Below are 54440 nucleotides of genomic sequence, written 5' to 3'. Positions count from 1 at the left end.
CCCGTCTCTCCGCTCACCTCGGCCGGCATGGCCGGAATGGTGCTTCCGTCTGGCAGGAGATCGAATGTGGACGCTGTCATCCAGAGGGCGGTCATGGAAGACAGAACAAGGCCGACGACGACGATCCGGGCAATCTCGACGTGCAGCCGGCTGGCGAAGGGACCGCGCAAGCGTGCGAACCAGCGCCGCCAGCCGCCCGCCCGGTGCGCGACCAGCATCGCGCCGGAGAGCGAGAGGATCAGCATCGCGCCAGCCCCAGCGGCCATGGCGATGCGGCCGCCATCCCCGAGGAACAGCGAACGGTGCAGGTTGGTGAGCCAGCGCTGCGTCTGGTTCGGGTCGGCCGAGGCCACGCCCTCACCAGTTGCCGGATCGATCACGGCGGCACCCGGCGCGCCCTGATCGAACCAGTAGGCGGTGATCCGGCCGGAAGGCGACCGGCGGATCTGTTCGACGCCCGGATAGACGCCCTGGATGCGGTCCGCGAGAGCGGCAACGGTCAGCCCGGCTTCCGCCTGCGGCGCGGCGATCCGCTCGACTGCGGGAAAGACCGACAGGGCCGCGCCGCTCAGGCTCAGTATGGTGACGAGCGCGAGGGCCAGAAGACCCGGCCAGCGATGGAGTGCACGGATCATGGCCTCGCTCCTCACATGTCGTAGGCGAAGCTGGCGATGTAGCGGCGGCCGCTCGTTGGTGTGCCCGCGCCATCGGTCTTGAGCGGGACGGCCACCTCGTTCGGGCTGTCGCGCATGTCCTCGACAGCCGCGTCGATGTGGAGCGTGTAGCCCGCGTCGAAGAGCGCGTCGGCCAGATCGAGCGTGATCTCGAGCGTGCGGCCAGCGCCGACGCTGGCGCCGGTGATGCCGTTGACCTGCGCGGTGTCGCCGCCGGTGGCGCGGTACCAGTCGCTCAGGTGCTCGTAGTACTTGGATTTGCCGCCGGCCATCCACAAGCTGCCGACATAGGCGCCGGAGGCGTCAGTGACGTAGAGCGCGAGATAGGCTCCGTCGCCGCCGTAATTGTTGAGGGTCGTGGTCAGGGTCACCGGCCGCGCCATGGCGAGGCCAGGGAGCGTCAGCGCGGTGGTCAGCGCGAGCATTGCGAGAAGCGATTTCATCGGGTTGATCCTTGTTCGGAGAGGGGCTCGAGAGCGGTTCAATTCACCTGAACCTTCGGAGGTGCGCCGTTCCCGAAGAGACCGTTCTGCGGCGGGGCGACCGAGCCGGCGGGCGCGGGATTGCGGGCGCCGCCCCGACAATCTTCGTCGTCATCATCGTCGTCGCAGTCATCGTCATCGTCGTCATCGTCGTGGTGGCCGCGACGCGAACCGTCCCGCCGGCGGTCGTCGTCGTCGTCGTCGTCGCTTGCGAGAACGAGCGGCATGGTTTGCGGTGCGTCGTCGAAGAGAGCGGCGACGGGCCGAAGGACATCGGATGGGGCTAGCATCGCACTCCAGGCGGGGACGCCGATCGCGGCGGTAAGCGCCGTGGACGCGACCAGAAGTGTCAGGGTCTTTTTCATGGCAGGGTCTCCTTGTCATCTGCTGGGGACAATCTGGAGATGCGACCTGAGGGCTTCCTGACGCGTCGGCGATTCCCGCTTCAGCTTGCCGTCAGGAAGAAAGACGCCGGCGGGACGAAAAAGGCCTCGCCGGGGAAAGCGGGGCCAGGTCGGGCCGACGGGGCGCCCTGCCGCGGGGGCTGGGTCGGTCAGGCGATGTCGCCGGGACCGGGAGCGCGCTTCTCGCCCGTCACCGTCGTCGTCGGCCCAAGCGGGCGCCACAATGGCGGGAATGGACGGAAGCATCGCCAGACGGGTTTCCTCCTCCATCAGCCAGCCGGTGAAGGCTGTGCCCTACAGCCTGACCAGCAGCGCCACGATCATCGCCGCGCCCGCCTGGTTGTGGCTGAGTTGGCGCCGTACCAGAGGATCCCGACCCGGACCTTGCTGCTCGGCCCCGTGTTCATTTCTGGCACCTGGTGTGAGATCGCGTCAGTCATCGTCCTCGTATTCGAACTCGATCACCTGCAGCGTCGCCGGATGAACGGTCACCTCGATCGGGCGCCCCCCGGCGTCCCGGCCGTCGATCTCGTAGCAGCCGTCGTCGATCTTGATCCGGCGCACCGTCCAGCCGTTCTCCTCGGCCAGACGGGCGACGGCGTCGCGCGGCTGCCAGTCGGCCATCGGCACGAAGCAGTCGTCGTCAGCCAGCGCGACACCGGCCGGAAGGACCGCGAGAAAGCCGAGAATTGTCAATGTCTTCTTCATGGGCCAAACTCCTCGCTACGGCCATCGTGACGCAATTCATGCGCGGCGAAGCTGACGGCAGCCTGAAGGGATGTACCCCGCCGCTTCAGCTTCATGTCAGCCAGACGGATCATGGAGGGTCATCGGAAGAGGACGGGGACGAGCATGCGCATCCTGCTGATTGAGGACGACACGGTGCTGGGGGCTGCGGTGCGCGACCAGATCGCGGCCGATGGGCAGTCGGTCGATTGGGTGATGCGCCTCGATGCGGCCGGTGACGCTGCGAAATCCACCTCCTACGACCTGATCCTTCTCGACCTGATGCTGCCGGATGGTCGCGGGATCGGCTTCCTGAAGAGCCTGCGCGCGCGCGGGGACGTGACCCCGGTCATCATCCTGACCGCGCTCGACCAGGTGTCGGATCGGATCGAGGGTCTGAACGCGGGCGCTGACGATTATCTCGTCAAACCTTTCGATCTTGCGGAGTTGTCGGCGCGGATAGGGTCTGTCGCTCGACGCTACAGTGGCAACCCGAACCCCATCGTCATCCACGGGTCACTGGAAATCGATCTCGCCGCCCGTAGCATTCACCGCGACGGCAAGCCGGTGCAACTGACCGCCAGGGAGTGGGCGCTGTTCGAAGCGTTTCTCGCACGCCCCGGTCAGTTGCTGTCCAAGGCACAGCTGGAGGAGAAGCTCTACGCCTTCGACGCCGAGGTGGAGAGCAATACGATCGAGGTGCATGTCAGCCGCCTGCGCAAGAAGCTCGGGCCCTCGGTACTCGAGACCGAGCGCGGCATGGGCTACCGGCTGGGCCGTCCATGAAATGGCCCGCGAGCCTTCAGGGCCGACTCGGCCTGTCTCTGGGTCTCGCGCTGACGGTGCTGTGGCTGCTGGCGGCAACGGTGACCGCTGTCATCGTCCGGGGCGAGCTGGACGAGGTCTTCGACAGCGCCCTGAGGGAGACCGCGGAACGCATCCTCCCGCTGGCGGTGAACGATATCGTGGGCCGCGAAGATCAGGGCGTGACGCAGCGGCTCGCGCCCATCCGGGACCACGACGAGTTCTTCACCTACCTCGTGCGGGATGCGGAGGGGCGCATCCTGCTGCAATCCCACGCGGCCGACCCGGCGGTATTCCCGCCCTGGGACGGCCCCGGGTTCCGGCAGACTGCCACCCACCGGCTCTACAGTGACGCGGCGCTTCAGGACACGATCCGTATCACCGTCGCGGAGCCGCTGACCCATCGTGCGTCGGTCGCCCGCGAGATCCGGATGGGACTTGGGCTGCCGCTGCTGATCGTCCTGCCGGTCGCGCTTGCGGCCATCATCCTGGCGGTCCGCTTCAGCCTCGATCCGCTGCGCCGGTTCCGCGCTCGGCTGGAGGCGCGTGGCGCCCGCGACCTTTCGGAGGTTCCTGCGAGCGATCTGCCCACGGAAATTGGTCCACTGGCGAAGACGCTCAACGGCCTTCTGGCCCGCTTGCGCGAGGCGTTCGAGGCCGAGCGCAGCTTTGCCGCGAACGCTGCCCACGAGTTGAGAACGCCGCTGGCCGGCGCCATTGCGCAGGCGCAGCGGCTGAAGACGGAGACGCATGAGCCGACCACCGAAGCGCGTGCCACTGAGATCGAGGCAACGCTCAAGCGCCTGACCCGGCTTTCCGAACGCCTCATGCAGCTCGCGCGGGCCGAAGGCGGGCGGCTGCGGATGGACAGCAGCGCGGACCTGAGGGGCATCGCGCGGGTCGTGATCGACGACATCGGGCGCGCGGGCGCGACAGGGCGGATCGCGCTCAGCCTGCCCGACTCGCCGGTGATGTCCGACCTTGATCCCGACGCCTTCGCCATCCTGTGCCGCAACCTCTTGGAGAATGCTCTTCGGCACGGAACCGAGAATACGACGGTCGACGTTGCTTTGACCGCGGACGGGCTGCTTTCGGTCGCCAACGACGGCCCGGTCCTGCCACGCCAAACTCTCGACCGGCTGACGGCGCGTTTCGAACGGGCGAACGCGAGTGCCGAAGGCAGCGGGCTTGGACTCGCCATCGTCGCCGCCATTGCTGACCGGATCGGGAGTTCGCTCGTTCTGGAGTCTCCGCGTCCGGGAACATCCTCCGGTTTCCAGGCGTCGCTCAGGTTGCCAACCGAAGTCCCGGCCTCCACTGCGAGGCGCGGCGCGTAGCACGGGGCAAGTGCCGGAACATCAGCACACCCGCGCCTGTTCCCGGATCACAGCATAGCCGCTCAGCATCTCCGTGATCGCCGAGCCCTCCGGCAGCAGGCCCAGCTCCTCGGCCGCCTGCGGCTGGAAGCCCTGACTGTATTCGGTGACGGGCGGGCATGCCGTTGGCCCGACGTCGAAACCGCCCGTCGCGTAGCCGCTCAGCTTGATGATTGCGAGACCGAGGGTGACTGTCGTCGACCAAGGGTCCGGCTACGACCTCAAATCCGAATCAGCTATCGAGACCTTGGCCGTACCGACCGGCTGCCATTGGAGAAGCCGACATGTCCTTGTCGATCAAAAACCTTGTCCTGATAGACTTTCAAAAGGGCTTCGACGATCCCTTCTGGGGCAGTCGCAACAATCTGGCTGCCGAAGACAATGCCCGCGCACTGATCGCTGCGATGCGGGCGGCAGGCGGGCGCGTCCTCCATGTCCGGCACCTGAGCAGTGAGGCCCGATCGCCGTTGAGCGGTCCTGGCGCGGATTTCAAGTCAGGGTTTGAGCCTGCGCAGGGAGAGGCATACTACGAGAAGACGGTGAACTCGGCCTTTATCGGAACGACGCTGGAGGCCGATCTCCGCAGGGCTGGCGCGCGGGACCTCATCATTTGCGGCCTGACAACGCCCCATTGTGTCTCCACTACTACAAGGATGGCGGCCAACCTGGGTTTCTCGGTCGAACTGGCACATGATGCCTGCGCCGCCTTCACCCGCAATGCCAATGTCGCCTTCGATGGCGGTCCCGCTCCGTCTGCAGATGAAATCCACCGCGCCGCCGTCTATCAGCTCCACGGTGAATTCGCCCATGCGCTGCGGACCGCAGACCTGATCGCGTCTTGAACTCGGAGATTTCGCATGCTTCTCCAACGGCGAACAAATTCCATCCGGTTGGTTTGTGCCTCATGTCACGAGTGACCCAGGCCTTTTTGCTTGGTAGGGGCAGGCATCGCATCCGCCACGCGCTTGAAAGGCATGGAACATGGTCTTGATCCGCCCCTGTTTTCACGACCGCGAACTTGCCGAATGCCTTGGCATCTGGCGCCGCGCCTCAGAAGTCGGCCACCCCTTCCTCGATCGCACGACACTCGATGGAGATGAGGTTCTCGTGCGCGATCAGTACATGCCGGCAGCAGAAATCTACGTCGCCGAGGTCGACGGGATGGCCGTCGGCTTCATTGCTATGCTTGGTGACGTTGTCGGAGGGCTCTTCGTCGATCCGTCTTTCCATCAGCAGGGCATCGGCCGCGCGCTGATCGGGCATGTTGCCGTGCAGCACGATGAACTCAAGGTCGAAGTCTACGAAGCGAATACGCGCGCCCGAGCGTTTTATACGGCCTGCGCTTTTGTCGAGACGGGGAGGCGCGATCGCGACGATCAGGATCGCCCCCTGCCGCTTATACGGATGCAGATGGCAAAAACGCCTGTGCCGTCGGAGGAAGGACGTCGGAGCTACCCGTCGTAATTTTTCAACGTGCTTGTCCTCAAGCGTGCCTGTTGCGGTTGGGACATGGCGATGTCCAGGGCGCGCTTTGGGAAGTCAGCTGCAAAGTCCTGCACAATTGGCATCTTCCGGATGGGGCTGCGTTTAGCCGCTGGATCATCGCCCAACTGGACATTGGCAAGGACGGTCGCGGCTCGCCTTCGGGCTTCCTCTGCAGTGAGGGCGCCGCTTTTTCCGAGAATGAACCGACGGACGGGCGCGCCGCGTCCGCTTCCCGCGCGGTATTCAACACGAAACGTGATGGTTCCATCCGTGTTGCTGCGGGCCTGGAAGCCCTTCAACTCGCTGTCACGCAGGACGGATCCTGCCGGCCTTGTTCTGAGATCATCGATCGCTTTTTTGGTGATTTTCGCCATGTCGCTATCGCTCTTGTTTTCCGCCGTGTCGTCACCGTGTCGTCACCGATGCGAAAACGTGTTCAACAACAGGAAAGCGCTGTCATCAGAAAATGCAATAGAAACAGAACGATAAAGAAACTTCGGAAAACCCGGGCATTCCCCGGAAAGCCTAAGAACTAAGACGCATAGCCTGAAAGGTCCGAAGGACGGTTCAAATCCTCCACCCGAAAGTGCTCCGCGCGCTTCACCGACCGGTGCCAAAACGAAGGGGTGCCATGGGGCCCGTCGCCGGGCCCATGGCGTTACCTTCGGCCTTCAAGCACCGAACAGCACAGCCACGTAGGCGCCATAGGCTGCCAGCATGGCCGCGCCGGCCAGTCGCGGGATGCGGGTGGCAAAGCGCAATATGGCGAGCAGCAGCAGCGAGGATGCCACCATCACGGGGATGTCGAACTGCTGCATCGAGGCGGCGACCGGGACGGGGGTCACGATCGCCGTTATTCCCAGGATGCCGAAGATGTTGAAGATGTTGGAGCCGACGATGTTGCCGAGCGACACGGCGGAATTGCCCCGGATCGCCGCGACTAGGGACGTGGCCAGTTCCGGCAGACTCGTGCCGACCGCGACGATGGTCAGCCCGATGACGGCCTGCGACACGCCAAGCGCCGTTGCGATCGCCGTCGCGCCGTCGACAAGCAGGCGCGCGCCGCCGAACAGCGCGGCCAGACCGGCGGCGGTGACAAGCAGCAGGAAGGTCAGGGACCGGCCTTCCGGCTGATGTTCGTCCTTCGCGCTGTCGCGACGCGATGAGCGGAAGGCGGCGAAGAGAAATGCGCCGAGCATGGCCAGCATGATGAGGCCGGAAATAAGCGAGATCATCCCGGTCAGGGCGATTCCCATCACCACGAAGGCCGCGCCGGCCATGACCATCGCCTCGCGGCGCACGGCCGTATCCCAGGCGGTGATCGGGGCGACCAGCGTAGACAGACCGACGATGAGCAGCACGTTGGCGGTGTTGGAGCCGATGACGTTGCCCAGCGCGATGTCGCTTTCGCCCGAGAGCGCGGCGTCCAGCGAGACCAGCAGTTCGGGCGTCGAGGTACCGAAACCGACGATGGTCAGTCCGATGACCAGTTCGGAAACGCCAAAGCGGCGGGAGAGGCCGACCGCACCGCGAACCAGTGCCTCGCCGCCGGCAAACAGCAGCACGAGGCCCGTGGCGACGAAAATCCATTCAGTCATGATTGCCCTGACCCTTCCCGGTGTCGTGTGATCTGGTTTCGCAATGAACGTTCTCGACAGGCGGATTGTTCACAGGGTCGGTTTCCGCAGCCCAGGCCAGCATGGCAACCTTGGCCGTGGCAGCAACCGCCGCGGCGAGCGCCAGTGCGTAGAGAACGAGTGTCGGCATGGGTGTCAATTGCATCAATCCGCTGACCGCCCAGACCATGGCAATGGCGCCGGCGATCGCCTCGGTCGCAAAGAAAAGGGTGACGGCGATGACGCCGGTGATGGTTGCGATGGAAACGATACGGGTGGGAAGTGCCGGATTTCGGGGATGATCCGGCGTAACCGCTTCAAGCGACGGCATGCGCCACGGGCCTTTGAAAACCGCTGCCGGAAACGGAGCGGAGCCGCGGTTAGATGTGGGCGCGATGGCGCCCGCGCAAGCCCTGTTGCCAGGCTGCCGGAAAATAATGTTCCTCGCCGGGCCAAACTGCCGCCGAGGGTGGAACCGGCCTCATCCGCGATAGGTGCGCGCGGCCAGCGGTTCCTGCTCCAGAAGTGCCTTGAACATCGAAAGCATGACCGATTCCGGGGGCGCGAACTTGCGCCGGGGATTGGTGACGAGATGGATGTCGACTGACGGCAGCGAGGCGAAGGGCGGCAATTGGCGCAGCAGGCCGGCGCGCACGTCCCGTTCCGCCACATGGGTGGGCAGGGCGCCAATGCCGATATTGGCGATGATCATCCTCCGAACCTCGGTAAGATTGGAGGAAATGCCGCGCAGGCCGGGCGCCAGGTTCGCCCGCTCGCGCAGGCGCACCACCGAATCCAGCGGCCCGCCTTCTATCTCCGTCTGGAAGGAGACGGACGCCTCGCCACGCAGATCCTCAAGCGTGATCTCCTTCTTGCCGAACAGCCGGTGATGCGGCCCGCAATAGAGCCCGAAGAATTCGCGGAAGAGGACCCGTGTCTCGATGCCCTTGGGCACGGCGTTCATCAGGCAGATCCCGAAGCTCGCCCGGTTCTGGCGGATCCGGTTGACCACCTCGGCGCTTTCGGCGACGACCATGGAGAAGGTGACCTTCGGATGCCGCCGCGCGAACCGTTCCAGCAGGTCGTCGAGATGCCAGGAGACGACATGGCTCGCCGTGACGATGCTGACATGGCCGGTCAGTTCCTCCTCCTCCGCGTCCATCAGTGCCGGAAGCTGCGATACCGCGCCGAAGATGGAGGCGGCTTCCGCGTAGAGAATCTGGCCCGTCCGGGTGACGCGGAAGCGGTTGGGCTTGCGCTCCACCAGCCTGTGGCCGGTGGCATCCTCCAGCCGCTTCAGGGCACTGGAGATGGTCGGCTGTTTCAGCCCCAGGAAGTCGGCGGCGCGCGAGATGCTCTCCTGTTCCACCACCACCATGAAGGTGCGCAGCAGGTTCCAGTCGAGATTCCAGGGAAAGCGCTGTTCGTAGGGCTTGAGCATTGCCTCAATCTATAATCAGAATTTTGTATATCTATTTGCATGATGATCTGCGCCATGCAAGCGTTCCATCCGGCATCTGGCCGCAACCGCCCGAAGGGAACCGGGCCGTTCGCGCGCCGGGCTTTCAGAGCCAGACAGGGAGAACGACATGACGACACGAAGGAAATTGATGAAGACAGCCGCCGCCGCGGGTTTTGCCGCCGTGGCGCTGTTCGGGATGCAGGGCGCCGGTTTCGCCGAGGAACTGGACGCCATCAAGGAAAAGGGCACGATCCGCATCGCCATGAGCGGCGCCTATCCACCCTTCAACTTCGTCAACGAGCAGAACGAGGTGGTCGGTTTCGATCCGTCGATCGGCAAGGAAATCGCCAGGCGCATGGGTCTGGAGACTGAAATCGTCACCACGGCCTGGGACGGCATCATCGGGGGGCTTCTGGCCAACAAGTATGACGCCATCGTCGGCTCGATGTCGATCACCGAGGAACGCGCCAAGGTCGTCGATTTCGTCGGCCCCTACTATACCACCAAGCGCGCGGTCTTCACCAAGCCGGACAGTGAAATTACTAGCGTCAAGCAGCTCGGTGATGTCACCGTGGGCGTTACCCTCGGCGAGACGCACGAGGAATGGGCGCGTAACCAGGGCTACACGGTGCGCACATACAAGGGCCTGCCGGAATTGCTGCTGGAGCTTCAGAACGGCCGCGTCGACGTGATCGTCAACGATTCCATCGCCGCCATTCTGGCCATGAAGAAGAACGGCTACGAGTACAGGATGCTCGATGACCTGGAAACCGACGTGATCGGCGCCGGCATCGCCATCCGCCAGGGCAACCCGGAACTGAAGGCAGCCATGCAAGAGGCGCTCGACTCCATGATGGACGACGGCACCTATCTCAAGATTGCCGAGGAATGGGTCGGCGGCGACATCCGCTGACACCGCCAGACATGCCTGCCGGCCCCCCGCCGGCAGGCGCCCCGTTTCCTGACGAAGGGCCGTTCATGAAGACCGCATACGGAAAACTGACCTGGGAAGAGGTACGCGACGCCGACAAGGACCGCGTCGTCATCCTCAATGTCTCGGCGACCGAGGACCACGGGCCGCACATGCCGCTGGACACCGACACGGTGCTGGGCATGGCCGTGGCCAACGGCGTGGCCGAGGCCGCGCCCGATGAGGTCTTCGTCATGCCGGCCATTCCCTACGGCTTCAACGAGCACCACAAGGATTTTCCGGGCGTCATCTGGATCCAGCCCGAAACGCTGATTGCCTTCGTCACCGACGTGACGAAATCGCTCGCCCATCACGGCTTCCGCCGCATCCTGCTCCTGAACTCGCATGGCTCGAACCATCCGGTGCTGGACCTGGCCGCGCGCAAGACGGTGATCGAGACCGGCATCATCTGCGTGTCGGCCTCCTACTGGAATCTCTGCGCCGACCGGATCAACGAGCACCGTAAATCCGCCATCGGCGGCATTGCCCATGCCGGCGAGTTCGAGGCGGCCATGTACATGCACCTGCATCCCGACGACGTCTATCCGGAGAAGGCGGCGGAACAGAACCTCCACAATCCCGACAGCCGCTTCTTCAACCTCGACCTTGCAAAGGGCGGCGGCAAGGCCATGCTCATGCGCTGGTGGTCGGAGGTCTCGCCGGACGGCACCATGGGCGACCCGACGGTCGCCGATGCCGAAACGGGCGCGAAATTCCTGGCCGCGGCCATCGAGGAAACCACCGCCCTGGTGCGCGAGATCCGCGCCCTGCCGCTGCTGAAGCGCAAGGACCACCACTGAACGGAAGGGCGAAAGGCAGGGAGGGCCAGCCGGCATGGATACGGAGCTGATGCTCAAGGTCTATCCGTTCTTTCTCAAGGCGGCGTGGATCACCATAGAACTGTCGGTACTGACGACCATCCTCGGGCTTGCCTGCGGTGCGCTCGGCGCCGCGGCACGGCTGTCCCGCCTGGCTTTCCTCCGGTTTCTGGGTGCCGCCTATGTCAGCCTCATCCGCGGCACCCCGGCGCTCATCCAGCTTTTCCTGCTCTATTTCGGCGGGCCGCAGGTCGGCATCCAGCTTGATGCCTTCGAGGCAGGCGTGATCGGCCTTGGCGTCAACATCGGCGCCTACATGACCGAGACCATCCGCGGCGCCATCATCGCGGTGGACAAGGGGCAGACGGAAGCCGCGCGCACGTTGGGCATGAGCCGCTTCCAGACCATGACGCGCGTGGTCCTGCCGCAGGCCGCCCGGCTGATGATCCGCCCGCTCGGCGTCAACATCAATGCGCTCATCAAGGGTACGGCGCTGGTCGCCGCCATTTCCGTGGTGGAACTGACCTATACCGCGCAGCGCTACATCGGCTCCACCTACAAGCCCTTCGAGATGTTCATGCTGTCGGGTGCCCTCTACATGATCATCATCTATGTGACGGGACGCGCCATTGCCTGGGCGGACCGGAAGGCGAGGATCGCATGACGCGCACCGCCGACAGCACGGGAGGCCGTCATGGGGCTTGATTTCACGGTTGTCCCCCGCTTTCTGGACGTCATCCTGCTCGGCGGTCTCTGGACGGTGGCCATCACGGTCTGCGCGGCATTGCTCAGCTTCTTCGGCGGCATCTTCTTCGCCGTGATCGCGCTCTATGCGCCGGCCGTCATCCGTTTACCGTTCCGTGCCTTCGAATGGGTGTTCATGGGAACGCCGCTTCTGCTGCAGCTGTTTCTGATCTATTTCGGCCTGGTGCAGATCGGCATCGACCTGCCGGCCTTCGTCGCCGGTGTCATCGGCCTCGGCCTGCATTTCGCCGTCTACAATTCCGAACTCATCCAGACGGCCATCGTCGCGGTCGACAAGGGACAGATGGAGGCCGCCCGCACGCTGGGGCTCAGCCGCGGCCAGGCATTGCGCAAGGTGGTCGTGCCCCAGGCGGTGCGCGACGTCATCCCGCCCATCGGCAACAACATGATCGCGCTGCTGAAGGATTCCGCGCTGGTTTCCGTCATCGGCGTGAGCGAACTGACGCTCTCGGCGCAACTGGCCATCGGGCGCACCTACCGGCCCTTCGAATTCTACGTCGTCGCGGCGGTCGTCTACTACGTCATCAATCTGGGCATGGAATACGTGCTCCGGAAGATCGAGCGGCGCATCGCGTTGTCGCGGTAAGGGAGGCAGGCATGAACGAACAACAATCCTTCCTGGAGGTCCGCCACGCCCGCAAGAGCTACGGCTCGCTGGAGGTCATCAAGGATATCAGCCTCAAGGTGGACCGGGGCGAGATCGTCGCCATCATCGGCCCGTCGGGTTCGGGCAAGAGCACGTTCCTGCGCGCCATCAACGACCTCGATCCGCTGACCGGCGGCGAGGTCTGGCTGGAAGGCACGCAGATCAACAAGAAGCTGCCGCACCGCCAGTATGAAAAGCACATCAACCAGGTGCGCCAGGACATCGGCATGGTGTTCCAGCACTTCAATCTGTTTCCACACCTCTCGGTGCGCGGCAACGTCACGCTGGCGCCGAAGCTGCTCAAGGGCCTGTCGGAAGCCGAGGCCAACAAGCTGGCCGAGGAACAGCTCGACCGTGTCGGCCTTCTCGACCGCATCGACTTCATGCCGTCGCAACTGTCGGGCGGGCAGAAGCAGCGCGTGGCCATCGCCCGCGCGCTGGCCATGAAACCCAAGGTCATGCTGTTCGACGAGGCGACCTCGGCGCTCGACCCGGAACTGGTGGAAGAGGTCAACCTGGTCATGAAGAAGCTGGCCAGCGAGCACATGACCATGATCATCGTGACCCATGAGATGGGTTTTGCCGAATCCGTCTGCGACCGCGTCCTCTTCATGGACCAGGGCGTGGTGGTGGAGGAGGGGCCGCCGAGTGTCATCTTCCGCAACCCGGAAAGCGAGCGGACCCGGAACTTCTTGCGTAAACATCTAGAGGGCGTCAGGAGCTGACAGGCGATGTCCAACCTTTTCTACCAGTCGCGCCAGCCGCGGCCATTCCTCGACCGTGGCGAGGGCATCTATCTCTACGACGAACACGGCAAACGCTATATCGACGGCTCCTCCGGCGCCATGGTCTCCAATATCGGCCATTCCAACCGCCGCGTGCTGGATGCGATGAAGGCGCAGATGGACAAGGCGACCTTCGGCTACCGTCTGCATTTCCGCACCGAGGCGTCCGAACGCCTGGCCACGAAGACCGCCTCGCTCATGCCCGAAGGCATGGACCGCGTCTTCTTCGTTTCCGGGGGGTCGGAGGCGGTGGAAAGCTGCATCAAGCTGGCGCGCCAGTATGCGTTGACGAAGGGCGAGGCCAGCCGCTGGAAGGTGATCTCGCGATTTCCCTCCTATCACGGCTGCACGCTGGGCGCGCTGGCGCTGACCGGATACGATCCGCTGGCCCTGCCGTTCGCGCCGATGATGCAGGCCATGCCCAAGATCGCCGCGCCGACCTGCTACCTGGACCGCGACAACCTCACCGACGAGGCGCGCGGCCTGAAATATGCCGACATGCTGCGCGACGAGATCATAGCGCAAGGCCCTGAAACCGTGCTTGCCTTCATCATGGAGCCGATTGGCGGCGCTTCGACGGGCGCGCTGGTCGCGCCAGACAGCTACTATGCCCGCATCCGCGAGATCTGCGATGAATTAGGCATCCTGCTGATCTATGACGAGGTGATGACCGGCGCCGGACGCACCGGCAGGTTCATCGCCGCCGAGCACTGGGGCATCACGCCGGATATCGTCGCCCTGTCGAAGGGCTTTGCCGCCGGCTATGCGCCGCTCGGCGCCATGGTGGCGCGCAACGATATCGTCGAGGCCATTCTTGATGCCGGCGGTTTCCTGCACGGTTTCACCTATGCCGGCAATCCGCTGGCCTGCGCTGCCGGTCTCGCCGTTCTGGAGGAAATCGAAAGACAGGGGCTGGTGGACAATGCCGCGCGCATGGGCGACCTGTTGAAAGGCCGCCTGCAGGGCCTGATGGACCGCTTCCCGTTCATCGGCGACGTGCGTGGCAAGGGGCTGCTGCTGGCCTTCGAACTGGTCGGCGACCGCAAGACGATGACGCCGCTGCCCGCCGGCCTCAACGCCTATAACCGGCTGGTCGAGATCGCCTATGAAAACGGTCTCATCATCTATTCGCGGCGCACGCGCGGCGGTGTGGAGGGCGATCATTTCCTTGTCTGTCCGCCGCTCATCATTTCCGCCGGCCAGATCGACGAACTGATGGCGCTGCTGGTTGCCTCGCTCGAACGCTTTGCCGACGAGGCCGGCCTGGAGTGGGACCGCGCGGCATGACGGAAGGCCCGCATATCCGCCCCGCAGAGCCCGGCGATGCCGAAGCCATCGCCGGAATGCTCGCGGCGCTGGCTCGTGAGCTTGGCGACGGCGAGCGCTTCCTGACGACACCGGAGACGATCCGTCGCGACGGTTTCGGCCCTGATGCCGCATTTGCCTGCCTCCTGGCAGTCCGGGAAGCCGAACCGCTCGGCCTCGTCCTGTTCCTGCGCTACTATTCGACCCACCGGGCCGCCGCCGGGGTCTATGTCCAGGATCTCTGGGTTGCGCCCGCGGCACGGTCGAGGCAACTGGGTGAACACCTGCTGCAGGCCGCCGCCAGCCATGGCGCGGCCGAATGGGGCGCGGCCTTCCTGCAACTGACGGTGCACCCGCACAACGCTGCCGCCCTGCGCTTCTATGAACGGCTGGGGTTCGTCCTCCATGCCGACCAGCCGATGTCCGTCACGGGCCCGGCCTTCCAGGCAATGGCGGGGAGGCGGGCATGAGGCTTCCCGACAAGACCGCGCCGATCGAAGAGGCCGTCGCGGCAATACCCGACGGCGCCACCGTCATGGTCGGCGGGTTCGGCGTGCCGGGTACGCCCTTCACGCTGATCCGCGAAATCGTGCGGCAGGGAAAGCGCGACCTGACGATCGTCAAGAACGACGCCAACGAACGGGACCTGGGTGTCGATCACCTGCTGGCCAGCGGCCAGGTCCGCAAGCTGGTGACCTCGCATATCGGCCTCAATCCGCGCGCCATCGCCATGATGAATGCCGGCGACCTTGAGGTGGAATTCTGCCCGCAGGGCATCCTCGCCGAACGCATCCGTGCCGGCGGAGCAGGGCTCAAGGGCTTCCTGACCGACATCGGCATCGACACCGAACTGGCACGCGGCAAGACGACGCTGGACCTGGGGGGCGAGATGGTCCTGCTGGAGACGGCGCTGCGGGCAGACGTGGCGCTGGTCCATGCCGCCCGCGCCGATCCCTTCGGCAATCTCGAATACGCCGCCACGGCGCGCAACTTCAATCCGCTGATGGCCATGGCGGCCGACCGGGTGATCGCCGAAACCGAGGTACTGGTGCCGCTCGGCGGACTTGCTGCCGACGCCATCCACACACCCGGTCCCTTCGTCGACCGCGTCGTGGTGCTGGAAACACTGAGCAGGGAGTATGACGTTGTCCGACGCCAGGGTTAGAATGCTGGAACGCGCCGCCCGCGAGGTTCAGCCCGGCATGGTCGTCAACCTCGGCATCGGCCTCCCGACCAAGGTGGTCGATCACCTGCCGGATGATTTTCCCTATTGCCTGCATACGGAAAACGGCCTGTCGGGCATCGGTCCGGCGCTCGGTCCGGACATGGCCGACCGCAACCTGATCGACGCCGGTGGCGCCTATGTTTCCACCGTGCCGGGCAGCGCCTTCTTCGATAGCGCGCTCTCCTTCGCGCTGGTGCGCAGCGGCCGTCTCGATCTCACCATGCTCGGCGCCTTCCAGGTTTCCCAGGCCGGCGACCTGGCCAACTGGAAGATCCCCGGCCAGTTCTCGCCCGGCGTCGGCGGCGGCATCGAACTGGCGCAGAAGGCGCGCCGCGTCGTGGTGCTGACGACGCATACCGACCGGGCCGGAAACCCGAAACTTGTCGAACGCTGCGCGCTGCCGTTGACGGCAAGCACCTGCGTCAACCGCATCTTCACCGAACTTGCCGTCATCGACGTCACGCCCGGCGGCTTCGCGCTGCGCGAACTGGCGCGCGAAACCGATATCGAAACGGTGCGCGCGTCCACCGGCGCGCCGCTGATCGTGCCTGACGGCGAAATCCCGAGGTTCTAGGAGCAGGGCATGGACGAGAAGCAACAGGCGGCAATCCTTGACGCGGTGGACGCGCGTTTCGATGCGCAGGTGGATTTCCTCGCCGAGCTGACCCGCTTTCCGTCCACGCGCGGCCGCGAGCAGGGCGCGCAGGACTTCATGGCCGGCCAACTGGCCGAACGCGGCCTCGCCGTCGACTGCTGGACCATCGATGTCGACGACATCCGCCATCTGCCGGGCTTCTCGCCGGTCATCGGCAATTACGAGGACGCGGTCAACGTCGTCGCCACCCGCCGCTCGGTAACGGGCAAGGGCCGCTCCCTCATCCTCAACGGCCATGTCGACGTGGTTCCCGAAGGCCCGCTCGACATGTGGGAGACCCCGCCCTACGAGCCGCGCGTCGCGGACGGCTGGATGTATGGTCGCGGCGCAGGCGACATGAAGGCGGGACTGGCCTCCAACCTTTTCGCGCTCGACGCGCTGACGGCCTGCGGCCTGGCGCCGGCGGGCGATGTCTTCTACCAGTCGGTTGTCGAGGAGGAATGCACGGGCAACGGCGCGCTGGCCTGTTTGCAGCGCGGCTACCGGGCCGATGCGGCGCTGATTCCCGAGCCTTTCAGCGAAAAGCTGGTGACCGCCCAGGTCGGCGTCATCTGGTTCCAGGTTCACCTGAAGGGCCTGCCCACCCATGTCGCCTATGCCGGCAGCGGCGCCAATGCCATCGAGGCGGCCGTGCCGCTCATCGGTGCCCTGCACAGGCTTCAGGACCGCTGGAACATGGGCAATCACCGCCACGATGCCTACGGTCACATCCACCATCCGCTGAACCTCAATGTCGGGCGCATCGAGGGCGGCGACTGGGCCAGTTCGGTTCCTGCCTGGTGCGTGTTCGATGTGCGGATCGGCCTGTATCCCGGTCAGGACATCGCAACGGCGAAGGAGGAGATCGAAGCGGCGCTGAACGAGGCGGCGAGCGAAAATGCCTTCCTGCGCAAGAACCTGCCGCAGGTCGTCTATCATGGCTTCCACGCTGAAGGCTATGCGCTGGGCGACGACCGTCGCGACACGACGCTGGCCGTCATCGGCGCGCTGGAGGCTGCCCATGGGGCGGTGACGGGGGACACGCTCGACCGCGCGGCCATCACCGCCACCACCGATGCCCGCTTCTTCGGCCTCTATGCCGATACACCGGCACTCGTCTATGGTCCGCATGCCGAGGCGATCCACGGTTTCAACGAACGCGTCGAGCTGGAAAGCATGCGCCGCGTGACAAAGGCGACGGCGCTGTTCATCGCCCGCTGGTGCGGGCTGGAGCCGGCCTGAGTCGGGGTTCTTCTCGCGCCGTCGCTGGCGCGCGCGGGTGATTCCGCGCAATCCTTCCATATGAAAATCATACGGGTACGTGTTCGCGATCCATTGATTACGGCCGCGCGCTCGCATAATGGAAGCCGCCGCGCAGGCGCGCCACGACCGCCATAAATTTTCCGCAAAGTGGCCCGCTTGTTTGCGGTGCAGCATCGAGACCGGGATCTCCGGCAACTCTCGACATTCCTGAGGACCGACAATGCAGCGTCGCCAATTCAATTTCGCGATGACCCTTGGCCTGTTGGCGGCCACGACACTGGGCCGCCTGACCACCGCAAGCGCCGCGGACGAGACTACCGGACCCGAACCGGGGACCGCGGGCGTTCCCTTCGACTTCGACATCCTGACCGCGCGCGCCCGCGAGCTGGCTGCCTCGGACTACGTGCCGCCCGCCGCGGATTTGCCGGACGCGCTGGCCGAACTGGACTACGACAATTACCGCCGTATCGCCTACGACCCGGAACGCTCCGTCTGGCGCGGCAATGACTCCTTTGCGCTTCAGGCCTTTCACATGGGCTGGCTTTTCCGCACGCCGGTCAATGTCCATTCCGTTTCCGGCGGCGTGGCCGAACCCGTCGGCTTCTCCCCGGCCGATTTCATCTACCGTGAACCCCTTGACGCCGCACGCATGAAGCAGGTGGAAATGCCCGGCGTTGCCGGTTTCCGGGTGCTCTACAATCTCAATTCAAAGACGGTTCTGGACGAACTGGTCGCCTTTCAGGGGGCCAGCTATTTCCGTGCGCTGGGCCGTGGGTCGCGCTACGGCCTGTCGGCGCGGGGCCTTGCCATCGACACGGCAACGGGCACCGACGAGGAGTTTCCGCGCTTCACTGACTTCTACATCGACAAACCGGCCCGTGGCGATGGCGTCCTGACGGTCCATGCGCTGCTCGACAGTCCGAGTGTGACAGGTGCCTACCGTTTCGTCATCACGCCCGGCGAAACCACGCAGATGGAGGTGGCCAAGCGGCTGTTCCTCAGGCGCGATGTCGCCAGGCTCGGGATCGCGCCGCTGACATCCATGTTCCTGTTCAACGGCATCAACCGCCATGCCTTCGACGATTACCGCGAAGCCGTCCATGACAGCGAGGGACTGAAGATCGTCCGCGCCAATGGCGAGGAGTTGTGGCGCAGCCTCAACAACCCTCGGGAACTGGCCAGTTCCTTCTTTGCCGAGGACAGCCCGCGCGCCTTCGGTCTCTATCAGCGCAGCCGCGCGTTCCAGCAGTACCAGGACGCAGGCGCCCACTACGAAATGCGTCCCTCGCTGCTCGTCGAACCGCTGGGGGACTGGGGCAGGGGAACGGTCACCCTCATCGAGATACCGACGGAACTGGAGGTCAACGACAACATCGTCCTGTTCTGGGTCCCGGAGGGAGAGGCAAAGGCCGGTCAGGCGCTGGAATACCGCTACCGCCTGATCTGGGGTTCGATCCCCGAAGACGCCACGCGCATGGCCCGCGTTGTCGAGGTCCTGGCCGGTGACGGAGGCGTTTCGGGCGTGGATGAAGCCGACAAGCAGGACTCGCGCAAGTTCGTGGCCGACTTCGAGGGTGGCCTGCTGGGGAACCTTCCCGCAGACGCCGGCGTTGAGGCCGTTGTCGAGATATCGGCGGGCGAGATCGTCCACGCCACGGCCGCCCCTGTCGAGACGACGTCCCGGTGGCGCATGGTCATCGACCTGAAGCTGCCGGACGACACGCCCGTGGAGATGAAGGCCCATCTTGCCCAGCGCGAAAACCGGATTTCCGAGTTCTGGCTTGTCCAATGGAGAAAAGGCGATGAGCAGCGGTTCTGACGTGAACATGGCAACGCGTGACGAGGAACCGGACCTTTCCCCGCCCGCCGCCCCCATCGCCATGCCCGAACAGGTCGTCGAGCGTCCGCGCCGCGCGGCCGCCGGCAACGGCCTGTTCTCCTTCCTCCCCATCGCCATGAAGCGGCTGGCGAACTGAATTCGAGCCCTGTCGTGGTCCAGTTTCGACGTTTCGTCTCATTCCTGTTTGCGTTCACATTCGCGGCCATCGCCGCCCGGCTGGCAGCCGACGTGTTCCTGTCGGATGGCTTCGATCCGCTTGATGTCGTCCGGGTGCTGCTGCTCGCCGCGACATCGGCCTGGATTGCCTGGGGCGCGTCGCTGGCATTGCAGGGCGTGCTTGCGCCCTTGCCGGTATCCTCGCCGTCCGCGGCCGGGCCCGACCCCCTCAAGGCTGACCGGATCGGCGTGCTTGTTCCCGTTTACAACGAGGACCCGGTCCACGTCCTCTCGCGCATCCATGCCATGGCCTGGTCGCTGCACGGGGCGGGCGAGGGCGCGCGTTTCGAATTCGTGGTCCTGTCCGACACCCGCGACGAGGCAATCGCCGCCGAGGAACGCCGCTGGATGCAGCAGCTTCGCCGCGATGGCCCGCCGTCCATGAACTTCTTCTACCGCCGCCGGGAAAGGAATACCGGCAAGAAGGCCGGCAATGTCGCGGAGTTCCTGCGTGCCTCGGGCGGGCGCTACGAATTCCTTGTCGTCCTCGACGCCGACAGCCTCATGGACGGCGCGACAATGGTGGAGATGACCCGGCGCATGGAGGCCGATCCGCGTCTCGGTCTCCTCCAGACATTGCCGAAGATCATACATGCCCGCTCCTGGTTCGGCCGCGCGATCCAGTTTTCCGCCTCCTTCTACTCGCCCTTTTTCGCGCGCGGTCTTGCCCTCCTGCAGGGCCGTACCGGTCCGTTCTGGGGGCACAACGCCATCGTGCGTACACGCGCCTTCGCCGAAAGCTGCGGCCTGCCGGTGCTGTCGGGCAACCCGCCCTTCGGCGGGCACATCCTCAGCCACGACTATGTCGAGGCCGCCATGCTGGCGCGCAACGGCTGGACCGTGCGGGTCGAACCCGATCTTGAAGGCTCATTCGAGGAAGGTCCCGACAATGTCATCGATTTCGCCAAGCGCGACCGGCGCTGGTGCCAGGGCAATCTCCAGCACGCGCGGCTCATCGGCGCGCCCGGCCTCAGTCGCTGGAGCCGGTTCGTCTTCGTGCAGGGCATCATGGCCTATGCCGCCTCGCCGCTGTGGCTGGTCTTCCTTGTGGCCTCGCTGCTGGCTCCGGTGGTTGCGCCGGAACCGAACTACTTTCCCGTACCCCGCATGCCCGCCATCTTCCCGAAGCCGGAGACGGCCCAGGCCGTCGCCCTGCTGGTGGGCATCTTCGGACTGCTCATCGGGCCCAAGCTGATCATCGCGTCTCATGCCGCTTGGACCGGCACGGCGCGCAGCTTCGGCGGATCGCTCGCGGTCATGCGCTCCACTCTGGCCGAAATCCTGTGGTCGAGCGTGCTCGCGCCGGTCACGCTGATGTTCCAGAGCCGCTCGGTCGCACAGGTCCTTCTGGGCCGCGATGGCGGCTGGCCGGCCACGAACCGCGATGCCGGCGAGATCGGCATGCGTGAAGCCTGGGCCGCGTCCTGGTGGATCGTGGTGACGGGCCTGGTCATGCTGGCCGCCTCCGCGGTGCTGGAGACCGGCCTGTTCTTCTGGTTCCTTCCCGTCGCCATGCCGATGGTCTGTGCGCCGGCGATCATCGCCTGGTCGTCCACGCGCGGGAGCGGTGTGTCCGCCGCGCGCAGGGGCCTGTTCCTGACCGAAGCCGAACGCGCCATCCCCCGGGTGGTCCTCGCCTGCGAAGCCAATCGCATGCGCTGGCAGGGCGGCGGCATGTCTGCCCCGCTCGCCGGTGCGGGTGCGGTACAGCCGGCTTGCGCCGGCACGGCGGCGGTCTGACATCATGACGCAACCCTTTGTGCCGGCCGGAAAAGCCAGGGATGTCCGGCTCGACGTTGTCAGGGGTCTCGCCCTGCTGACGATCTTCATCAACCACGTGCCCGATAATCCGCTGGAGCGCTTCACCTCGCGTAACTTCGGCTTCTCCGATGCCGCCGAGGCTTTCGTGCTCATGTCGGGCCTGGCCGTGGCGCTGGCCTATGCGGGCGGGTTTTTCCGCAACGACTGGCGTGGCGCCGCCGGCCGCATGTTGCGCCGTGCCGGCAAGCTCTACCTCGTCCATGTCGTCACCATGTCGCTTGCGCTCATGGTCCTGGCCGCGGGCGTCACCTTCCTGGGAACCGGCAATGTCGCCGAACAGGTGAATTTCACGCGTCTCCAGACCGACGGGTGGAAGGCCGTCCTCGGCATTCCGCTTCTGGGTTACCAGATCGGCTATTTCAACATCCTGCCGCTCTACGTGGTGCTGCTGGTGGCGGCCGTTGCCTTGCTGGCCGTCGGCATGCGCAACGTCTGGGTAATGCTCGCGCTCTCTGCCTGCATATGGACCTTTGCCCATCTGACCGGCCTCAACCTGCCCAACTGGCCGGGTGACTGGGGCTGGTTCCTCAATCCCTTCGGATGGCAGCTTGTGTTTGCCTGCGGCATCGCCATCGGCCTCGGCGTCATGAAGGGGCGCCCGCTCGTTCCCTACAATCCCGTGCTCCATGTCCTGTCATGGGGTTTCGTGCTGTTCTCGGCCTTCTGGGTGAAGCTGGAGATGGGCGCGGTTCCGGGCCTGCCGCACTTGCCGCCCCTGTTCGCCGACACCGACAAGGGTGCGCTCGCCTTCCTGCGTCTCGTCCATGTCCTCGCGCTTGCCTATGCCGTCATCTACACGGGCTGGATCGGGACGCTGTTGTCGAGCGCTCCACTGCGGCCGGTGGCGACCATCGGCCGGAATGGACTGGCCGTCTTTGCGGCGGGCTCGCTGCTGGCCATCCTGCTCCAGGTTGCCTTCGAGGCATGGCCGGTCAGCGAATGGGGCAAGGTGCTGTTCGTGGCAGCCGGCATCGCCGTCCATTATGCCGTCGCCCTTTATTTTGACGGACGGAAACGGGAGAAGACGGTGCGCAGTCCCCGGCTGGTCAACCCGGCGCCGCTGCGGCCGGAGAGCGGGACCGGGAAGGCGTGACGGAGACAAGGGCGCGCGCACCGGGTCAGGATTTGCCGGATTCGTAATCGAAAACCGGAACGCTCACATGGCGCAGCGCGACGGACTGGCCCGCGAGGCGGCGTATCCCGTCCAGCTTCTCGGCAACCATGTGGTCGAGGTGACGCTCGCCACAATCGCGGCACAGCAGTGCCGGTACGTTTTCCACGATGGTGGGAATGGCGGTCCAGAAGAAGACGACAGACGTGACGACCGGCTCGACGCGGTGCCCCTGGCAGGCATCGCAGACCGGGCTTGCGCCCGCATCCGGTTCGACCGCTTCGTTTCCCTGGGATCCAGTGCTGCGCTCCATGACCGTTCTCCATGAAAGAACCGGCGGACCATGTTTGGGGCATGCCATGACCCGCCGGCAACGAAGTCGCCCGGGAATTGGGGCCTTTTGTCCCGGACGACGTTCAGGGCCGGTGTTTGTGACCCTCTGCCAAGCTCTGGTTGCCAGATGCAGCCATACGCCGTTGGCGCGATGCGTGCCGTCCGGCCATTCCTGCTGCCCCGGTTTCCGCTTGGCCATCACATATTCGCCGCCTGCACCTCTCTGGCATTGACGCCTGTCAACACTGTCCCCGCCGCCTTCGCCGTCTGGACCCATGACGCCTGTCAATGCCAATCTGCATGATCGGTGATCGGCTGAACCGTGAAGCCGTGGACCATGGAGGAAAGCCATGACGTTCCTGTTTCAGGACCGCGCCGAAGCCGGCGGCAAGCTGGCTGCGGCGCTGAAGCCCCTGGAGGGGCAGGACGTGGTCGTCTACGCCCTGCCGCGCGGCGGTGTGCCTGTCGCCGCCGAGATCGCGCGCGCCCACGGGTGGCCGCTTGACCTTCTGCTTGTCCGCAAGATCGGCGCGCCGGGTCATGACGAACTGGCGCTCGCCGCCGTCGTTGATGGCGAGGCGCCGGACATTGCCATTAATGAGGATGTCGCCGCGATGTACGGGCTTGGGGACGCTGACGTGCGCGCCATGGCCAGGCCCCATCTGGCGGAAATCGAACGGCGCCGGTCGCTGTATCTCGACGGCCGGCCGCCGCTCGCGGCGGCGGGCAGGACCGCCATCGTCGTCGATGACGGCATCGCCACCGGTGCAAGCATCATGGCGGCGCTCAAGGCCTTGGCGCGGCGAAAACCGGCCCGGATCATCCTTGCCGTGCCGGTGGCGCCGGCCGACACGCTGGAGCGTCTGCGCCCGCTGGCCGACGAGATTGTCTGCCTGGAAGTGCCTGAACGCTTCTATGCCGTCGGCGCCCATTACCAGTCGTTTGCCCAGGTCGGGGACGCGGAGGTCGTCGACCTGATGCGAAACCTTGCATCGGATGAAGGTGAAGCCGGCTGAACCGTCAGGCCGCGTGAAGCGGCGTTGGCGGCTTGCCGGAAACGGCGGCGATCGGCGTGGAGACCGGACGGCCGTGCGTCAGAGACTGCAGTTCGTCGCCAATCGAGGCTGCCATGGAACTCAGCCGCTTCTTGTCGACGATGACGACATGCCTGCCGTCGACCACCCGGATGATGCCCCGCCGCGCCAGTTGCTGCATGTTGCGCGACAGGGTCTCCGTGGTCGTTCCGAGGTAGGGCGCCAGGTCCTTGCGCGAGACGGGGATTTCCAAGGCCATCGGCTCGCCGGCCGGCATGTCGCCCTGCCGCCGGGTCATCAGCGCGAACAGGTAGCCTGCCAGCCTTTGCAGCGTCGTCCTGCAGTTGAAAAGGGTGAGCCATTCCTGGATTTCTTCCGCCTGCCGCTGCGCCGTTTCCAGCACGCCGCAGGAGAAATCCGCATCCTGCTGGGCCAGGTTGACAAAGGCCTGGCGGGGAATCAGGCAGATGCTGGCATCCGTCGCGCATTCATAGGCAAAGCGCGATGTCCGGTCGAAGATATTGCCGATCAGGCGGGCCTCCTCGATCAGCCCGATGACCATGTGACGCCCGTCGGCTGTCGTATTGGTGATCTTCACGACGCCGGAACGGACGATGCCGACATGGGCCAGGGTTTCTCCCTGTGCGATGATCGTTTCGCCGGCTTCATGGATGGCCGGCGACGAAATGCTCGCCATGGTCCGCAGTGTTGCGGCGCTTGCGGTCCGGCACGGACCGTAAGCCCGTGACGGACAGGTGGAACATCTGTTGCTTGCAAGTACATGTGGCCCCGGCATCGATTCCGCCTCCCCGGCTCAAAACCCGATCTGCCTTGCGCACACGCTTCTTGTTGCTTCTTGCAGTTTTCCGCTTGCCGTGTTGCGTTCGGCACTTCAGATCACGAAGAAAAAGGTAGCGTCCGTCCTCCGGCATTCACAACGGGAATTGTGTTGAGAATTGTTGGGCGGGTTCAATCGTCCGGTCTGCCGGGTTCCTGAATCGCCGGGTCGGCCTCCGGTTCACCCGGCTCCATCCGGAATGCCGGCCGCACGTCTCCGACAAAGACATAGCCGACGCCACGCACACTCTTGATAAGCATGTCGCGGTCGCTGTCGTTCTCGATCTTCTCGCGCAGATGGGCAACATGGCCGTCAAGCGTCCTGTCGAGCGGATCGCGTTCGCGTCCGCGCAGTTTTTGCCAGATCTCGTCACGCGAGAGAATCCGGCCCGGATTTTCCAGGAACATTGCCAGCAGGTTGAATTCTGTTTCAGTCAGGTGGATTTCGCGGGCATCGGTGGTGCGAACGAGCCGCCGTACGCCGTTGAAGACGGTATGGTCGAATGACAGTTCCTGCCCGTTGTCGGCTTTCTGGTGCGGAAGCAGGCCATAGCGTTCAAGCACCGTGCGGACACGGATTTCCACTTCGCGAGGGTGGAACGGCTTGGTGATGTAGTCGTCGGCGCCGCTTTCCAGGCCCCGGACGCGTTCCAGCGGATCGGACCGTTCGGTGATGATGATCACCGGAATATTGTCCTCGGATCGCAATCTGCGCGCCAGCGCCAGCCCGTCCTCGCCGCCCAGCACGAGATCCAGCGTGACCAGGTCGAAACGGGTCTCGCCCAATCGTCCGAAAAGCTCGGCTGGACTGGCCGCCTCCGCCGGTTCATGCCCTGCCGCCGATAGAACGGATACAAGGGTCGCGCGCGTTTCCGCATCGTCGTCGGCAACGAGGATCCGGCATCGCTCCCCGGCGTCATTTCCGTCGGATCCGGTTGGCATGGGCCCCTCCCTGTTCGCCGAATACGCATTCTAATAAATGAATATATATATCAGATTGGCGACATTTTCACCCTTGCTGTCCGAATGCCATTCAAAGCGTTCGAGGAAAAGGCGGGCGGCCGGCGATGACGGCCATCAAGGCGCCAGGCTCATCCGGGTCCCATGATGCGGTGAAAGATGGTCGAACCGGCGCGGTTCGCCGTCATGCCGCGCAGTCCATCAGGAGGTGTCCGTCATGTTCGAGACCGAAGTCTTTGTCGACGCGCCAGACAGCGCCGGGGGCAGCCTGCCCGGCATTCTCGCGATCCCCGGGGCGGTCTCCGGCCTCGTGATCTTCGCCCATGGCAGCGGCAGCAGCCGGCTGAGCCCGCGCAACAAGCAGCTTGCCGGTGCGCTGGGCCGCCGCGGCATGGCGACACTGCTCTTCGATCTCCTGACCCCTGCGGAAGCTGCGGAGAGGGAGAATGTATTCGACATCCCCCTGCTTGCCCGGCGTCTTGTCGGCGCGCTCGAATGGTCGGCCCGGATGCCGCAACTGGCCAGCCTGCCGGTGGGCCTGTTCGGTGGCAGCACCGGAGCCGCCGCCGCTTTGCTGGCCGCTGCCGAGGCGCCGCAACGCGTGGGCGCGGTGGTTTCGCGCGGCGGGCGCGCCGACATGGTTGCGGAAAGCCTGGATCGTGTCCAGGCGCCAACGCTGCTGATCGTCGGCGGCGAGGACACCCAGGTGCTGGACCTGAACCGCATGGCCTTCTCCCGCCTGACCTGCGAGGCGAGGCTGGAGATCGTTCCCGGCGCGACCCATCTCTTCGAGGAGCCAGGCGCCCTGGAACGCGTTGGGGAACTGGCGGGCGACTGGTTCGCGGCGCATCTTTCGCGAGCGCCATGACGTGGGTCAATGGCTTTGCGCCGGCGAGCCGTCATGTTTCAATGAGAAGACGACAGGAGGCCGGCATGGCGGTATTGGCGATCGACAGCAATGAACTTGACGGAATCCTGCTGCGCTTGCGGGCGATCATGGCCCGCGAGGAAAATGACGTTCCCGATCCCGGCGGCAATCCCGCCGATGACCAGGTGTCCGCCGCCTTGCAGGATCTGCCCGACGACCTGAGCCGCGAGGAAGTGGTGGAGGAGATCGAGGCGCTCAACGACGATCAGCAGGATGCGCTGGTTGCCCTGTCCTGGCTCGGGCGCGGTGACTACGAGCCTCAGGAATGGGAAAGCGCGCTGGCCATGGCGCGCGAACGTCACGTGGGCTCGACCGCGGAATACCTGCTGTCCCACCCTCTCGTCGCCGAGCAGATCGAGGAGGGCTGGGAGATGCTGCGCGAGGCCGGCGAACTCGACTGAGGCCCGGGAACGGCTGAAGGCAGGCCTCAGCCCGTGCCCGCCGGCCCTGTCCTGTCTTCCAGATAGGCCAGCAGCGCATTGACCGATCCCATCTGGGCGTAGTCGCTTTCCGGCATCGGCGCGCCCGTCAGTTCCGACAGGGCGGCCACGAGGTTCAGGAAATCCATGGAATCGATGTCGAATTCCTCCCGCAGGTCGCCATCGCGATCGACATCGGCCATGTCGATATCGGGGGCGATCCGGTGCAGCTCGCGGGTCAGCAGCGTTTCCAGCATGTCTCGGTTCATAGGGATTCCGGCTCCTGCAGCAATTGTCCGATCCGGGCCAGGAAAAGCGCGCCGCGATGGCCGTCGCTGACCCGGTGATCGGCCGACAGCGTGATCGTGGTGACAAGGCGCGCGTCCACCGTTGTGCCCTCCGCCCAGGGACGCAGGCGCGGCGTGCCGAACCCGACTATGGCCACCTGCGGCGGATAGATGACGCCGAACAGCCGGTCCACGCCCCGGTCGCCGAGACTGGAAACCGTGATCGTGGAATCGGCCAGTTCCCCGGAACGGTAGCGCCCGGCGCGCACCCGGGCGACGAGATCGGAGATCGCGGCCATCAGCGCGGCGGCCGTCATGTCCTGGGCGTCGTGTATGGCCGGCGCGACCAGCCCCCCGCCACGGATGTTGATGGCCACGCCGGCATGGACCGTCGCCGCCGGCGAAAAGCCGTTCTCGCCCATATGGCCGTTGAACTCGGGGTATTTTCCGCAGGCGCGCGCCACGGCCTTGACGAAAAGGGCGATCAGCAGCATCCGCCCGGCCGCCGGTTTGCCGGCATTGGCGTCTTCCAGAAAGCGCGCGGCCCGCGACAGGTCCACATCATGGGCCAGGTAGTAGTGGGGGATCTCGCGCTTGGATCGGGCCATGGCGGCCGCGATTGCCGCGCGCATGCCCTCGGCCCCGCCTGCCGCGGACGGCCGTGCGGCGCGGGTCTCGATGTCGGCCAGAACGATTGCCCCGTCGGGACCGCTGCCGGTCACGCCGGAAAGGTCGATGCCCCTTGTCTGCGCAAGGCGGCGGGCGGCCGGACTGGCGCGCACGAATGCTCCGGTTGCAACCGCCGGCCGCCCGGCAGGCGGGGAGGCTGCTTCTTCTGTCCTGGCCGGGACGGGCTCAACGGCCGGTGCTTCGGCAGGCGGCACCTGCTGCTCCGGCTGAAGGGGTGCGGCTACGCTTTCACCCTTGCCCAGGATCATGGCCAGCGGTGCGCCGACAGGCACCGTCTGGCCGATCTGCGCGACGAGGTCGCCGACCGTCCCGTCCTCGAAGATCTCGATCTCGATGGCCCCTTTCTGCGTCTCGACCACGGCGACAATATCGCCACGCTTAACCGTGTCGCCCGGCTTGATCAGCCATTCGGCCAGCGTGCCTGCCTCCATGTCGGCGCCGAGCGATGGCATGCGGAACGTGCCCATGGATCATTCCCGTCCCAGGGTGCGCCGCGCCGCCGCGACGATGCCTTCGACCTGCGGAATGGCCGCAGCCTCGAGGTGCCGCGCATAGGGAACCGGCACTTCCGCCGAACAGACGCGCGCCAGCGGGGCGTCGAGGTCGAAGAAGGCGTCCTCGGCCAGCCGCATCCCGATCTCTGCGGCAAGGCTGCCCGTTCGCCAGCCCTCGTCCACGACCAGCGCGCGATGGGTCTTGCGCACCGAGGCAAGGACGGTTTCCATGTCGAGGGGCCGCAAGACCCGGAGGTCGATCACCTCGGCGTCCACCCCCTCCTTTGCCAGGATCTCGGCCGCCTCCAGCGTCTTGAACAGCGATCCGCCATAGGTGATCAGCGTGATGTCGCCGCCCGTCCGCCGCACCGCGGCGCGTTCGATGTCCACCGGCCCCGCATTGGCGGCGAGCGCTCCGGAGCGGTTGTAGAGCATGACGTTCTCGAAGATGATGACCGGGTCCGGCTCCTGCAGCGCGGTCCACAACATGCCGCGCGCGTCCTCCAGCGTCGCCGGCGCCAGCACGCGCAAGCCGGGGATATGGGCGTAAAGCCCTTCGAAACTGTGCGAATGCTGGGCGGCAAGCTGTTTTCCTGCCCCGGTCGCCATGCGGATGACTACCGGAACGCCGAAGGCGCCGTTCGACATGTGGCGGTAGGTCGCCGCCGTATTGACGATCTGGTCGAGCGCCAGCAGCGAGAAATTCACCGTCATCAGTTCCACGATCGGCCGCATGCCGGCCATGGCGGCACCGATGCCCGCGCCGGTGAAGCCGGATTCCGATAGTGGCGTGTCGCGGATGCGCTCCGGGCCGAACCGGTCGATCAGGCCCTTGGTGACCGCGTAGCACCCGCCATAGCGGCCCACGTCCTCGCCCATCAGGAAGACGCGTTCATCCTTCTCCATGGCCTCGGTGATCGCCGCCTTGACTGCCTCGCGATAGGTGGTCTCGATCGTGCCTTGCGGAGCCGGGACAGCCGGCGGGGCGGGGCGCTCGTCCGCCACCACGTGGCGCAGCAGCGTTTCCGCTGGCTCCCATGCGCCGCCCTCGGCGAAGCGGACGGCTGCATCGATTTCGGCGGCTGCGTCTGCCTGGATGCGCTCCACATCCTCAAGGTGGACGAGGCCGGACTGTTCCGCCCATGTCTGGAAACGCAGGATCGGGCCCTTCTTGCGCCAGTCCTCCACTTCCTGGCGGTCGCGGTAAAGCTGTGCGTCGAACATGGAATGGGCGCGGAAACGGTAGGTCCGGCATTCCAGCAGATACGGATTGCCGGTCGAAGCCATGGTCTCCAGCGCGCGCCGCGCCGCCGCTTCGACGGCCACGACATCCATGCCGTCCACGCTTTCGGCGGCCACGGCATAACCGGCCGCCTTGGCCGCCACGTCGGTCATCGCCTCGGAGCGCTCCAGCGCCGTGCCCATGGCATAGCCGTTGTTCTCGCAAACGAACAGGACCGGCAGGTTCCACAGTGCCGCCAGGTTCATCGCTTCGTGGAATTCGCCTTCCGCCACCGCGCCCTCGCCGAAGAAGCAGGCGGTGACGGCCTTGTCGCCGCGCATCCGGTCGGCCAGCGCAAGGCCGGTGGCCAGCGGCAGGCCACCGCCCACGATGGCGTTGCCGCCATAGAAATTCGCCTCGCGCGAGAACAGGTGCATGGAACCGCCGCGACCGCCCGCGCAGCCCTCCGCCTTGCCGAACATCTCCGCCATGACCGCATCCATCGGCACACCGCGCATCAGTGCATGGGCATGTTCGCGATAGGTCGCGACGATCCGGTCGTTTCCCCCAAGCAGCGGAATGACACCCGCCGCCACCGCCTCCTGTCCGTCATAGAGGTGGAGAAAGCCGCGGATCTTCTCCTGTGTGTAGAGTTCGGCGCATTTTTCCTCGAACATGCGGATGCGGATCATCCGGGAAAGCTGCTCCAGCGCATGCGTCCGGTCCAGCCGGATCCTGGTCCCGGTCATCGCTCGTCACTCTCCAGCGTTGAAATGTCGCCTTCCGCCAGTCCCAGTTCGCGCGCCTTGAGCAGCCGGCGCATGATCTTGCCGCTGCGTGTCTTTGGCAGGTTGGTGCGGAACAGGATGTCCTTGGGCGCAACCGCCGGCCCCAGCCGCTTGCGTGCATGGCCGATCAGGTCGAGCCGCAGTTCATCGGTCGCGGCGAAGCCGGGCTTCAATGCCACATAGGCCTTGACGATCTCGCCCACCGTCTCGTCCGGAATGCCGATGACGCCGGCCTCGGCCACCGCCTCGTGCTCCATCAGCGCGCTCTCGACCTCGAACGGCCCGATCAGGTGACCCGCGCTCTTGATGACGTCGTCGGCGCGCCCGACGAACCAGAAATAGCCGTCCTTGTCGCGCATCGCCAGGTCGCCGGTCAGGTACCATCCGTCGGCAAAGCACTTCCGGTAGCGCTCTTCCTCGTTCAGGTAGCCGCGCATCATGGAGGGCCAGCCGGCCCTGAGCGCCAGTTCGCCAACGCTGTCCGTCGCGTCGAGCACGCGCGCATGGCCATCCTCGCGCTGCACGATGCCGGCCTCGATGCCGGGCAGGGGCTTGCCCATCGATCCCGCGCGCACGTCCATCGCCGCATAATTGGCGATCATGATGCCGCCGGTTTCCGTCTGCCACCAGTTGTCGTGGAACGGCATGCCGAATACCTCGTCGCTCCAGATCACCGCCTCCGGATTGAGCGGTTCGCCGACGCTGGCCATGAAGCGCAGGGCGGAAAGGTCGCGTTCCCTGGCAAGCGCGCCCCCGGCCTTCATCAGCATCCGGATCGCCGTCGGCGCAGTATACCAGACCGTCACCTTCTCGCCTTCGAGGATGGCGTACCAGCGCGCGGCGTCGAACTCCGCCTCGTCGACGATCATGGTCACGCCATTGGAAAGCGGCGCGATGATGCCGTAGGACGTACCCGTCACCCAGCCCGGATCGGCCGTGCACCAGTAGATGTCGCCCGGTCTCAGGTCGAGGACCGTGCGCCCGGTATAGGTATGCGCCACGACCGCCTCGTGGACATGGATGGCGCCCTTCGGCCGGCCCGTGGTGCCGGAGGTGAAGTGGATGAGCGCCGTATTGCCCGGCGCCATCGCCGCCGTCTCGAACGTTCCGGACGCGTCCGCCATCAGGGCATCGAGCCCGTGGAGAAGCGAATCGTCTCCGGGCGCTCCGTCATCGATGAGGAGAACGGCCTTCAGGAAGGGCAGACGGTCGCGGATCGGCGCGATCTTGCGCTTGTAGAGCGCCGCGCTGGTGACAAGGACGCTGCCCGCGCCGATCTCCATTCGGGCCTGCACCGGTTCCGGCCCGAAGGCGGAGAACAGGGGCGAATAGACGCATCCTGCCTTCAGTGCACCCAGCGCGCACACATAGAGTTCCGGAACCCGCCCGAGCAGGGAAAAGACGCGCTCGCCCTGGCCGATGCCGAGCCGCCGCAGCACATTTGCAAACCGGTTCGTGGCTGCATCGAGTTCGCCATAGGTGATGTCCTTGCGCTCGCCGGTCTTGCCGAGCCAGCGGATGGCAACCACATCACCGTGACCGTGCAGGACGTGGCGCGTCACCGCTTCATGGGCGATGTTGAGCCGGCCGTCCGGCAATCCGTCTAGGAGCGCGCGCGCCTTGTCCCAGGTGAAGGATGCCACCTCCGCCTCGTAGTCGCGCATGTTGGCCTTCTCGCACCGGTCGGGCGTTGTCGGGATGACGGTCTTGCGCATGGAACTCTCCCGATCTGTTGCGCTCAGGACTTGCCGGTCCTGCGGATGGCGGAGCGCGGCAGGCCGTGCGCCTTCGACGGTCCGGTATGGTCAAGGTCGAGTGGGCCGGTGAGCTTGCCGAGCGCCACGAGGATGTCGGTGAGCAATTCGCTGTCCTCGCCGGGCATGCCTTCCTCCAGCGCGACGGCTTCCGACGATGCAAGGGACTCCCAGCGTCTGAGAACCTCGAGCTTCTGCGCCTCGGAAAGCCGCTCGTCGCCAAGGACGTCCGACGGCTGCCCGTAGACGGCGGAGGGATCGGAAAGCACCTTGTCGAGATGGTCGCCGGCCATGGTCCTGTCCCTTATTCCTGGCTGGTGAAGGTCAGGTACATCAGCACCAGGTAGACGGCCGGCATGACAAGTGTGACACCGATTTCCAGTGCCATCGGCGTTCCGCAGTCGCTCGCCCACATGCGCCATGTCACGAACAGCGAGGAAAGGACTACAATCGCCAAGCCGATATACCAAGGCGTCAGCCGGTTGCGCCCGGCATTGGGTTGCGTCGCCATGAAAACCTCCCTTGTTTGATGCCATCAGACACCGAGTTTGCCGGGACGGGCATTGATGCACGTCAATGACCTCGCTAGGCTGACCGGACTAGCGTTCATGGGTGAGGATGAACGTCGGTCTCCGTACGACCTGTATCGTGGTCGCGGACCGAACCAGGTGGAGGATGAAGCCATGTTCCAGCATATGAGGATACTTGCCGCAGCAGTCGCGATCGGCGCGGCGGCAACCGGTTTTGCGCGCGCCGACGGCACCGTCGAGGTCTTGCACTGGTGGACGTCCGGCGGCGAGGCAAAGGCTGTCGGCGAACTGAAGAAGGCCTTCGAGGACCAGGGTGGCACCTGGGAGGATTCGCCGATCGCCGGCGGCGGCGGCGATGCGGCCATGACGGCGCTGCGCGCCCGGGTCGTGGCCGGCAATCCGCCCGCGGCCGTGCAGTTGAAGGGCCCGGGTATCCAGGAATGGGCCGCCCAGGGCGCGCTCAACGACGTGGAGGGCGTGGCGAGCGCCGAGAACTGGGACAGCGTGCTGCCGCCAGCGCTCGCCGGCATCATGAAATATGAGGGCAAGTACGTCGCCGCGCCGGTCAACATTCACCGCGTCGACTGGTTCTGGGCCAATCCGGAAGTCCTGGCCAAGGCCGGCATCACCGACATGCCGAAGACCTGGGACGAATTTAACGCCATGGCCGACAAGCTGAAGGAGATGGGCATCACGCCGCTCGCCCATGGCGGTCAGCCTTGGCAGGACGCCACCGTCTTCGAAGACGTGGTCTTGGGCATCGGCGGCGCCGACTTCTTCCGCAAGGCGCTCGTCGAACTCGACGAGGAGGCCCTGACCAGCGACACGATGGTCAAGTCCTTCGACCAGTTGCGCCGCATGCGCGGCTATGTCGACGCCAACTTCTCCGGCCGCGACTGGAACCTCGCCACCGCCATGGTGATGAAGGGCGAGGCCGCCTTCCAGATCATGGGTGACTGGGCGAAGGGCGAGTTCCTGGCCGCCGGCAAGGTGCCGGGCAAGGATTTCCTTTGTGCACCCACGCCGGGTGAGGGCTTCGTGCTGAATTCCGACAGCTTCACCTTCTTCAAGGTGTCGGGCGAGGACCGCCTGAAGGGTCAGCAGGTCCTGGCCAGCCTCATCATGTCGCCGGGCTTCCAGGAAACCTTCAACCTGGCCAAGGGTTCGATCCCGGCGCGCACCGATGTCGCGCTCGACAAGTTCGACATGTGCGCGCAGAAATCGCATGCCGACCTGCTCAAGGCGATCGAGAACAACACGCTGGTGCCGTCCATGGCCCATGAGATGGCGATTCCGCGCTCGGTGCGTGGCGAGTTTCTCGATGTCGTGACGAACTTCTTCAATTCCGACATGGCGTCGGCGGATGCGGTCCAGATGCTGGCCGACGCCGTCAAGCGCGCGCAATAACGAGAGACATGGGCGCGGCCGGGACTTTCTTGTCCCGGCCGCGCGGTCCCGTCATGACGACGCGCGCCCGCCATTCCACATTCAGCCATGCCGTCGAGCGCTGGCTGCCGAAGATCGTGGTGTCGCCGCTCTTCGCCGTTTCCCTGTTCTTTGTCTACGGCTTCATTGCCTGGACGGCTTACATCTCGTTCACGAAGTCCGGGGTGATGCCGGTCTACACGTTCGACGGACTGGCCCAGTATGACAGGCTCTGGAACACGCCGCGCTGGTATGTGGCCCTGTCAAACCTGTTCATCTTCTCCACGCTCTTCATCGCCATCTCCACCGCCATCGGCATCCTGCTTGCCATCCTTCTGGACCAGCGCATCCGCGCCGAGGGCGTCATCCGCACGATCTATCTCTATCCGATGGCCCTGTCCTTCATCGTCACCGGCACGGTCTGGAAATGGATCCTGAATCCGGGCCTGGGCATCGAGCGCCTGATGCACGAGGCAGGCTTTCCGGATTTCACCTTCGACTGGCTCGTCAATTCGAACATGGCGATCTACACCGTCGTCATCGCCGGGGTCTGGCAATCGTCGGGCTATGCCATGGCCCTGTTCCTGGCCGGCCTGCGTTCCGTCGACGACGAGATCCTCAAGGCCGCGGCCATGGACGGCGCCGGTCCGTGGCGCACCTATACCGGCATCGTCCTGCCGATGATGCGCCCGGTCTTCCTGTCGACCATCATCATCCTGGCCCATCTCGCCATCAAGAGCTTCGATCTCGTGATCGCGCTGACCGGCGGCGGGCCGGGCTATGCCACCGACATGCCTGCCACCTTCATGTATTCCTTTGCCTTCCAGCGCTCCGAACTGGGCGTGGCGGCGGCCAGCGCCGTGATGATGCTGATGACCGTGGTCGCCATCATCGTGCCCTACCTCTATTCCGAACTCAGGGAGAGCCGCCGATGAGCGCGTCGCAGACCGGCGGCATCGTCCGGCCGAAGGGCTGGCGCCGGACACTGGCGCGGGTGGGGCTCTATGCCGTTCTTGCGCTGTTCTGTCTCTACTACCTTGCGCCCCTGGTGGTGATGGTCTCGACCTCGCTGAAATCGCTGGAGGAAATCCGGACCGGCACGCTTATCAGCCTGCCGGGCAGCATCGGCTTCGAGGCCTGGGAAAAGGCCTGGAGCCAGGCCTGCGTCGGCGTGCGCTGCGACGGGCTGAAGCCCTACATGATGAATTCGGTCGCCATGGTCGTGCCGGCGGTCTTCATCTCCACGCTGCTCGGTGCGCTCAACGGTTACGCGCTCACCAAGTGGCGCTTCCGCGGTGCCGACATCATCTTCGCGCTCATGCTTTTCGGCGCCTTCATCCCCTTCCAGGTGATCCTGCTGCCGATGGCCCGGATGCTGGGACTGATGGGCCTTGCCGGAACCATTCCGGGCCTGATCCTCGTCCACACCATCTACGGCCTTGCCTTCACGACGCTGTTCTTCCGCAATTTCTTCATCGGCGTGTCGGATGGCATCGTCCAGGCGGCGAAAATCGACGGCGCCGGCTTCTTCTCCATCTTCTTCCGCATCGTCCTGCCCATGTCGGTCCCGGCCATCGTCGTCACGGTGATCTGGCAGTTCACCCAGATCTGGAACGACTTCCTGTTTGGCGTGGCCTTCACCGTGGGCGACAGCAACCCGGTCACCGTGGCGCTCAACAACGTGGTCAACACCTCGACGGGCGTGAAGGAATACAATGTCGACATGGCCGCGGCCATCATCGCGGCGCTGCCGACGCTGGCCGTCTACGTGATCGCGGGAACCTATTTCGTGCGCGGCCTGGCCGCCGGGGCGGTGAAAGGATAGAAATGTCGGGCATCACGCTGGAAAACGTGACGAAGCGTTTCGGCACGACCGAGGTCATCAAGGGCATCGATCTGGAGATCGGGGAGGGCGAGTTCATCGTCCTCGTCGGCCCGTCAGGCTGCGGCAAGTCCACCCTGCTCAACCTGATCGCCGGGCTCGAAACCCTGTCCGGCGGCGATATCCGCATCGGCGGGCGCATCGTCAACGATGTGCCCCCGCGTGACCGCGACATCGCCATGGTCTTCCAGTCCTACGCGCTTTATCCCACCAAGTCCGTGCGCGACAACATCACGTTCGGCATGGTGACGCGCCGGGTGCCGCGCGCCGAACAGGACAAGGCGCTCGCGGACGTTTCCGGTCTGTTGCACATCGACCGCCTGCTCGACCGCAAGCCTGGCCAACTGTCGGGCGGCCAGCGCCAGCGCGTTGCCATGGGCCGTGCGCTGGTGCGCAATCCCGATGTCTTCCTGTTCGACGAGCCCTTGTCGAACCTCGATGCGAAACTGCGCATCGAGATGCGCACCGAGATCAAGAAACTGCATCAGCGCCTCGGCCGCACCATCATCTACGTCACGCACGACCAGATCGAGGCGATGACGCTGGCGACCCGCATCGCTGTCATGGACAACGGCCATATCCGCCAGTATGCCGATCCGGAAACCATCTACGAGCATCCGGTGGACCTGTTCGTCGCCGGTTTCATGGGTTCGCCACCGATGAACATGCTGCCGGGCAAGCTGGTCGCGGGCGAGGACGGCATGGCGGCGGATGTGGGCGACGGGCTGGTCTTTCCATTGCCCGCGCGTCTGGCCGGTCGCGTTGCCGGTGATGAGGGGCGTGAGGTCGTTCTGGGCCTGCGTCCCGAAACCATCTTCGCCGCCGGCACCGAACTGCCCGGTGCCGACCGGTTCGTGTTCGAGCGACCTGTCGATGTGGTCGAACCGACCGGGCCGGACACGATGATCATCTTCACGATTGCCGGAACCGATACCATCGCGCGTGTCCGGCCACAGGACGCAAAGGCGCCGGGAACGCCGTTCCGGTTCGAGGTCGAGATGGGCAAGGCCAAGCTGTTCGACCGCAAGACGGAAATGCATCTCTAGGGCGGGTGGCGGCAAACGGCTGCCGCCGCGCCGCTCAGGCGGCCGAACGGGATAACAGCGCGTCCTCAAGCAGGCGGAGAACGCGCGCTGCGGCTTGCGACTGGATTTCGGACACATGCGAGTCGGCGGTCAGCATGCCGACCAGGAATGCCGCCAGCTTCAGGGCGTCTTCCCGGGCGTCCGGACAGCAGTCGATGAGGGCATTCCAGGCCGTCTGGATCTGCCGGTCGAGGACATGAATCGTATCGCGATCATCACGGGCGACCGCCTCTTCCAGCTGCCGTGACGCCGATCTGTACCGTCCGATCAGTTCCGCGACCATGGCGCTCCCCCCTTCGCCTGAAAATGATCAAGATCTTTTCAGACGAAAGACATGCATGCATCTGAAAGATTTCGGCGGGCACTCTAGTTATTTCCAGTATGTCTTATCTTCAAAATATTTCATAAACAGTTATTTTTTTCAGACCCCTTCCGGAAACGGACAATTTGCGCATTGGGACGCCGCGATTCACGCAGGCCTGCCACGTTCATCGGCGTGGTGAGATCAGCGCCTTGCCGTAGACCAGCCCGAAGCCCAGGAAGGCCGCGCTCCAGAGCAGGCCCGCAAGGATCATCAGGATGCCCGGGCCTTGCGGCGCCAGCGCGGCGGCGATGCGTATCGCCGCGCTGGCAACCAGGCAGGCGAAAACGATCTTCGATCCGCGGCCCATCGTCAAGGCTTGGCCCGTATGGCCGAGCGTGGCACGCATCATCACCGCCAGCACCATGGCCCCCGCGGCTCCGGCGCCGAAGGCGTGCATCCCGGCAGCAGGGGAGACGGCGTCCGGCATGAGGGCGCCCGCGCCGGAAAGCAGGAAGCCGAGCGGCACGAAGAGGAACGCCAGGTGCAGGATCAGGACCAGCGATTCGCCTGCCGTGCGCTCGCCTGCCCAGCGCATCTGCCGGACAAGGTTCGCCAGGCCGGCGGCGATCATCGCCACGCCCGTCGCCGGATGCGCGGGCAGGACGATCCAGGCGATCAGCGCGACGGCGCTCAGAACCAGCGCGCCCTTGTCCAGTTGCCCGAACGGCGCGGGCAGGCGGCCCGGATTCGCGCGCACCAGCCAGTTGCGGGTGAAACTGGGAATGATGCGCCCGCCGATGATCATGATCAGCAGGATGGCGGCCGCCATGCCCATGCGCCGCGCATGATCGCTCGTCCCGTCAAGATGCATCTCGAAATGGAAAACCGTGTTGCCCGCGAAAAGCAGGGTCAGCGGGACAAGGACCTTCAGGTTGCGCCAGTTGCGCCCCGCAACGATTTCGTTGGCGATCACGCCCATGACGGCGGCGAGGAAGGCGAGGTCGATGACGGCGGCGGCAAGCGGTCCGAGCCAGCCGGGATCGGCCATCGCGATACGTCCGGCGATCCAGGTGACCGTCAGCACGGCCAGGCCCTTGCCCTGCACCGGCAGCCGGCCGGTCCAGTTGGGTACGGCGGTCAGCAGGAATCCGGTCACGATGGCTGGCAGGAAGCCGAAGATCATCTCGTGGATGTGCCAGTCGAGCGCCCCCACAGCCGGTTCGAAACGGATCGAACCGTCCAGCATCAGCACCCAGGCGAGGATGGCCAAACCGCTGAAGAGGGCGCCGAAAAGGAAAAAGGGCCGGAAACCATATGACATGATGGCCGGTCCGTTGTATTGCCTGAGCCGGGGAATGGACATGGATCGCCTCCGTCTGCTTGTCATTGGGCCAGCCCGGCGCATTCCGGCGAGCTTGGACAGTTGTCTTGTACCGCCCGGCCGTCGCGCATCGTTGCGCAAACGCAATCTCGGAAACGACATGGCCAGACTGAACCGGACGCTGATCGCCGACATCGATGTTTTCCAGGGCCTGGAGGATGCCGATCTCGATACCGTGCTCGAACATGCCAGCGCCCTGCGCGTGGAGAAGGACAGCCCGGTCTTCGAGCAGGGTGCGCAGGCCAGCCGCTTCTTCCTTTTGCTCGACGGCGCCTTGCGCGTCGTCCAGACGACGCGCGACGGACAGCAGGTCATCGCCCGATACATCGCCGCCGGGTCGCTTGTCGGCATCGCTCCGGCCATTGGCCGCGACACCTATCCCGCCACGGCCGTCGCCGCTGTCGACTGCGTGCTCATCTCCTGGCCGATGAGCATCTGGCCCGATCTGACGGCACGCTTTCCCGTCTTCGCGGCAAACGCCTACAGGACGGTGGGCATGCGCCTGCAGGAAACGCAGGATCGCGTGGTGGAACTGTCGCTGGCGCAGGTGGAACAGCGCGTTGCCAATGCGGTTCTGCGCCTGGTGCGCCAGACCGGGCGCAAGACGGAGGACGGGATCGAGATCGATTTCCCCGTTTCGCGCCAGGACATTGCCGACATGACCGGCACCACGCTCCATACTGTCAGCCGCCTGATGAGCGCCTGGGAAGGGCAGGGCATGATCCGCAGCGGGCGCAAGCGCATCAGCGTCACCGATCCGCATCGCCTCATGATGGTCAGCCAGGGCAAGAAGGACAGCTAGGTCGAACGTTCGATCACCGCTTTGAGGTCGGTCGCGAAGGTGTCCAGGTCGACCGCGTGTTCATGTGCCGCATCCACGACGGTATGAAAGCCCGCGATTGGGCAGCCCACGCAATACATGCCGTGGTTCAGAACCACCGAAACCGTATCCGGCCAGGCATTCATCACGTCCTCGATGGTCATGTCGGTCGAAAACCCGCGCGGCTTGGCCATGAACTGTTCCAGCAAGAACCGGCCCGCAAGGGCACGGCGTTTCATTGTTCCATGCAACGCTAGCCGCGTTCCGGCTTGCCTTCGTTGTTCCGGCGCAAACAAGAACGCCTGTTTCTGCGCCCGCCGGTGGATGTCCGTCAGTTTGCCGAAACGCAAACACCCCCTGCCTGGTGCGGCCTAGGAGGAATGCGCGGCCAGGGCCGCAAGGCAAACCAGAAAAAGGATTGATACAATGAAGACGAAACTCCGCCTTGCCGCAGCACTCGGTGCTGCCGCACTTGCCGGACTTGTCGCTTCCGGCGCTTACGCGGCCGAGCACGAGGTCAGGATGCTCAACAGGGGCGCCGCCGGCGCCATGGTGTTCGAGCCGGAAATGGTACGCGCCGCGCCCGGCGACACGATCCGCTTCGTGCCCGCCGACAAGGGCCACAATGCCGAAACCATCAAGGGCATGGTGCCGGAGGGTGCCGAACCCTTCGCGGGCAAGCTGAACGAGGAAATCGCGGTCACGCTCGATACGGAAGGTGTCTACGGCGTCCGCTGCAAGCCGCATTACGGCCTCGGCATGGTGATGCTGATCCAGGTCGGCGAACCCGTGAATGCGGAAGCGGCAAAGGCGGCGAAGACGCCGAAGAAGGCCAAGGCGAAGTTCGACACGCTGTTTGCCGAACTCGACGGCAAGTAATTTCCCCACAGCCTGAATGCAGGAAGGCCGGGCGCAATGCCCGGCCTTTTTGCTTGCCTGTTCATGAACTGGCGCCGTCACGCGCTGGCAGGCTTGTCCGGATAGGCGAGCACCGTGACGCCCGTGGCGCGCAGCCGGTCGATCCCGGCATCATCCATCAGCGTGGCCGCCGTGGACAGCGCATCGGCTTGCGTGGCGCTGTCGGCCAGGACCGTGACCTGCTTGCGCCAGACACGGGCAATGCCTTGGCGGGGATGCAGGATATGGCCGGCCTTGCCGGCCTGGTCGAAGGTGGTCCCGAGCATGGCCGAGGTGGCCACCGCGCGGTCGCGCACGTCGATGAGATGCGGCATGGCGGCGCTTGCCCCTGGGCGGGCGAGCCCCACCCGCCAGCCGTCGCCATGCCGCCCGGGACCGAGCGCCCGGATCTCGCCGAGATCGACCAGCACATTGCCGAAACCTTGCGCGCGAAGAAGCGCGGTCACGCGGTCGGTCAGATAGCCCTGGGCGATGCCGTTGAAAGTCATGGCCATGCCCGGCTGCGCGAAGCGCACGGAATCGGCGTCGAAATGCACCTTGTCGAAGCCCACCAGCGAAAGCGCGGCATCGAGCGCCGGCCGTCCGGTGCGCCCGCTTGTGTAATGTTGCGCCATGGCCTGGAACAGGGGCTGGACCGTGGGGTCGAACAGGCCGTCCGTGGCAAGCCAGGCCGAGCGCGCCTGGCCCAGCAGGGCGAGCATTTCCTGGGGAGGCGTTTCGAGGACGCCGCCAGCGTTGAGGCGCATCAATGCGCTGTCGCTGCGATACAGGCTGAAGACCTGCTCCAGCCGGGCAATCTCCTGCTCGACCGCCTGGAAGACCGGCGCCGCTTGCGCCTGCGTGATGCCTGCAAGCTGAAGCGTCGCGTCGGCGCCAAGCGCGATGCCGCGCCATCGCGCGACGGTTGCGCCGCTTGCCGCCAGAGCCGGCGGCACGAGTGCGGAGCCGGCCAGTGCCGCCCCGATGAACAGGAACCGGCGGCGATTGATGGTTTTTCGGGCGGAGGCAGTCATGGCTTGCTCCTCAATGGCCGGTTGCCGGATGGTCTCCGTCAACACTGGCGGTCAGGTCCAGGGGCGGGCGGACATAGGCCTGCGGAATGGCGTCGAGCCGCACGGCAACACCGCCCTTGTTGCGGATGAAGGCCTCGGCCTTCTCCTGCGAGCCGAACGGGATGGCTTCGGGAAGTCCCATGCCGCCCAGTTGTTCGCTGTTGATCACAAAGACGGCTTTCTCCGCGTCGATCCAGTTGTCGGCGCCCGGCGTGCTCCAGGATGGCGCCTTGTTCATGTCGCTGACATAGACGGCGGTGATTTCGCCGTCGCGTTCGATGCCCTGGAGATAGGCGATGCCGTCGGTCACCTGCGAGAAGAACAGCGGCTCGTCGAACCCGGCGAGGTGGATCTGCGCCTTCGGTCCGGCATGGTCCAGAACGTACATCTGGCAGAAATGGCCGACGGCTTCCTCGGTCATGGTGACCGGCAGCGGACGGACGGCGGCGTTTTCGCCATTGCAGGCGGACAGGACGGTAGCCATGGCAAGGCTCGCTGCGGCGGCAAGAAGCAGGCGTCTCATGGGGTCAGTCTCCTCAGGAAGTGGCGTCCGGCGGCGAGCAGGGCAGCCAGCCAGAGGCCAAGCACGCCGAGCGCCAGCGCGGGATCGAAGGGAAGGGTGCGCGCCAGGCTGTCGATGCCGGAAACGTCGGCGCTGCCCATGGCGGCGAGATTGTAGATGCGGAAGGCATCGCCCGGATTGGCCATGACCAGCCAGGGGAAGACAGTTCGCGCGAAGAAGCCGTCGGCATCGGCCACCACACCGGCCAGCAGGGCCAGGTCGTAAAGAACGACGGCGGCGAGCCACAGGCCGAAGACCGCTGCGGCGGCCGTTCCGGTGCGCCGCGCCCTGATCGAAACGGCGATGCCGAGCGCCAGGAAGACCGCACCCAGCAGCAGTGCCGTGCCGGCAAGGCGGATCATGGCGTCAATGCCCTCGTTCGCGAAGCCGTAGACCCCGCCCGCAGCCAGTCCGGCGATGGCAAGCCCCGTCACCACGGCGAAGGCCAGCACGCCGAAGAGGCCGAGAAACTTGCCGGCCAGCACCTCGCCACGGCTGACGGGGCTGGCCAGGATCAGTGCCAGCGTGCCGCGCTCGATTTCTCCGGCGAAGCTGTCATAGGCCAGCAGCAAGGCGATCAGCGGCACCAGGTAGACCGAAAGCGTGGCCAGCGCCGCGCTCGCCAGCGTCAGGACGTCGGCCTTCATGCCCGCCGCGCCGACGCCCGGAAAGGCCAGCGCCAGCGCAAACAGCACGAAGACCAGCGTGGACAGGAAGACCCAGCGGTTGCGCGAGGCAATGCGCAATTCGGTCTGCGCGATGGCGAGGGTGCGATGGAGGGAGTTCATGATGCGGCCTCCGGAAGGGCCAGTTGGCTGTAATGCTTGTAGATGTCGTCGAGCGTCGGCATGGCGATCTCGATATCGGTGATGTCGTCGCCAAGGCCGCCGATCCGGCCGAACAGGGCGATCTTGCCGGCCGGGTCGCAGTCGAGCACGACCGACTTGCCGTTGACCCGCCGCCCGCCAAGCTGCGCCTGCACGGCGTCGGCCCGGCCATTGCGCGCCTCGATGCGCACCGACATGGAAAGCCGTGCATCGGCAGCCAGTCGCGCCAGCGTGCCGTCGGCGACCAGCTTGCCTTTCGAGAGGATGGCGACGCGGTCGGTGCGGGCCTCCACTTCCGTCAGCGCGTGCGAGGACAGCAGCACGCCCGCGCCCTCGTCGGCGATGCGGCCGATGATGTCGTAGAATTCCAGCCGCGACACCGGGTCGAGCCCGCTGGTCGGTTCGTCGAGCAGCAGCAGTTTCGGCTTGCCGATCAGCGCCTGTGCCAGGCCGAGGCGCTGGCGCATGCCCTTGGAATAGCTGCCGACGGGCCGTGCCGCCGCGTCCTTCAGCCCGACCAGCGAAAGAAGCCGCGCGCAATCGGCCCGGTCGGCGCTTTTCAGGCGCGTGAAATAGTCCATGACCTCGGCACCCGTCAGCGCCTTTGGAAAGGCCACCTGCTCGGGCAGGTAGCTCACGGCGCGCCGCGCCACGTCCGATCCGGGCGCAGCGCCGGTGATCGTGACCGCGCCGGACGCTGGCTGCAGGAAGCCGAGCACTGTCTTGAACAGGGTGGACTTGCCCGCGCCGTTATGGCCGAGAAGCGCCACGCGTTCGCCCGGCGCCACGGCAAGCGACACGGTGTCGAGTGCGCGCAGCGTATCGAAGTCGAGGGTCAGGGACCGGACCGAAAGCAGGGGTTCGCGGTTCATGACTGACCGCCTTTCTCGTTCTTGGTGGCGGCGGACAGGCCCGCGCCTTCCGGAGACATGAGGGGATGGCTGTCGACGACACCGCCGGGCAGCAGGTTCGGGAAGCGCGACTGCGACCAGCGGATCAGTTGTACCGCCGGGGAGCCGAGCAGGAGGCGCGCCATCGGCTGGCTCCATGTGATATGGTCGATGAGATCGTTCGGCCGGTAGATGCTGTCGGCCAGTCCGTCGCCATTGACGTCGAAGCCGGCATGGTCCGACCAGTAATTGCCGCGCCCGTCCTCGCTCCATTCCAGCCACCGCGTGCCGACATATTTCACCTGTGTGCGGTTGTTCAGGAAGGCATTGCCGCTTATGGCGTTGCCTTCCGATCCCGCGGTGAAATGGACGCCGATGCCGCAGCCTTCGAAACGGTTTCCGGTGAAGCTGTTGCCGTTGGAATTGTAGATGAACAGGCACTTCTCGCCGCCATTGGCGACGGAATTGTTCCGGATATCCGCCTTGTTGGCGAAGTTCATGAAGATCCCGTGCTCGCGGTCGCCGTCCGACAGGTTGTCGCTCACGGTCAGCTTGCGCGAGAACATGAAAGCATAGCCCATGTCGTTGCCGCGCGAGACATTGCCGGTCACCGTGATGTCGTTGGCATACATGGAGTGGAAGGCGAAGCGCAGTTCGGAAAACCGGTTGTTGCGGTAGGTCGCGTGGTGCGAGGTGGTGATGAACACGCCGTCGCGGCCCTTGGCGATCGTGTTGTCCTCGACCAACAGTCCCGGCGCGTTCCAGACATAGATGCCGGGGCCACGCTCGTTCTTGCGCAGGTCGTTGCGCCCGGTGATCGTGTTGCCCCGGACGATGACCTTGCGCCCGCCATGGACATCCACGCCGATCAGGTTGCCGGTCAGGATATTGTCCTCGACCAGTATGTTCTTCGCGGTCTTGGCAATGGCGATGCCGGAGTCGAGATCGTCGAGGCGGATGCCCGATCCCTGGACCGCGAGGCCGGAAATCGTGATGTCGCTGCCCTCCACGGTGATGACCGTGCCCTTGCCTGGTCCCTTGACGAGGCTCTGGCCGTTTCCCTGCAGTGTCAGCGGCTTGGAGATGGTGACGGGCCCGTCATAGGGGCCGTCGCCGAGCCGGAGGACATCCCCCGGCCCGGCCTTGTCGATGGCCTGCTGCAGCGCGCCCGGTCCCGCGGGCACGGCGATCTCGACGGCTCCCGCCCAGGAGGCGGAAGCGGCGAGGCCGGCGGCGAGGGCGATGCGGAGCGCGCTGAGCATGGTCGTCCTCCGGCCTCAGGCTGCCTTCGGACGGACGAGCATGCGGCCGCGCATTTCCATGTGCAGCGCATGGCAGAACCACTGGCAATAGTACCAGTGCACGCCCGGACGGTCGGCGGTGAAGGTGACGGAAGCCGTGGCTTGTGGCGCCAGTTCCATGGCAATACCGTGATTGCCCAGCGTGAAGCCGTGCGTCAGGTCGTCCACATCGTCCATGTTGGTGACATAGATCGTGACCTCGTCGCCCTCGTTGACCTCGAACTTCTCGAGCGAGAAGGACGGCGCCACCGAATGCATGTAGACGCGCACCTTGTTGCCGTCGCGGATGACGTCGGCACCATAGTCGAGATCCACGCCATCCTTTTCGGCCTGGATGCGGGCTTCTTCCCAGGTCGGATCGCCGCGGTCCCAGACCGAGACGGGATTGACCAGATCGGTGCGAACGATGATGCAGTCATGCGGCTCGGCGAAGGTCGGGCCGTCATGCACCAGTTTCATCTCGTCGCCGGATATGTCGATCAGCTGGTCGTTCTCCGGCTTCAGCGGGCCGACATTGAGGAAGCGGTCCTTGGAGAACTTGTTGAGCGAGATGAGGAACTGGCCGTCGGCATCCAGCGTCTCGCCCATCGTGGTGTGGTTGTGGCCCGGCTGGTAGTGGACGTCGAGCTTCTGCACGATGGGGTCCACGTCCTCGCCGGCAAAGGCGCGCTTGGCCTTCTCGATGTCCCACTTGGCCATCTGGCTGTCGAGGAACAGCGTCGTGTAGGCGAAGCCGCGGCCGTCGAATGCCGTGTGCAACGGTCCGAGGCCAAGCTGCGGCTCGGCGACGACGGCCGAACGCGGCTCCGCGCCTTCGAACACCTGGTCGAGCAGGTCAACGTCGATGACGGTGACGGTGGGCGACAGCTTGCCGTTGATGCACAGGTGCTTCTTGTCCGGCGCCATGTTGCAGCCGTGCGGGCTGTTGGAGACCGGTATATAGGTGGTGTAGCGCGATCCGTGGCGGCCATCGATGACCGGCACGCCGTTGTATTCCTTGAAGTCGCCGGACGCGACGGCTTCCTCGATGCGCTTGATGTTGAAGACGACGACCCAGTCCTGCTCCTTTGACGTCATTTCCGCCAGCGTCACGCCGTTCTCGGAATTGTAGCAGGTGGAGAAGGCATACTTGCCCTTGTAGTCGGCGTCGCAATTGTCGAGGTTGCCGTCGACGATCACCTGCCACTTGATCTCCATCGTGTCGCCGTCGATGGCGCTGAACAGCGAGACGTATTTCGACGGCTCGTCGAGGATGATGCCGTCATTGGGCAGCGGGATGCGATGCTCGCCATTGGCGAAGACATAGCCGGTGCGCGGATATTTCTGCGGGCGAAGGCCGTGAATGTCCGACGTGTTGGGGATCTCGATGATCTTGTCGGTCTTCATCACGTCGCAGCGGATGCGGGCGACGCGTGTATTGGCCTTGTCGTTCACGAAGATATAGCGCCCGTCATAGGTGCCCTCGGTGAACGACATGTGCGGGTGGTGCAGGTCGCCATTCTGATAGGACTTCATGTTGCGCTTGGCCAGGAACTCCCGGGTTTCCGGCAACAGCCCTTCGGTGAGGATCTTGAGGCTCTCGTTGGTCGTGCCCCATCCCGTGGCGCTGCACTTGTTGAACACCGGAATGCGCATCAGTTCGCGCATGGAGGGCAGGCCGATGATGCGCACCTCGCCGGACTGGCCGGACGACCAGAAGCCGTAATAGCTGTCCAGTTCGCCCGGGTGGACCTCGCGATAGGCGCCTTCCGCGCGGGCCTGGCGGGTGGCGGCGAAGAGCGCGCCGCTGCCCGTGGCCATCATGGTGCCGGCGACGGCGGCGCCGCTGGCGGTTGTGCCGAGCAGGGCGCGGCGGCTGATCTTGTTGTCACTCATCACAGAGTCTCCTTCTGCTTTAGGGATTGGGAAGCCTCGGCCGCGGCCTTCGGCTTGTAGGTGACACCCGGCTGGCCCTTGCCCGAGGCGGGGGCGATGCCGATGGACCGTTCGAGGCGCTCGCGTTTCTTCACGCGGGTCACGACGACGGGGCATTTGGTCTTGTGCTGGTAGAGAACCTGGCAGTTGAGGCAGGAAATGCACTCGTTCGGGTTGATCTCGCCGGTCGGGTGGATCGCCTGGACAGGGCACTCCTTGGCACAGAGCTGGCAGGGATTGCCGCATTCCTTGTAGCGCTTGAGCCAGCGGAACATGTGCAGCCGCGCGGGGATGGCGAGGCCGCCGCCCAGCGGGCAGACATAGCGGCAATAGAAGCGTTCGATGAACAGCCCCGGCGCCAGCATGGCGAGCGCGAACAGGACATAGGGCCAGGGACGGTCGAACTTCAGGATGATGGCTGTCTTGAAGGGCTCGACCTCCGCGTAGTGCTCGGCCATGTCCAGCGAGTAGAGCGACATGCCGAACAGCCCGAGGAAGATGATGTACTTCACCGGCCACAGCCGCTCATGCAGGCCCCAGGGCAGGGTGATCTGGGGGAAGCGCAGCAGGCGCGCGAGCTTGTTGGACAGTTCCTGCAGCGCGCCGAACGGGCAAAGCCAGCCGCAATAGGCCCCGCGCGCCCAGAACAGCAGGGCGGCGGCCACGGCGAACCACAGCACGAAGATCAGCGGGTCCATCAGGAAGGTTTCCCAGCGGAAGTCGCTGACCAGCGCAGAGAACACCGCCAGCACGTTGACCACCGAGAGTTGGGCATTGGCATACCAGCCCACGAAGACCAGCGTGAAGACAAGGAACGAATTGCGCACGATGGCGAAGACGCGGTCATTACGCGTGGCAAGGGACTGGAAGAAGAAGATGCCGGTCAGGAAGGCAAGCGCCACGCCGAGCACGATGATCTGCGGCTGCTTGGCCTGCCAGATCCTGGCCCAAAGGGCGTCGCGGATGGCGGAAGCCTCATGCGCGCTGTCGCTGCTGTCGCCCGGAGAGGCTGCTGTCGCCGGAGCGGCCATCGTCTTGACGAAGCGGCCGGGCAGCGAATAGCCGAGGTCATAGGTCAGGAAGAGCTTCTCGATGGCGCCCACCGGACGGTGCAGCAGCAGTTGCAGCCGCCAGGGTTCGGCCGGATCGAAGCCGGCATCGGCGGGGATGATGAACAGGTCCGTCTCGGTCATGTCCGGCGCGCCGTCTGCCGCGATGCGGCCGAGGCGCTTGTGCTGGCGGTCGCGGAAACGGATGGAATTCTCGCCCTGGATGAGCTGGAACCGGTCGAAGACGCCGCCGCGCACATAGCCGGAGCCCTTGAAGGACCAGCGCCCGTTGCCGGCGACCAGGATGGCTTCCTCGCCTTCCTTCAGCATGGCCCTCAGGTTTTCGTATTCGCCGTCGCCCAGCAGGCTGCGCCCGATGGAAGGCTGGCTGACCAGCGCCGTCCAGACATTCACATAGGGGTCTGAATCGGGACCCGGTTCAGCATGGCGCGCGGTGCGCGGGTCGCCGAGCGCGGCGAAATCGGCGTTGACGGTAGCCACGTCGAGGGTGAAGTGGCGCACCGATCCGTCGCCGGTCAGCGTCTGCCAGTCCTCCACCGTGTCGACGGTCCGGTCGAGCAGGCGGGAGGCCTTCGCCGCGCCTTCCTCCGGTGCCAGCCCGCCCAGCGACAACGCTCTTGCCACCTTCAGCCCGGCGCGCAGGATGGAATCGTCGATGATCATGATGGTGACGGTCGCGCCCGACACGATGTCGAGTTCATGGTCCTGTTGCCCGGCCGCCGCCTTTTTCAGATCGAGGCCGGCATAGCCTTCCGTCACCTCGCGGATGCGCGCGTCGGGAATGCCGACCAGCACGATCGGCTCGGAATGCTTGACCAGCCGAACGCCCGTGATCACCGCCTCCGTCGAGACGCCGCCCAAAATGTGGATCGGCTTGCCGGAATAGCCGGCGGTCGGCACGAAGTCGGAGGTCAGGAACACCCAGCCGATCGTCTCGCCGTTCTTCAGGGCGGGCACGACTGCCAGGTCGTCGCGTGCCGGGCCATAGGCGTCAGCGCCGGGCACCAGGTCTCCCGGTGCCGCCAGTTCGAGGAACTTGCCGACGAGCGGCGCCGCCATGCCGTCCTGTGGGGCGGTGAAAACCGTCAGGACGGCGGCAAGGAAGATGGCCAGCAGCCGGACATGGCCGCGTCGCAGGAAAAGGAAGGTGGAGTATAGTGGACGGGACATACCCGGCTCCGGATCGCGTTTCGTCTTTCGATCCGCAACCTATTGATTCAAGCAGGACCTGAATTTGCAGTTTCGCAAACAAATCCGCGAAGCCGGGCGGCGCGTTGTCCGGCGCCCCTGTGTCAGGCAGTCGGGGCCTGTCCGCCGATGTCGGCCGGCGCCACTGACACGGTCTTGATGACCGCATGGACTGGGACCCCCGGCGATAGCCCGAGTGCCGCCACGGAACGCCGCGTGACACGGGCCAGGACGCGTCCCGCCGGCGTGTCGACGGCGACCATGGCGCCCGGACCTTCGCCCTCGCGGATTTCCGAAACGGTGCCTGCAAGGATGTTGAGTGCCGACAGGCCCTCGGGCCGCTGGCGCGCGAGTATCACGTCATGCGCGGCGATGCGCACACGCACGGCCTTGCCCGGCGCCTGGGCCAGATGTGGCAGGAACAGCGCCATGCCGCCCGCTTCCAGTTCGCTCAGCCCGTCGCCGTGATGGCGCAGCACCCGTGCCTCGATGAGCGCGCCCGCCTCGCGCGAGCCGAGCGGCGTGACGGACGGATCGCCCAGCACGTCACCCGGCGGGCCCTGGCGCACCACCCGGCCATCCTCCAGTGCAACGACGGTGGTCGCCAGCCGTGCCACTTCCGAGGCCGAGTGGCTGACATAGAGGATCGGAACGGCGACCTCGTCGCGCAGCCGTTCGAAATAGGGCAGGATCTCCGCCTTGCGCGCCTCGTCGAGCGCCGCCAGCGGCTCGTCCGCCAGGATCAGGCGCGGCGAACACAGCAGCGCCCGCCCGATGGCCACGCGCTGCTTCTCGCCGCCCGACAGCAGCCCCGGGCGCCGGTCGAGCAGATGACCGATGCCCAGCATCTCGACAATGCGCGCGGGCTCTTCGCGTCGCGCGCCGAGCGGTGCGAACCAGCGGCCATAGGCAAGGTTCTGGCGCACCGTCAGGTGCGGGAACAGCCGACCTTCCTGAAACACCGTGCCGATGCGGCGGCGATGCGGCGGAAGCGCGATGCCGCGCGCCGTGTCGGTGAGGATGTCGTCGCCGAGCGCTATCCGCCCTTCATCAGGACGCAGCAGGCCGGCCACGGCCTTGACGATGGTCGATTTGCCCGATCCGGACCGGCCGAACAGCACGGTGACGCCATGCGGCGCCTCGAAGGAGGCGTCCAGCCGGAAACCCTGGAAACGGTGTTTCAGCGTGACCGACAGCATCAACCGCCCCCGACCCGCGCGGCCACCCGCCGCGCCACGAATTCCGAAAGCAGCAGCGCCGACATGGCGACGATGATGGCCACGATGACGAGACGCGCCGCCGAGGCTTCGCCGCCCGGCACTTGCAGGAAGGCATAGACGGCCGATGGCAGCGTCTGTGTCTGGCCGGGAATGTTGGAGACGAAGGTGATGGTCGCGCCAAACTCGCCCATGGCCTTGGCGAAGGCGAGGATGGCGCCGGCGATGATGCCCGGCAGGATGAGCGGCAGCGTCACGGTCAGGAACACCCAGGCCGGGGACGCGCCGAGCGTGGCGCCAGCCTCCTCCAGTTTCGGGTCGACAGCCTCGATGGAGAGGCGGATGGCGCGCACCATCAGCGGAAACGCCATGATGGCCGCCGCCAGCACCGCGCCGGTCCAGCGGAAGGCGAAGACGATGCCGAACCATTCGTCGAGATACTGGCCGATGAAGCCCTTGCGGCCCATGGTCAGCAGAAGCAGGTAGCCGGTGACGACAGGCGGCAGGATCAGCGGCAGGTGGACGATTCCGTTGACGATCTGCTTGCCGGGAAACTGCCAGCGTGCGAGCCCGTGGGCCACGAGAATGCCGAATGGAAGGCTGACCAGCGTCGCCACGCCTGCCACGCGCAGCGAGAGAGCCACCGCCTGCCATTCTTGCGGGGAAAGCCAGTCCGTCACGCGATCACTTCAACACGCTGAATCCCTGTTGGGTGAAGGCTGCCTTTGCCGTTTCCCCGGAAAGGGCTTCGAAAAAGGCCCTGTCTGCGGGATCGGCGGCGTCCTTCAGCAGAATTGCCGGATAGACGATCGGCGGATGGCTGTCAGCAGGAAAGGTGCCGACAACGGTGACATTGTCGGATGCCGCCGCGTCCGTGGCATAGACGATGCCGTAAGGCGCTTCGCCGGCGGCCACCAGCGACAGCGCCGCGCGCACATTGTCGGCCTGCGCGACCGAAGGCGCGAGCGAATCCCAAAGGCCGAGCGTGGTGAGCGCGGCCTTGCCGTAAATGCCGGCGGGCACGGAATCCACCATGGCCATGGCCAGCTTGCCGTCACCCAGAAGGGCGGGCAGGTCGAGACCGGGCGTTATCGTGACCGGTTCGGCGCCCTTGCCATGGGCGATCAGCACCAGCGAATTGGCGAGGATGTCGCGACGCCCGCCGTCGGCAACGAGACCGGCTTCTTCCACCGCATCGGCCCAGGCCATGTTGGCGGAAATGAAGATGTCGGCAGGAGCGCCGGCGATGATCTGCTTGGCCAGCGCGCCGGATCCGGCATAGGAGATCGTTGCCGTGTTGCCCGTCTGTGCCTCCCACCGCGTTGCAAAGTCGTCCAGCGCGTTCTTCAGCGATGCGGCGGCGAAGACGGACACGTCAGCGGCCCTGGCCGGTACCTGCACTGCAGGCAACAGGCAGGCTGACAGCGCCGCGATGGCCACGCGCCGCAGCCGGTTCCCGATCTTCAGCGGCATGATCGTTGGCACCCCTTTTGCGCAAGCAATATGTTCGGTGGGAAATATCGCAGGGGATCGCGGGGGAGGCAAGCGTTATTTTTTGCCGGACATATCGCTTAGCATCGCCTGCAGCGTTGCGATCCGGCCGGCATTGGCAGCGGCGGTCTCGTCCTCGATGGCACGGTAGAGGGCAAGCACCTGCTCCCCGGCCGCCGTCAGGCTGGCGCCGCCGCCCGAGGTGCCGCCGCGCGAGCTTTCCACCAGCGGGTCGCGGAAAAAGCCGTTCATCGCCTCCACCAGGCTCCAGGCGCGCTTGTAGCTCATGCCCATGGCCCGGCCCGCCGCCGCGATCGAGCCGGTGTCGCGGATGCGCTCCAGCAGGTCGGCCTTGCCGGGCCCGAGCATGGCATCGTCGCCAAACAGGATGCGCAGGCGCAGCCGGGGCGTATCGGTCTTGGTCTCGTCCATGGAGGAGATATGGCAGCAAGCGTGCCCGCCGGGCAAGGCCCGGTCAGGTGGGCGGCCGTCTCGCAAAGCAAAAGGGGCGGCCGCAGCCGCCCCTCGTCACCGTTCGTGTCTCGCGCCGGTCAGGCGGTGAGGTCGAACCGGTCCGCGTTCATCACCTTCACCCAGGCGGCGATGAAGTCCTTGACGAACTTCTCCTCGTTGTCGTCCTGGGCATAGACCTCTGCATAGGAGCGCAGGATGGAACTGGAGCCGAACACCAGGTCGATGCGCGTGGCGGTCCACTTCACCGCGCCGGTCTTGCGGTCACGGATCTCGTAGATGTCGCCGTCGCCCTTGTGCCAGCTGTTGGCCATGTCGGTCAGGTTGACGAAGAAGTCGTTGGTCAGCTGGCCTTCGCGGTCGGTGAAGACGCCATGCTTGGTGCCGGCATAATTGGCGCCGATCACGCGCATGCCGCCGACCAGCGCCGTCATCTCAGGCGCGGTGAGGCCCATGAGCTGGGTGCGGTCCAGCATCATCTCTTCCGGGCTGACCACGTAGGTCTTCTTCAGCCAGTTGCGATAGCCATCGGCCAGCGGTTCCAGCACGTCGAAGGAAGCCGCGTCCGTCATTTCGTCGGTCGCGTCACCACGGCCCGGCGCGAACGGAACGGTGACATCATGGCCGGCAGCCTTGGCCGCCTGCTCGATGCCCACATTGCCGGCCAGGACGATGACGTCGGCCACCGATGCGCCCGTTTCGGCCGCGATCGGCTCCAGCACGGACAGGACACGCGCGAGGCGCTCCGGCTCATTGCCTTCCCAGTCCTTCTGCGGGGCAAGGCGGATGCGCGCGCCATTGGCACCGCCGCGCATGTCGGAACCGCGATAGGTGCGCGCGCTGTCCCAGGCCGTGGCCACCATGTCGGCGACGGAAAGGCCGGAAGCCGCGATCTTCGCCTTCACGGCGTCGACATCGTAGCCGGTGTTGCCGGCGGGCACCGGATCCTGCCAGATCAGGTCTTCGGCCGGGATCTCCGGGCCGATATAGCGTGACTTCGGACCCATGTCGCGATGGGTCAGCTTGAACCAGGCCCGCGCGAAGGTGTCGGAGAAGTAGTCGAAATCCGCCATGAACTTCTCGCAGATGGCCCGGTAGGCCGGGTCCATCTTCATCGCCATGTCGGCATCGGTCATCATCGGCATGCGGCGCACGGAAGGATCGGACGCGTCAACCGGCATGTCCTCTTCCTTGATGCCGACGGGCTGCCACTGGTTCGCGCCGGCCGGGCTCTTGGTCAGTTCCCACTCGTAGCCGAACAGCAGCTTGAGGTAGCCATTGTCCCACTTGGTCGGCTCTGTGGTCCAGGCGCCCTCGATGCCGGACGTCACCGCGTTGGCGGCCTTGCCGTGCATGTTCGGGTTGGCCCAGCCGAAGCCCTGCTCGGTCACGTCGGCGGCCTCCGGGTCGGCACCCAGCAGGCCGGCATCGCCATTGCCATGCGCCTTGCCGACGGTGTGGCCGCCGACGGTCAGCGCCGCGGTTTCCTCGTCGTCCATGGCCATGCGCGCGAAGGTCTCGCGCACCTGCGCGGCCGTCTTGAGCGGATCGGGCTGGCCGTTCACGCCTTCCGGATTGACGTAGATGAGGCCCATCTGCACGGCGGCCAGCGGGTTCTCCATCGTCGCGGGGTCTTCCACGCTGTCGTAGCGGCTGTCGCTCGGGGCGAGCCATTCCTTCTCCGCGCCCCAGTAGATGTCCTTTTCGGGATGCCAGATGTCCTCGCGGCCATAAGCGAAGCCGAAGGTCTTCAGGCCCATGCTTTCATAGGCGACGTTGCCGGCCAGGATCATCAGGTCGGCCCAGGAGATCTTGTTGCCGTATTTCTTCTTGATCGGCCAGAGCAGGCGCCGGGCCTTGTCGAGGCTCACATTGTCCGGCCAGGCGTTGAGCGGCGCAAAGCGCTGGTTACCCGTGCCGCCACCGCCGCGGCCGTCA

Annotated in this window: 59 protein-coding genes (2 of these 59 running past the window's edge); 27 read left to right on the top strand and 32 right to left on the bottom strand. The window is 65.5% G+C overall.

Annotation, left to right across the window (positions count from 1 at the left end):
* The 4 genes from ACLB6G_RS09380 to ACLB6G_RS09365 form a co-directional block, all read right to left on the bottom strand.
* On the bottom strand, positions 1-635 hold the start of the coding sequence (locus tag ACLB6G_RS09380) for a PepSY domain-containing protein (RefSeq protein WP_410355881.1). 1573 nt of this gene lie to the left of the window's left edge; 635 of the gene's 2208 nt are visible here — the first part of the coding sequence; its start codon is at positions 633-635; the stop codon falls past the left edge of the window.
* A gap of 11 nt (positions 636-646) precedes the next feature.
* On the bottom strand, positions 647-1117 hold the full coding sequence (locus ACLB6G_RS09375) for a DUF2271 domain-containing protein (RefSeq protein ID WP_410355880.1): 471 nt from the start codon (positions 1115-1117) through the stop codon (positions 647-649).
* Positions 1118-1155: 38 nt separating this feature from the next.
* Positions 1156-1521 carry a hypothetical protein gene (locus tag ACLB6G_RS09370; protein ID WP_410355879.1) on the bottom strand — a complete coding sequence of 122 codons (366 nt, stop codon included), beginning with the start codon at positions 1519-1521 and terminating at the stop codon, positions 1156-1158.
* A gap of 471 nt (positions 1522-1992) precedes the next feature.
* Entirely contained in the window at positions 1993-2268 is a 276-nt protein-coding gene (locus ACLB6G_RS09365; RefSeq protein WP_410355878.1) for a PepSY domain-containing protein, read from the bottom strand.
* A gap of 144 nt (positions 2269-2412) precedes the next feature.
* On the opposite strand from ACLB6G_RS09365, the gene ACLB6G_RS09360 reads away from it, so the two are divergent.
* The 4 genes from ACLB6G_RS09360 (at position 2413) to ACLB6G_RS09345 (ending at position 5930) form a co-directional block, all read left to right on the top strand.
* Positions 2413-3072: a response regulator transcription factor gene (locus ACLB6G_RS09360; RefSeq protein ID WP_410355877.1), complete on the top strand. Its 660-nt coding sequence runs from the start codon at positions 2413-2415 to the stop codon at positions 3070-3072.
* A complete protein-coding gene (locus ACLB6G_RS09355) occupies positions 3069-4427 on the top strand; it encodes an ATP-binding protein (RefSeq protein ID WP_410355876.1) in 1359 nt (452 codons plus the stop codon). The genes ACLB6G_RS09360 and ACLB6G_RS09355 overlap by 4 nt, the downstream gene beginning before the upstream one ends.
* A gap of 323 nt (positions 4428-4750) precedes the next feature.
* Entirely contained in the window at positions 4751-5308 is a 558-nt protein-coding gene (locus ACLB6G_RS09350; RefSeq protein WP_410355875.1) for a cysteine hydrolase family protein, read from the top strand.
* Positions 5309-5447: 139 nt separating this feature from the next.
* On the top strand, positions 5448-5930 hold the full coding sequence (locus ACLB6G_RS09345) for a GNAT family N-acetyltransferase (RefSeq protein ID WP_410355874.1): 483 nt from the start codon (positions 5448-5450) through the stop codon (positions 5928-5930).
* Here ACLB6G_RS09345 and ACLB6G_RS09340 read toward each other — a convergent pair.
* From ACLB6G_RS09340 to ACLB6G_RS09325, 4 genes are all read right to left on the bottom strand, one after another.
* Positions 5918-6325 carry an Arm DNA-binding domain-containing protein gene (locus tag ACLB6G_RS09340; protein WP_410355873.1) on the bottom strand — a complete coding sequence of 136 codons (408 nt, stop codon included), beginning with the start codon at positions 6323-6325 and terminating at the stop codon, positions 5918-5920. The two genes, ACLB6G_RS09345 and ACLB6G_RS09340, sit on opposite strands and share 13 nt — an antisense overlap.
* Positions 6326-6622: 297 nt before the next feature.
* Positions 6623-7549: a calcium/sodium antiporter gene (locus ACLB6G_RS09335; RefSeq protein ID WP_410355872.1), complete on the bottom strand. Its 927-nt coding sequence runs from the start codon at positions 7547-7549 to the stop codon at positions 6623-6625.
* Positions 7542-7898 (bottom strand): hypothetical protein, encoded by a 357-nt coding sequence (locus tag ACLB6G_RS09330; protein WP_410355871.1) that lies wholly within the window; start codon positions 7896-7898, stop codon positions 7542-7544. Before ACLB6G_RS09330 ends, ACLB6G_RS09335 begins: the two co-directional genes overlap by 8 nt.
* A 150-nt stretch (positions 7899-8048) precedes the next feature.
* On the bottom strand, positions 8049-9008 hold the full coding sequence (locus ACLB6G_RS09325; protein ID WP_410355870.1) for a LysR family transcriptional regulator: 960 nt from the start codon (positions 9006-9008) through the stop codon (positions 8049-8051).
* Between the two features lie 148 nt (positions 9009-9156).
* Between ACLB6G_RS09325 and ACLB6G_RS09320 the strand changes: the two genes are divergently transcribed.
* The 14 genes from ACLB6G_RS09320 (at position 9157) to ACLB6G_RS09255 (ending at position 22410) form a co-directional block, all read left to right on the top strand.
* On the top strand, positions 9157-9942 hold the full coding sequence (locus tag ACLB6G_RS09320) for a transporter substrate-binding domain-containing protein (RefSeq protein ID WP_410355869.1): 786 nt from the start codon (positions 9157-9159) through the stop codon (positions 9940-9942).
* 65 nt (positions 9943-10007) lie between these two features.
* On the top strand, positions 10008-10799 hold the full coding sequence (locus ACLB6G_RS09315; protein WP_410355868.1) for a creatininase family protein: 792 nt from the start codon (positions 10008-10010) through the stop codon (positions 10797-10799).
* 34 nt (positions 10800-10833) lie between these two features.
* Entirely contained in the window at positions 10834-11481 is a 648-nt protein-coding gene (locus ACLB6G_RS09310; RefSeq protein WP_410355867.1) for an amino acid ABC transporter permease, read from the top strand.
* 30 nt (positions 11482-11511) lie between these two features.
* Complete coding sequence (locus ACLB6G_RS09305) at positions 11512-12168, top strand: amino acid ABC transporter permease (protein ID WP_410355866.1); 657 nt, start codon at positions 11512-11514, stop codon at positions 12166-12168.
* Positions 12169-12179: 11 nt separating this feature from the next.
* Positions 12180-12953 (top strand): amino acid ABC transporter ATP-binding protein, encoded by a 774-nt coding sequence (locus ACLB6G_RS09300; protein ID WP_410355865.1) that lies wholly within the window; start codon positions 12180-12182, stop codon positions 12951-12953.
* Between the two features lie 6 nt (positions 12954-12959).
* Positions 12960-14300, top strand: coding sequence for an aminotransferase family protein (locus ACLB6G_RS09295; RefSeq protein WP_410355864.1), 1341 nt, complete (start codon positions 12960-12962; stop codon positions 14298-14300).
* On the top strand, positions 14297-14788 hold the full coding sequence (locus tag ACLB6G_RS09290) for a GNAT family N-acetyltransferase (protein ID WP_410355863.1): 492 nt from the start codon (positions 14297-14299) through the stop codon (positions 14786-14788). Before ACLB6G_RS09295 ends, ACLB6G_RS09290 begins: the two co-directional genes overlap by 4 nt.
* Positions 14785-15483, top strand: coding sequence for a CoA transferase subunit A (locus ACLB6G_RS09285; RefSeq protein ID WP_410355862.1), 699 nt, complete (start codon positions 14785-14787; stop codon positions 15481-15483). The genes ACLB6G_RS09290 and ACLB6G_RS09285 overlap by 4 nt, the downstream gene beginning before the upstream one ends.
* A complete protein-coding gene (locus ACLB6G_RS09280) occupies positions 15464-16117 on the top strand; it encodes a 3-oxoacid CoA-transferase subunit B (RefSeq protein WP_410355861.1) in 654 nt (217 codons plus the stop codon). Before ACLB6G_RS09285 ends, ACLB6G_RS09280 begins: the two co-directional genes overlap by 20 nt.
* 9 nt (positions 16118-16126) lie before the next feature.
* Complete coding sequence (locus ACLB6G_RS09275) at positions 16127-17419, top strand: ArgE/DapE family deacylase (protein ID WP_410355860.1); 1293 nt, start codon at positions 16127-16129, stop codon at positions 17417-17419.
* 241 nt (positions 17420-17660) lie between these two features.
* Positions 17661-19259 (top strand): glucan biosynthesis protein, encoded by a 1599-nt coding sequence (locus tag ACLB6G_RS09270; RefSeq protein ID WP_410355859.1) that lies wholly within the window; start codon positions 17661-17663, stop codon positions 19257-19259.
* Complete coding sequence (locus tag ACLB6G_RS09265; RefSeq protein ID WP_410355858.1) at positions 19243-19416, top strand: hypothetical protein; 174 nt, start codon at positions 19243-19245, stop codon at positions 19414-19416. Before ACLB6G_RS09270 ends, ACLB6G_RS09265 begins: the two co-directional genes overlap by 17 nt.
* 14 nt (positions 19417-19430) lie before the next feature.
* Positions 19431-21236 carry a glucans biosynthesis glucosyltransferase MdoH gene (gene mdoH / locus ACLB6G_RS09260; protein ID WP_410355857.1) on the top strand — a complete coding sequence of 602 codons (1806 nt, stop codon included), beginning with the start codon at positions 19431-19433 and terminating at the stop codon, positions 21234-21236.
* 4 nt (positions 21237-21240) lie between these two features.
* Entirely contained in the window at positions 21241-22410 is a 1170-nt protein-coding gene (locus tag ACLB6G_RS09255; protein ID WP_410355856.1) for an OpgC family protein, read from the top strand.
* A gap of 25 nt (positions 22411-22435) precedes the next feature.
* Here the strand turns inward: ACLB6G_RS09255 and ACLB6G_RS09250 are convergent, their stop codons facing one another.
* A complete protein-coding gene (locus tag ACLB6G_RS09250; RefSeq protein WP_410355855.1) occupies positions 22436-22741 on the bottom strand; it encodes a YgiT-type zinc finger protein in 306 nt (101 codons plus the stop codon).
* Between the two features lie 370 nt (positions 22742-23111).
* On the opposite strand from ACLB6G_RS09250, the gene ACLB6G_RS09245 reads away from it, so the two are divergent.
* Positions 23112-23777 (top strand): phosphoribosyltransferase, encoded by a 666-nt coding sequence (locus tag ACLB6G_RS09245; protein ID WP_410355854.1) that lies wholly within the window; start codon positions 23112-23114, stop codon positions 23775-23777.
* A 4-nt stretch (positions 23778-23781) separates the two neighbouring features.
* On the opposite strand, the gene ACLB6G_RS09240 is transcribed toward ACLB6G_RS09245, so the two are convergent.
* Entirely contained in the window at positions 23782-24492 is a 711-nt protein-coding gene (locus ACLB6G_RS09240; protein ID WP_410355853.1) for a Crp/Fnr family transcriptional regulator, read from the bottom strand.
* A 272-nt stretch (positions 24493-24764) separates the two neighbouring features.
* Complete coding sequence (locus ACLB6G_RS09235) at positions 24765-25574, bottom strand: response regulator transcription factor (protein ID WP_410355852.1); 810 nt, start codon at positions 25572-25574, stop codon at positions 24765-24767.
* Between the two features lie 235 nt (positions 25575-25809).
* Between ACLB6G_RS09235 and ACLB6G_RS09230 the strand changes: the two genes are divergently transcribed.
* Both ACLB6G_RS09230 and ACLB6G_RS09225 read left to right on the top strand, forming a co-directional pair.
* Complete coding sequence (locus ACLB6G_RS09230; protein ID WP_410355851.1) at positions 25810-26460, top strand: dienelactone hydrolase family protein; 651 nt, start codon at positions 25810-25812, stop codon at positions 26458-26460.
* A gap of 65 nt (positions 26461-26525) precedes the next feature.
* The gene (locus tag ACLB6G_RS09225) at positions 26526-26921 is read left to right on the top strand and encodes a DUF3775 domain-containing protein (RefSeq protein ID WP_410355850.1); all 396 of its coding nucleotides are present in this window, start codon (positions 26526-26528) and stop codon (positions 26919-26921) included.
* Between the two features lie 26 nt (positions 26922-26947).
* Here ACLB6G_RS09225 and ACLB6G_RS09220 read toward each other — a convergent pair whose 3' ends face one another.
* Genes ACLB6G_RS09220 through ACLB6G_RS09195 form a run of 6 tightly spaced genes read right to left on the bottom strand, consistent with a single transcriptional unit; the run spans position 26948 to position 32685 of the window.
* Positions 26948-27208: an acyl carrier protein gene (locus tag ACLB6G_RS09220; protein WP_410355849.1), complete on the bottom strand. Its 261-nt coding sequence runs from the start codon at positions 27206-27208 to the stop codon at positions 26948-26950.
* Positions 27205-28383: a dihydrolipoamide acetyltransferase family protein gene (locus ACLB6G_RS09215; RefSeq protein WP_410355848.1), complete on the bottom strand. Its 1179-nt coding sequence runs from the start codon at positions 28381-28383 to the stop codon at positions 27205-27207. Before ACLB6G_RS09215 ends, ACLB6G_RS09220 begins: the two co-directional genes overlap by 4 nt.
* Positions 28384-28386: 3 nt before the next feature.
* Positions 28387-30381: a pyruvate dehydrogenase (acetyl-transferring) E1 component subunit alpha gene (pdhA, locus tag ACLB6G_RS09210; protein WP_410355847.1), complete on the bottom strand. Its 1995-nt coding sequence runs from the start codon at positions 30379-30381 to the stop codon at positions 28387-28389.
* Positions 30378-32135, bottom strand: a complete 1758-nt coding sequence (gene acsA, locus ACLB6G_RS09205; protein ID WP_410355846.1) for an acetate--CoA ligase — start codon at positions 32133-32135, stop codon at positions 30378-30380. The genes pdhA and acsA overlap by 4 nt, the downstream gene beginning before the upstream one ends.
* Positions 32136-32158: 23 nt before the next feature.
* Positions 32159-32467: a hypothetical protein gene (locus ACLB6G_RS09200; RefSeq protein WP_410355845.1), complete on the bottom strand. Its 309-nt coding sequence runs from the start codon at positions 32465-32467 to the stop codon at positions 32159-32161.
* Between the two features lie 11 nt (positions 32468-32478).
* The gene (locus ACLB6G_RS09195) at positions 32479-32685 is read right to left on the bottom strand and encodes a hypothetical protein (RefSeq protein ID WP_410355844.1); all 207 of its coding nucleotides are present in this window, start codon (positions 32683-32685) and stop codon (positions 32479-32481) included.
* 172 nt (positions 32686-32857) lie between these two features.
* On the opposite strand from ACLB6G_RS09195, the gene ACLB6G_RS09190 reads away from it, so the two are divergent.
* Genes ACLB6G_RS09190 through ACLB6G_RS09175 form a run of 4 tightly spaced genes read left to right on the top strand, consistent with a single transcriptional unit; the run spans position 32858 to position 37057 of the window.
* Complete coding sequence (locus ACLB6G_RS09190) at positions 32858-34111, top strand: ABC transporter substrate-binding protein (protein ID WP_410355843.1); 1254 nt, start codon at positions 32858-32860, stop codon at positions 34109-34111.
* Positions 34112-34164: 53 nt separating this feature from the next.
* Complete coding sequence (locus tag ACLB6G_RS09185; protein ID WP_410355842.1) at positions 34165-35064, top strand: carbohydrate ABC transporter permease; 900 nt, start codon at positions 34165-34167, stop codon at positions 35062-35064.
* Entirely contained in the window at positions 35061-35954 is an 894-nt protein-coding gene (locus ACLB6G_RS09180) for a carbohydrate ABC transporter permease (protein ID WP_410355841.1), read from the top strand. The genes ACLB6G_RS09185 and ACLB6G_RS09180 overlap by 4 nt, the downstream gene beginning before the upstream one ends.
* 2 nt (positions 35955-35956) lie before the next feature.
* Positions 35957-37057: an ABC transporter ATP-binding protein gene (locus tag ACLB6G_RS09175; protein ID WP_410355840.1), complete on the top strand. Its 1101-nt coding sequence runs from the start codon at positions 35957-35959 to the stop codon at positions 37055-37057.
* Positions 37058-37091: 34 nt separating this feature from the next.
* Here the strand turns inward: ACLB6G_RS09175 and ACLB6G_RS09170 are convergent, their stop codons facing one another.
* Positions 37092-37379 carry a hypothetical protein gene (locus ACLB6G_RS09170; RefSeq protein WP_410355839.1) on the bottom strand — a complete coding sequence of 96 codons (288 nt, stop codon included), beginning with the start codon at positions 37377-37379 and terminating at the stop codon, positions 37092-37094.
* A 205-nt stretch (positions 37380-37584) separates the two neighbouring features.
* The gene (locus tag ACLB6G_RS09165) at positions 37585-38763 is read right to left on the bottom strand and encodes an NnrS family protein (protein WP_410355838.1); all 1179 of its coding nucleotides are present in this window, start codon (positions 38761-38763) and stop codon (positions 37585-37587) included.
* Between the two features lie 118 nt (positions 38764-38881).
* Between ACLB6G_RS09165 and ACLB6G_RS09160 the strand changes: the two genes are divergently transcribed.
* Positions 38882-39583, top strand: a complete 702-nt coding sequence (locus tag ACLB6G_RS09160) for a Crp/Fnr family transcriptional regulator (RefSeq protein WP_410355837.1) — start codon at positions 38882-38884, stop codon at positions 39581-39583.
* Here the strand turns inward: ACLB6G_RS09160 and ACLB6G_RS09155 are convergent.
* Positions 39580-39951 carry a DUF1858 domain-containing protein gene (locus ACLB6G_RS09155; protein ID WP_410355836.1) on the bottom strand — a complete coding sequence of 124 codons (372 nt, stop codon included), beginning with the start codon at positions 39949-39951 and terminating at the stop codon, positions 39580-39582. The genes ACLB6G_RS09160 and ACLB6G_RS09155 overlap by 4 nt on opposite strands.
* Positions 39952-40027: 76 nt before the next feature.
* Here ACLB6G_RS09155 and ACLB6G_RS09150 point away from each other — a divergent pair, with 76 nt between their 5' ends.
* Positions 40028-40480 carry a pseudoazurin gene (locus ACLB6G_RS09150; protein ID WP_410355835.1) on the top strand — a complete coding sequence of 151 codons (453 nt, stop codon included), beginning with the start codon at positions 40028-40030 and terminating at the stop codon, positions 40478-40480.
* Positions 40481-40557: 77 nt separating this feature from the next.
* On the opposite strand, the gene ACLB6G_RS09145 is transcribed toward ACLB6G_RS09150, so the two are convergent.
* The 12 genes from ACLB6G_RS09145 to katG form a co-directional block, all read right to left on the bottom strand.
* Positions 40558-41532: an FAD:protein FMN transferase gene (locus ACLB6G_RS09145; RefSeq protein ID WP_410355834.1), complete on the bottom strand. Its 975-nt coding sequence runs from the start codon at positions 41530-41532 to the stop codon at positions 40558-40560.
* 10 nt (positions 41533-41542) lie between these two features.
* Positions 41543-42094: a nitrous oxide reductase accessory protein NosL gene (locus tag ACLB6G_RS09140; RefSeq protein ID WP_410355833.1), complete on the bottom strand. Its 552-nt coding sequence runs from the start codon at positions 42092-42094 to the stop codon at positions 41543-41545.
* Positions 42091-42921 carry an ABC transporter permease gene (locus tag ACLB6G_RS09135; RefSeq protein ID WP_410355832.1) on the bottom strand — a complete coding sequence of 277 codons (831 nt, stop codon included), beginning with the start codon at positions 42919-42921 and terminating at the stop codon, positions 42091-42093. Before ACLB6G_RS09135 ends, ACLB6G_RS09140 begins: the two co-directional genes overlap by 4 nt.
* Positions 42918-43832: an ABC transporter ATP-binding protein gene (locus tag ACLB6G_RS09130; RefSeq protein WP_410355831.1), complete on the bottom strand. Its 915-nt coding sequence runs from the start codon at positions 43830-43832 to the stop codon at positions 42918-42920. Before ACLB6G_RS09130 ends, ACLB6G_RS09135 begins: the two co-directional genes overlap by 4 nt.
* Positions 43829-45112 carry a nitrous oxide reductase family maturation protein NosD gene (locus ACLB6G_RS09125; protein ID WP_410355830.1) on the bottom strand — a complete coding sequence of 428 codons (1284 nt, stop codon included), beginning with the start codon at positions 45110-45112 and terminating at the stop codon, positions 43829-43831. The genes ACLB6G_RS09130 and ACLB6G_RS09125 overlap by 4 nt, the downstream gene beginning before the upstream one ends.
* A gap of 15 nt (positions 45113-45127) precedes the next feature.
* Positions 45128-47026, bottom strand: coding sequence for a TAT-dependent nitrous-oxide reductase (gene nosZ / locus ACLB6G_RS09120; RefSeq protein WP_410355829.1), 1899 nt, complete (start codon positions 47024-47026; stop codon positions 45128-45130).
* Entirely contained in the window at positions 47026-49305 is a 2280-nt protein-coding gene (locus ACLB6G_RS09115) for a 4Fe-4S binding protein (RefSeq protein ID WP_410355828.1), read from the bottom strand. Before ACLB6G_RS09115 ends, nosZ begins: the two co-directional genes overlap by 1 nt.
* 122 nt (positions 49306-49427) lie before the next feature.
* Positions 49428-50525, bottom strand: a complete 1098-nt coding sequence (gene modC / locus ACLB6G_RS09110) for a molybdenum ABC transporter ATP-binding protein (protein WP_410355827.1) — start codon at positions 50523-50525, stop codon at positions 49428-49430.
* Complete coding sequence (gene modB / locus ACLB6G_RS09105) at positions 50522-51220, bottom strand: molybdate ABC transporter permease subunit (RefSeq protein WP_410355826.1); 699 nt, start codon at positions 51218-51220, stop codon at positions 50522-50524. The genes modC and modB overlap by 4 nt, the downstream gene beginning before the upstream one ends.
* Before the next feature lie 4 nt (positions 51221-51224).
* Positions 51225-52013 (bottom strand): molybdate ABC transporter substrate-binding protein, encoded by a 789-nt coding sequence (gene modA, locus ACLB6G_RS09100; RefSeq protein WP_410355825.1) that lies wholly within the window; start codon positions 52011-52013, stop codon positions 51225-51227.
* A 75-nt stretch (positions 52014-52088) separates the two neighbouring features.
* Positions 52089-52463, bottom strand: coding sequence for a winged helix-turn-helix domain-containing protein (locus ACLB6G_RS09095; RefSeq protein WP_410355824.1), 375 nt, complete (start codon positions 52461-52463; stop codon positions 52089-52091).
* 119 nt (positions 52464-52582) lie between these two features.
* Positions 52583-54440, bottom strand: the 3' portion of a protein-coding gene (gene katG / locus ACLB6G_RS09090; protein ID WP_410355823.1) for a catalase/peroxidase HPI. It continues 320 nt past the right edge of the window; the window shows 1858 of its 2178 coding nt (coding positions 321-2178); the start codon falls outside the window, past its right edge; the stop codon is at positions 52583-52585.

It is taken from the genome of Zhengella sedimenti (assembly GCF_046506625.1).
In the GTDB taxonomy this organism is placed as follows: domain Bacteria; phylum Pseudomonadota; class Alphaproteobacteria; order Rhizobiales; family Rhizobiaceae; genus Zhengella; species Zhengella sedimenti.
The sequence above is the reverse complement of the archived record's forward strand: the minus strand, read 5'-3'. Positions and strand labels throughout refer to the sequence as shown.

What these genes read in the sequence shown, in the direction of transcription:
- ACLB6G_RS09375 (WP_410355880.1), bottom strand. Translation starts at nt 1,117, where the DNA reads ATGAAATCGCTTCTCGCAATGCTCGCGCTGACCACCGCGCTGACGCTC.
- ACLB6G_RS09370 (WP_410355879.1), bottom strand. Translation starts at nt 1,521, where the DNA reads ATGAAAAAGACCCTGACACTTCTGGTCGCGTCCACGGCGCTTACCGCC.
- ACLB6G_RS09365 (WP_410355878.1), bottom strand. Translation starts at nt 2,268, where the DNA reads ATGAAGAAGACATTGACAATTCTCGGCTTTCTCGCGGTCCTTCCGGCC.
- ACLB6G_RS09360 (WP_410355877.1), top strand. Translation starts at nt 2,413, where the DNA reads ATGCGCATCCTGCTGATTGAGGACGACACGGTGCTGGGGGCTGCGGTG.
- ACLB6G_RS09355 (WP_410355876.1), top strand. Translation starts at nt 3,069, where the DNA reads ATGAAATGGCCCGCGAGCCTTCAGGGCCGACTCGGCCTGTCTCTGGGT.
- ACLB6G_RS09350 (WP_410355875.1), top strand. Translation starts at nt 4,751, where the DNA reads ATGTCCTTGTCGATCAAAAACCTTGTCCTGATAGACTTTCAAAAGGGC.
- ACLB6G_RS09345 (WP_410355874.1), top strand. Translation starts at nt 5,448, where the DNA reads ATGGTCTTGATCCGCCCCTGTTTTCACGACCGCGAACTTGCCGAATGC.
- ACLB6G_RS09340 (WP_410355873.1), bottom strand. Translation starts at nt 6,325, where the DNA reads ATGGCGAAAATCACCAAAAAAGCGATCGATGATCTCAGAACAAGGCCG.
- ACLB6G_RS09335 (WP_410355872.1), bottom strand. Translation starts at nt 7,549, where the DNA reads ATGACTGAATGGATTTTCGTCGCCACGGGCCTCGTGCTGCTGTTTGCC.
- ACLB6G_RS09330 (WP_410355871.1), bottom strand. Translation starts at nt 7,898, where the DNA reads ATGCCGTCGCTTGAAGCGGTTACGCCGGATCATCCCCGAAATCCGGCA.
- ACLB6G_RS09325 (WP_410355870.1), bottom strand. Translation starts at nt 9,008, where the DNA reads ATGCTCAAGCCCTACGAACAGCGCTTTCCCTGGAATCTCGACTGGAAC.
- ACLB6G_RS09320 (WP_410355869.1), top strand. Translation starts at nt 9,157, where the DNA reads ATGACGACACGAAGGAAATTGATGAAGACAGCCGCCGCCGCGGGTTTT.
- ACLB6G_RS09315 (WP_410355868.1), top strand. Translation starts at nt 10,008, where the DNA reads ATGAAGACCGCATACGGAAAACTGACCTGGGAAGAGGTACGCGACGCC.
- ACLB6G_RS09310 (WP_410355867.1), top strand. Translation starts at nt 10,834, where the DNA reads ATGGATACGGAGCTGATGCTCAAGGTCTATCCGTTCTTTCTCAAGGCG.
- ACLB6G_RS09305 (WP_410355866.1), top strand. Translation starts at nt 11,512, where the DNA reads ATGGGGCTTGATTTCACGGTTGTCCCCCGCTTTCTGGACGTCATCCTG.
- ACLB6G_RS09300 (WP_410355865.1), top strand. Translation starts at nt 12,180, where the DNA reads ATGAACGAACAACAATCCTTCCTGGAGGTCCGCCACGCCCGCAAGAGC.
- ACLB6G_RS09295 (WP_410355864.1), top strand. Translation starts at nt 12,960, where the DNA reads ATGTCCAACCTTTTCTACCAGTCGCGCCAGCCGCGGCCATTCCTCGAC.
- ACLB6G_RS09290 (WP_410355863.1), top strand. Translation starts at nt 14,297, where the DNA reads ATGACGGAAGGCCCGCATATCCGCCCCGCAGAGCCCGGCGATGCCGAA.
- ACLB6G_RS09285 (WP_410355862.1), top strand. Translation starts at nt 14,785, where the DNA reads ATGAGGCTTCCCGACAAGACCGCGCCGATCGAAGAGGCCGTCGCGGCA.
- ACLB6G_RS09275 (WP_410355860.1), top strand. Translation starts at nt 16,127, where the DNA reads ATGGACGAGAAGCAACAGGCGGCAATCCTTGACGCGGTGGACGCGCGT.
- ACLB6G_RS09270 (WP_410355859.1), top strand. Translation starts at nt 17,661, where the DNA reads ATGCAGCGTCGCCAATTCAATTTCGCGATGACCCTTGGCCTGTTGGCG.
- ACLB6G_RS09265 (WP_410355858.1), top strand. Translation starts at nt 19,243, where the DNA reads ATGAGCAGCGGTTCTGACGTGAACATGGCAACGCGTGACGAGGAACCG.
- ACLB6G_RS09255 (WP_410355856.1), top strand. Translation starts at nt 21,241, where the DNA reads ATGACGCAACCCTTTGTGCCGGCCGGAAAAGCCAGGGATGTCCGGCTC.
- ACLB6G_RS09250 (WP_410355855.1), bottom strand. Translation starts at nt 22,741, where the DNA reads ATGGAGCGCAGCACTGGATCCCAGGGAAACGAAGCGGTCGAACCGGAT.
- ACLB6G_RS09245 (WP_410355854.1), top strand. Translation starts at nt 23,112, where the DNA reads ATGACGTTCCTGTTTCAGGACCGCGCCGAAGCCGGCGGCAAGCTGGCT.
- ACLB6G_RS09240 (WP_410355853.1), bottom strand. Translation starts at nt 24,492, where the DNA reads ATGGCGAGCATTTCGTCGCCGGCCATCCATGAAGCCGGCGAAACGATC.
- ACLB6G_RS09235 (WP_410355852.1), bottom strand. Translation starts at nt 25,574, where the DNA reads ATGCCAACCGGATCCGACGGAAATGACGCCGGGGAGCGATGCCGGATC.
- ACLB6G_RS09230 (WP_410355851.1), top strand. Translation starts at nt 25,810, where the DNA reads ATGTTCGAGACCGAAGTCTTTGTCGACGCGCCAGACAGCGCCGGGGGC.
- ACLB6G_RS09225 (WP_410355850.1), top strand. Translation starts at nt 26,526, where the DNA reads ATGGCGGTATTGGCGATCGACAGCAATGAACTTGACGGAATCCTGCTG.
- ACLB6G_RS09220 (WP_410355849.1), bottom strand. Translation starts at nt 27,208, where the DNA reads ATGAACCGAGACATGCTGGAAACGCTGCTGACCCGCGAGCTGCACCGG.
- ACLB6G_RS09215 (WP_410355848.1), bottom strand. Translation starts at nt 28,383, where the DNA reads ATGGGCACGTTCCGCATGCCATCGCTCGGCGCCGACATGGAGGCAGGC.
- pdhA (WP_410355847.1), bottom strand. Translation starts at nt 30,381, where the DNA reads ATGACCGGGACCAGGATCCGGCTGGACCGGACGCATGCGCTGGAGCAG.
- acsA (WP_410355846.1), bottom strand. Translation starts at nt 32,135, where the DNA reads ATGCGCAAGACCGTCATCCCGACAACGCCCGACCGGTGCGAGAAGGCC.
- ACLB6G_RS09200 (WP_410355845.1), bottom strand. Translation starts at nt 32,467, where the DNA reads ATGGCCGGCGACCATCTCGACAAGGTGCTTTCCGATCCCTCCGCCGTC.
- ACLB6G_RS09195 (WP_410355844.1), bottom strand. Translation starts at nt 32,685, where the DNA reads ATGGCGACGCAACCCAATGCCGGGCGCAACCGGCTGACGCCTTGGTAT.
- ACLB6G_RS09190 (WP_410355843.1), top strand. Translation starts at nt 32,858, where the DNA reads ATGTTCCAGCATATGAGGATACTTGCCGCAGCAGTCGCGATCGGCGCG.
- ACLB6G_RS09185 (WP_410355842.1), top strand. Translation starts at nt 34,165, where the DNA reads ATGACGACGCGCGCCCGCCATTCCACATTCAGCCATGCCGTCGAGCGC.
- ACLB6G_RS09180 (WP_410355841.1), top strand. Translation starts at nt 35,061, where the DNA reads ATGAGCGCGTCGCAGACCGGCGGCATCGTCCGGCCGAAGGGCTGGCGC.
- ACLB6G_RS09175 (WP_410355840.1), top strand. Translation starts at nt 35,957, where the DNA reads ATGTCGGGCATCACGCTGGAAAACGTGACGAAGCGTTTCGGCACGACC.
- ACLB6G_RS09170 (WP_410355839.1), bottom strand. Translation starts at nt 37,379, where the DNA reads ATGGTCGCGGAACTGATCGGACGGTACAGATCGGCGTCACGGCAGCTG.
- ACLB6G_RS09165 (WP_410355838.1), bottom strand. Translation starts at nt 38,763, where the DNA reads ATGTCCATTCCCCGGCTCAGGCAATACAACGGACCGGCCATCATGTCA.
- ACLB6G_RS09160 (WP_410355837.1), top strand. Translation starts at nt 38,882, where the DNA reads ATGGCCAGACTGAACCGGACGCTGATCGCCGACATCGATGTTTTCCAG.
- ACLB6G_RS09150 (WP_410355835.1), top strand. Translation starts at nt 40,028, where the DNA reads ATGAAGACGAAACTCCGCCTTGCCGCAGCACTCGGTGCTGCCGCACTT.
- ACLB6G_RS09145 (WP_410355834.1), bottom strand. Translation starts at nt 41,532, where the DNA reads ATGACTGCCTCCGCCCGAAAAACCATCAATCGCCGCCGGTTCCTGTTC.
- ACLB6G_RS09140 (WP_410355833.1), bottom strand. Translation starts at nt 42,094, where the DNA reads ATGAGACGCCTGCTTCTTGCCGCCGCAGCGAGCCTTGCCATGGCTACC.
- ACLB6G_RS09135 (WP_410355832.1), bottom strand. Translation starts at nt 42,921, where the DNA reads ATGAACTCCCTCCATCGCACCCTCGCCATCGCGCAGACCGAATTGCGC.
- ACLB6G_RS09130 (WP_410355831.1), bottom strand. Translation starts at nt 43,832, where the DNA reads ATGAACCGCGAACCCCTGCTTTCGGTCCGGTCCCTGACCCTCGACTTC.
- ACLB6G_RS09125 (WP_410355830.1), bottom strand. Translation starts at nt 45,112, where the DNA reads ATGCTCAGCGCGCTCCGCATCGCCCTCGCCGCCGGCCTCGCCGCTTCC.
- nosZ (WP_410355829.1), bottom strand. Translation starts at nt 47,026, where the DNA reads ATGAGTGACAACAAGATCAGCCGCCGCGCCCTGCTCGGCACAACCGCC.
- ACLB6G_RS09115 (WP_410355828.1), bottom strand. Translation starts at nt 49,305, where the DNA reads ATGTCCCGTCCACTATACTCCACCTTCCTTTTCCTGCGACGCGGCCAT.
- modA (WP_410355825.1), bottom strand. Translation starts at nt 52,013, where the DNA reads ATGCCGCTGAAGATCGGGAACCGGCTGCGGCGCGTGGCCATCGCGGCG.
- ACLB6G_RS09095 (WP_410355824.1), bottom strand. Translation starts at nt 52,463, where the DNA reads ATGGACGAGACCAAGACCGATACGCCCCGGCTGCGCCTGCGCATCCTG.